Source organism: Plantactinospora sp. B24E8 (assembly GCF_039871735.1).
Taxonomy (GTDB): domain Bacteria; phylum Actinomycetota; class Actinomycetes; order Mycobacteriales; family Micromonosporaceae; genus Plantactinospora.
The window spans coordinates 1-55,771 of sequence record NZ_JBDPMH010000022.1; the positions used below are offsets into that span (position 1 = coordinate 1).

Consider the following 55,771-nt stretch of genomic DNA (forward strand, 5'->3'; position numbering starts at 1 on the left):
CGGCGGCTGGGCCTCGTGGGCCCATCGCCCTGAGGGTCATGGATGGCCATGCGTCATGGTCATCAATGTGCGGCAGGACTGTCAACGCCCTGGATGTCTCGGCTCGACCGGTTTGCGTCTGCCGAACCCGTCGTGGCTGCTCACGGCCAAGCCGAGGTTTGCCCGGCTTGTCACCGGGAAACGGCGGCGGCATGACAAAACCGCGCGTTGTCATCGTCGGGGCCGGCTTCGCCGGCTACCACGCGGCGAAGAACCTGTCCCGGATCGCCCGGGGACAGGCCGAGATCATGCTGCTGAACCCGACCGATTTTTTCCTCTACCTCCCGCTGCTGCCGGAGGTCGCCGCCGGGATCCTCGAGCCCAGCCGGATCTCGGTCTCGCTGGCCGGCACGCTGCCCGGAGTGCGGATCGTCATCGGCGAGGCGAACCACGTCGACCTGAAGGACCGCCGGGTCGACTACACCGGCGCCGAGGGCGATCCCGGTGAGCTCCACTACGACCGGCTGATCCTCGCCGTCGGCAGTGTCAACAAACTACTGCCGATCCCCGGGGTCACCGAGCACGCGCACGGGTTCCGGGGCCTGCCGGAGGCGCTGTACCTGCACGACCACGTGGTCAGCCAGATCGAACTGGCCGAGGCGACCGACGACCCGGCGGAACGGGACGCCCGCACCACCTTCGTCGTCGTCGGCGCCGGCTACACCGGCACCGAGGTCGCCGCGCACGGCCAGCTCTTCACCGACGCGCTCGCCGCCCAGCACCCCCGGCTCGGGGTACGCCCACGGTGGCTGCTGCTCGACATCGCCGAGCGGGTCCTGCCCGAGTTGGACCAGCGGATGTCCGACACCGCCCGTCGGGTGCTGGACGGCCGGGGGGTCGACGTCCGGATGGGCTGCACCGTCGCCGAGGCGACCGCCGAGGGGGTACGCCTCAGCGACGGCCAGTACCTCCCGACCCGCTCCCTGATCTGGTGCGTCGGCGTGCGCCCCGATCCGTTGGTGGCCGACCTCGGTCTGCAGACCGAGAAGGGGCGACTCGTGGTCGACGAGTTCCTCAACGTGCCCGGCTTCCCGGAGATCTTCGCCTGCGGTGACGCGGCCGCCGTACCGGACCTGACCCGACCCGGACAGCTGACCGCGATGACCGCGCAGCACGCCGAGCGGCAGGGCAAACTCGCCGCGCACAACGTCGCCGCCTCCTACGGGCAGGGCAGACGGCGTCCGTACCGGCATCACGACCTGGGTTTTGTCGTCGACCTGGGCGGGACCGACGCGGCGGCGAACCCGCTGCACGTGCCGCTGGCCGGGCTGCCGGCCAAGGCGGTCACCCGCGGCTACCACCTGTTGGCGATGCCGGGCAACCGGGCCCGGGTGAGCGCGGACTGGTTGCTCGACGCGGCGTTGACCCGGCAGGCCGTACAGCTCGGGCTGGTGCCGGCCAACGCGGTGCCGCTGGAGAGTTCCACCCCCGAACTGCCAGTCCGGCGCTAGGCAGCCCGGGGTGGTGCCACGGCGCACCGCCCGCCCACCGGGTCTGTCCCGGTGGGCGGGCGGCGAGGGTGCTGGCTGGCCGGGCCAGGAGCAGGCCCGGTCAGGAGGAGGCCATTCCGGCGGCGACCTCGTCGATCGCGTCGTCGATCTGGTGCGCCAGGTCGACGTCGAGCGCGGTCACCGCGTCCAGTGCCCGGGTCCGGACGGTGATCACGGCGCTGTCCGGCGACTGACGCCCGATGCTCGGGCCCCGACCGGTCTCCGGTCGCAGCCGGGCCAGCCGACCGAGTACCCGGTCGAGGTTCTCCGCCGGCAGTTCGATGGTGCGGGTCAGCCGGCTCCGGTCCCCCGACCAGTACGGCAGTGTGGCCAACGCGTCCCGCAGCTCGTCCTCGGTCAGGCCGGCGGTGGCGCCGCTGGGGTCGACCAGGCCGCCCCCGGCGTTCGGTGGGCCGAGCAGGTCCCGGAGATCCTCCGGCAGGTCCAGCGACTCGACCAGCGCCCGGTCCTGCTCGGCGAGGGCGCTCAACGTCGCCTGGGCCTGGTATCGGGCCTGCTCGGGGGTGCGTCGGCTGAGCCGGGCGACCTCGTCGAGGAAACCGGCGAGGTCCCGGCGCCGGTTTCCGGACTCCAGCGACCCCTCGTCGCAGAGCTGCCCGGGTACCGCGTCGAGCAGACGTTGCCGGTCGGCGACGTCCAGGGCCAGGGCGAGCGCGGTCACCGTGGCCTCGGCCGCCGTCCGAGCCTGGTCGAAGTCGACACCGGCCCGGCGCCCGACGTCCGAGACCAGGTCCCGGTAGGTGATGACGGCGACCCCGGGCCCGGCGGTCGCCGGTTCGTCGGGCAGCGGCATCGGGCGCTCCGCCGGAGCCGGCGGCGGCGTGGTTGGGCCACCCCGCTCGGTGCTCGGCTTGCGGGCACCCGACGGTGGTGGACCGCTGCGCCGGCCCCGGTCCAGGCTTTCGAGCTGTTTGTCGGCACCGAGGGTGGCGCCGACCTCACTCGGTCGACGGCCCCGTTGGCGGGCCTGTCTGGCCAACGCCCGGCGCCGCTGGTTGTCACCCTCCATCTGCTTTCCCATGACCTCGCCTCGCTCCGCGTGTCGCGACCATCGGACCAGGCCGGCGGCGCATCGCGGCCGGACCGGTCCGGTTCGCCTTCCCGTGGCGGCATCGGCGAAACGCCCGCCGCCGGCGGCCGGCGTCCGCTCATCTCGGTGGGGTGAGGAGGGCTCACCCCGGTCGCGCCGATGATCGGGACAGCTCGTGGCACTTCCGAGGTACCGGAGGGAAGGTCACCATGAAGAGGATCGTCGAGATCGTGCCCGCCCGACCGGGCTGGTACGCCCGCTGGCGCCTCGACCCGGACACGACCCGGTCGTACCCGGTGTCGGTCTGGGCGCTGCTGGAGGAGAGCGACCACGGCAGCCGGGAGGTTGTCGGGGTCGACTCGGTCGGGCAGTGGCCCGGCGCGGACGAGAACGAGTCGGGCGGCGACTTCGTCCGGTACCTGTTCCAGCCACCGGAGAACGGCGAGCCCGAGGACGCCGCCCGGCCGGAGGAACTCGGCGCCGAACCGACAAAGCGGCCGGCCCGGCTGGAACCGACGGCCGGCGCCTGACCGGCCGATCGGGGCCGGTCCCGACCGGGGCCCGCGGTCTCAGAGCAGTTCGAGGGGGCGCGGGCCGTCCGGCGGGGGGAAGGCGGCGTCGAGTTCGGCGACGTCGTCCTCGGTCAGGTCCAGGTCCACGGCCGCCCGGTTCTCCCGGACCCGGTGCGGCGTACTCGCCTTGGTGATCGTGCAGACCCCCTCCTGCCGCAGCAGCCAGGCCAGGCCGACCTGACCGGGGGTCGCGCCGTGCCGGGCGGCCACCCGGGCCAGCACCGGATGGTCGAGCATCCGCCCGCGTTCGAGCGGTGAGTACGCCATCACCGGCAGCCCGGCCGCCCGACAGCGGGGCAGCAGGTCCCACTCGATGCCCCGGCGGGTGAGGTTGTACGGGATCTGGTCGGTCTCGACCGCGGTCCCACCGGGGATCCCGGTCAACTCGACCACGTCCGGTACGTCGAAGTTGCTCACTCCCCAGTGCCGGATCAGCCCCCTGGTCATCAGCGTGGTGAACGCCTCGACCGTCTCCGGAAGCGGCGCGTCCCCTCGCTGGTGCAGCAGGTAGAGGTCGATTCGGTCGGTACCGAGTCGGTCGAGGCTGCGCTGGCAGGCGTCCAGGGTCCCGATCGCGGTGGCGTGCTCAGAGGAGATCTTGCTGACCAGGAAGATCTCCTCGCGGCGGTCGCCGAGCGCCGTACGGACCAGTTCCTCGGCACCGCCGTCGGCGTACACCTCGGCGGTGTCGACGACCGTGAGGCCGGCGTCGACCCCGGCCCGCAGGGCGGCGATCTCGTCGTCCCGCCGAGCCGGATCCTCCGCCATGCCCCAGGTGCCCTGACCCAACGCCGGTACCGTCTCCCCGGACGGCAGGGTGACCGTCGGAATCCTCCGTACCGCCATGGCTGCCCTCTTCCTGGTCGAACCTCCGGTGTTGTCGTGGCCGACCGGTGGCGCCTTCCCCCGACTTCCGGGACCAAACCGGGGCCCGGATCCGGGGCGGCCGAGCAGATTCCGGCACGAACCGGCACGGTCGGTGGCGGGCGCCGGGTGTGTCCGGGCCCGCTGGAGCCGATCTAGGGCATGCTTATACTTGTCTGACTGCAAGTATGGGCCGCCCGTCAGCTGCGAGGGCGTACGCGGGAGGGAGCGGGCGGTGGCTTTCTCCGTGAGTCAACTGTCACACGAACGGTATGTGCGGGTGCGACTGGCCGGTGAGCTCGACCTCAGCACCACCCCGGAACTGAACGCCGCCCTCGACCAGGTCTTCGACGAGGGGCACCGGCACGTCCTGGTGGATCTCGGTGACCTGGCGTTCTGTGACTCCAGTGGACTCGCCGCCCTGGTCCGGGGCGACGACCTCGCGACGGAACGCGGCGGCTGGCTCCGGCTGACCGGGGCGACCGGTCGGGTCGACCGGGTGCTGCGGATCAGCGGCCTGGCCGACCTGCTCCGGTACGACGAAACCGTGCAGAACCCGGCGGTTGCGGGCGACCGCTGATCGGCTACTGTTCCCTCGCCGATCCGACGGTCGATAGATTGCCGGACGAGCTCTCGCGGGAGACGGCGCCACCGGCCGCCGTGCGCCCTCTCGCCGACCGGAGGCAGGTGTCTCATGGGTGCAGCCGCACCGAACCCGGTACGGATCCTGGTCGTGGACGACGACCCGGGTGACGTACTGATGATCGAGGAAGCGCTCGCCGGGTCGGGGATACCCAAGACCATCGACGTCGTCGGTGACGGCGAGGAGGCGATGGAGTTCCTGCGTGGAGTGGGCCGGCACACGGGGGCGAGCCGGCCCGACGTGATCCTGCTCGACCTGAACATGCCACGGATGGACGGTCGGCAGGTGCTCACCGAGGTCAAGGGCGACGAGGACCTCCGGACGATCCCGATCGTCGTCCTGACCACGTCGAACGCGGAGAACGACGTGCTCGGCAGCTACAGCCTCCGGGCCAACGCGTACGTGACCAAGCCCATCGACCTCGACGACTTCAACGAGGTCGTCCGGCGGATCGACGAGTTCTTCGGCCAGATCGTGGTGCTGCCCAAACGCCGCTGACCAGCGGGCGGTGACGTCCCGCCGCCGGTCGGGTCCGGACGGTGGCCGGCTGTCCGGCGATCCGCGCGCGCCGTCCGAATGGTGAGCATTTTTTCCGCATCGGCTCCGCCGACGTGCCCCGGTGACGAGGATTCAGAGGTGGCAAGGGTCATCAGCTGCCGGGGGGCTAAGCATGGAATCTTCCGTCGTGGAAGTTGGCTACGACCAGGAGCGGAACCAGGACCAGATCGATCGCTGCCTACAGGAGTTGGGCGAGCGGCTGGCCCGGCTGGCGGCGCCGACGGACGCCGCCGCGAACGTCGGACCGGAACTCGCCCAGGCGCGGGCGGAACTCGTCCGCCTCGGCGATCTGCTGGCCGCGCACCGGGCCACCGCACAGGAGGCGGTGTTGCGCGGCGCCGAGCGGGAGGCCGCCGAAATCCGGGCCCGGGCCCAGGCTGACCTGGCCGCGGCCCGTGAGGAGGCCCGTCAGGTGCGGGACCGGGTCTACGCCGAGGCGGTACAGGCACGACGGGACTTCGAGGCGGCCCTGCAGGCCCGCCGACTCCGGGCCGAACGGGCGGACGAGATCCTGCGGGCGGTCCCCGACGCGTTGACGGCCCGACCGGGAACCGACACCGAGCGGGCCGCGCCGGTCGCCGTCACGTCCACTCCGGACTCCCGCCGCTGACCCCACCGTCCCCGGGCCGTCTCCGGCCCGCGTCGACCAGTCGGCGGCCGGCGCCCGCTCAGACCAGGGCGCCGACCACCGTGGTCGCCCGCGTCTCGTGCTGGGCGTACGCGTCCGGGAAGGCGGAGACCTGTACCGCCTGCGCCGCGCCGGTCACGCTCATCTCCTGCCAGCCGGGAATGGCGAGCAGCGCCTTGAAGAACTGCTCGGCGGCGTACGCGGGACGCATCAGGTCGGCCACCGTGCCCCAACCGGAGCTGGGGCGCTGCTGGAACAGCCCGACCGAGTCGTGGTCGTATCCCGTTCCCTGGTTCGGGTAGTTCAGCGACTCCGGCACCCCGGTGTTGGCCAGGTTGTAGAGGTTGCTCTCCTGCATCGCGGTGGCGATGGCGACCACCAGACCCCGGCGCGGGACCTTGAGCCGTACCCCGGTCTGGACGATGGCGTGCGCGTTGTCCATCTGGGCCTGGGTAAGACCGGCGACCGGGCTGGGCCGGGTCTGCCGCTTCGCCTTGGTCATCCGGGTACGGGCGGCGGTCGGGCGGACGGTCGGCTGGCCGGGTGACGGGCTGCCGGTGGCCGACGGCGTGGGGGACGGCGCCCGTTCGTTGCCCCGGGACGCCGCCTCGTTCTCGGCGGCGGCCCGCCGCTCGGCGAGCACGTTCGGCGCGGCCGGCGGGGGCGCCGGTGTGTCGGCCGCCCGCGACTCGACGAAGGCGACGGTGCCGAGGCAGCAGGTGAGCGCGGCGACCGACCCGAAGCGTACCGGGCCGGAGCCGAGTACGGATCGCAGCCGGCGCCAGGCCCGGCCCGACCGGCGCGGGTTCTCCGCCCGGTGCCGGCCCACCTTCCGGTCGGCTGAGGTGGCCTCGTCCGAACGGCCACCTTCCGTCTCGTTCTGCGATGCGTGATCAGCATGTTCCCTGTGAGGCACTCGCCGAGGTTAGGAAACCGCTGAGAGGATGGGACCCCCTGTGGCGGTGGCCTGTACCACAGTTTTGCCTGGTCAACCGGGCAATCGCCGAGCGCCGGACGGGGCCGGGTCGAGAAGCGATAAGTACGGTATTTCCGAATCGCCGGGCTGATCGGTCCTGGCCGGCAGGAAACGCCGCCTGGCGTGACGGTGTCGCTGAAGATCAGCTGAGCCCGGTGTTCGGGCCATCCCGCCCTCGGGTGAACGGGGGAGGTCGAACGGGTGGGGTGCCTCGGTCCGGTGCTGATCCGTCGGCTCCCGGTGTTGCCTGGCCGAGCCTGGGTACGATGCTGTCGGTGACCGAGGGCAAGATCAAGGCGTCGGGCGCGACGGACCCGGGATGGCGTCGCCGCGGCACGCTGATCCTGCTCGCGACCGCGGTCCTGACGCTGTTGCTGATCGGTCACCGGTTGATCCCGAACGTGCGGGGGTTCGGCAGCCTGGTCGACACCGGCGCGCCCTTCCTCGGCCTCGGGATCCCACTGCTCGGATTGGCCGCGTTGCTGCGCCGGTCCCGTAACGGTCTCATCGCCCTGATCGTGCCGACGGTGGTCTGGACGCTGCTCTTCGGCACGGCGTGGCTGCCGTCCGGCGACGGCGGGTCGGCGCGGCTGCGGGTGGCGAGCCAGAACCTACGGGCCGGCAATCCCGATCCGGCCGGTACGGTCGCCGCCATCGCCGCCACCGGGGTCGACCTGATCGGCCTGCAGGAGCTGGACGAGGTCGGCCGCCGGGCGGTCGGCGGAACACTCCGGGACCGGTACCCCCACCAGGTCTCCGTCTCCACCGTCGGACTGTGGAGCAGGTTCCCGATCCGGGACGAGGTCGGGGTGGACACCGGCCTGGCCTGGACCCGCGCTCTGCGGGCCGTGGTCGCCGCGCCCGGTGGGGACGTGGTGGTGTACGTCGTACATCTCGGCTCCGCCCGGGCCGGCGACACCGACACCCGGGACCGTACGGTGACCGCACTCGCCGCCCAGTTGCGCCGGGACGACGCCGAACGGCTCATCGTCCTGGGCGACCTCAACACCGCCACCACCGACCGGGTGATCGCGCCGCTGACCGATCTGCTGCACGACGCCCAGGCCGACGCCGGTCGGGGGCCGGGCTTCACCTGGCCGGCGGCGTTGCCGGTGATCCGGCCGGACCACGTGCTCTACCGGGGCCTCACCGCGTCGTCCGCCGACGTCGTCCGGACCCCGGCGAGCGACCACCGGGCGGTCACCGCGGGCTTCCGCTGACCCCTCAGCTGCTGTCTGGCGGCTCCCCACCTGCCTGGCGGCCGGTCACGGCTTGCCCTCAGCGGGCGCCGGGTTCCGCCGGGCCGACGGTGAGGGTGTGCCGGTTGTCGTCACTGGCGAACGGCCAGAGCCGTTCGGCGTAGTGGGCCAGGTCGGTCAGCTGCGCCCGGTTCAGCCCGACCGACGCGATGCTGGCCCGTACGTCGGCCCGGTACCGGCCGTCGGGTTCCCGGGCCAGCCGTGCCTGGGCACGCACCTGCACGGTGTGGGCCTCGTCGGTGATCCCGTTCGCCGCTTCCACCGCCGCGTGGTGCAGACAGGAGGCGAACGCCGCAGCGAGCAGCTGTTCCGGCGCGAGCCCGGTGCAGTGCGGGGCCAACGGCGAGGCCAGGGTGGTCGACAGCTCCCCGTCGTCGGTATGCAGATGACCCCCCTCGGCGGTCGCCGTGGCCTCGTGCACCCAGGACTCGGATTCCGGCATCGCACACCCCCGTATGGCTCACCGGGCGGCTACCCGGTGGCCTGGTCGGCAAACCCAGGACATCGGCCGGTTTCCGGCGAAACCGCCCGGGGAGGCCGCGACCCCGGTAGGTTGCCGCGCCTCGGACGGGCGCCCCGAGGTTGGCGCGTCAAGGCGGCGTCAAGAACCGGGTGGACGTTGTAGTCGGGGTGTCAGAACCGGCCTCCTACCGACTCCAACAGGGCTTTCATGGTTCTGGCGGCCGATAACGGTCGTCTGGACGCGTGTGCTGGAGAGGACGTTGACGTGATCGACGTCGTGTTCGTGCTGCTGACGGTGGGGCTGTTCGCGGTCCTCGCCCTGATCGCCAGGGCGGTGGAGCGGCTGTGAGCCTGGTCAACCTGATCGGCCTGGTCCTCGCCGTCGGCCTGGCCGTCTTCCTGCTGTGTGCACTCCTGTTCCCGGAGCGTTTCTAGATGAGTACGACAACCGCGGGCGTCATCTTCCTCGTCTCGCTCGCCGTGGTGCTCGCCGCGGTCTACCGGCCGTTCGGCGACTACATGTTCCGGGTGGTCTCCGGCCGCCGGCACTCCCGGGTCGAGCGGGGCATCTACAAGCTGGTCGGCGTCGACGCCGAGGCCGAGCAGTCCTGGGGCACGTACGCCCGCAGCCTGCTGGCCTTCTCCCTGGTCTCGGTACTGTTCCTGTACGCCTTCCTCCGGCTGCAGGACAAACTCTGGCTCTCCCTCGGCTTCGACCCGGTGACCGACCACATCGCCTGGAACGCCGCGGTCAGCTTCGTGACGAACACGAACTGGCAGGCGTACTCGGGTGAGTCGACGATGGGGCACCTGGTCCAGATGGCCGGGCTGGCCGTGCAGAACTTCGTCTCGGCCTCGGTCGGCATCGCGGTGGCGGTGGCGCTGATCCGCGGTTTCGCCCGCAGCCGGACCACGCAGCTCGGCAACTTCTGGGTGGACCTGGTCCGGATCATCCTGCGGATCCTGCTGCCGATCGCGGTGCTCGGCGCGATCGTCCTGATGGTCGGCGGGGTGGTGCAGAACCTTTCCGGCGGCACCGACGTGAGCACGCTGACCGGGGGCACCCAGACCCTCACCGGCGGTCCGGTCGCCTCCCAGGAGGTGATCAAGGAACTCGGGACGAACGGCGGCGGCTTCTACAACGTCAACAGCGCCCACCCGTTCGAGAACCCGACCACCTGGACCAACTGGTTCGAGATGTTCCTGATCCTGCTGATCCCGTTCAGCCTGCCCCGGGTCTTCGGCCGGATGGTCGGGCAGAACCGGCAGGGCTACGCGATCGTGGCGGTGATGGCGATCCTGGCCGTCGCCAGCATCACCCTGACCAACGTCTTCGAGCTGACCGGAGACGGGACCGTGCCACAGGCGCTCGGCGCGGCGATGGAGGGCAAGGAGGCCCGGTTCGGGGTCTCCAACTCGGCGAGCTTCGCCGCGGTCACCACCCTCACCTCGACCGGCGCGGTCAACTCCTTCCACGACTCGTTCACCCCGCTCGGCGGGATGATGCCGCTGGTCAACATGATGCTGGGTGAGGTGGCCCCGGGTGGCGTCGGCGCGGGCCTGTACGGCCTGCTCATCCTCGCCGTGATCACGGTTTTCGTGGCCGGCCTGATGGTCGGCCGGACGCCGGAGTACCTGGGCAAGAAGATCGGTGCCCGGGAGATCAAGTTCGCCTCGCTCTACTTCCTGATCACCCCGATGCTGGTGCTGATCGGCACCGCGGCGGCGTTCGCGACCGGCAACAACACGACGGCGCTGAACGTCGGGCCACACGGCCTCAGCGAGGTGCTCTACGCCTTCACCTCGGCGAGCAACAACAACGGTTCGGCCTTCGCCGGCATCACCGTGAACACCCCCTGGTGGGACACCGCCCTCGGGCTCTGCATGCTGCTCGGTCGGTTCCTGCCGATCATCTTCGTGCTCGGCCTGGCCGGCGCGCTGGCCCGGCAGAAGCCGGTGCCGGCCTCCGAGGGCACCCTGCCCACCCACCGGCCGCTCTTCGTCGGACTGGTCGTCGGGGTCACGGTGGTCCTGGTGGCGCTGACCTTCCTGCCCGCCCTGGCCCTCGGCCCGCTGGCCGAAGGGTTGTGAGCCCGATGCGCGGATTTCTCCACGACATGATGAGGAAAGGGACAATGACTGTCAGCCCGGTGGTGCCCGCCCCGTCTGGTGGGCTGCCGTCCTCCGGTCACCGCTCCGGTGGCCGGGTCGGCGGTGGGCTGTTGGATCCCCGGCAGCTGCTCCGCTCGCTGCCGGACGCGGTACGCAAACTCAACCCGGCGACCCTGTGGCGTAACCCGGTGATGCTGATCGTCGAGGTCGGCGCGGTCTTCACCACGGTGCTGGCGATCGCCGACCCCTCCGTCTTCGCCTGGGCGGTCACCGTCTGGCTCTGGCTGACGGTGGTCTTCGCCAACCTCGCCGAGGCGGTCGCCGAGGGCCGGGGCAAGGCCCAGGCCGCGACCCTGCGCCAGGCGAAACGGGACACCGTGGCGACCCGGCTCACCGGCTGGTCGCCGGGGGCCCGGGCGGGTGGCTACCGCGAGGAGGCGGTCGCCGCCACCGACCTGCGGCACGGCGACGTCGTACTGGTCGAGGCGGGGCAGACCATCCCCGGCGACGGTGACGTCGTCGAGGGGATCGCCAGTGTGGACGAGTCGGCGATCACCGGCGAGTCCGCCCCGGTCATCCGGGAGTCCGGCGGGGACCGCAGCGCGGTGACCGGCGGTACCCGGGTGCTCTCCGACCGGATCGTCGTCCGGATCACCCAGCAGCCGGGGCAGAGTTTCGTCGACCGGATGATCGCCCTGGTCGAGGGGGCGAACCGGCAGAAGACCCCGAACGAGATCGCGCTGAACATCCTGCTCGCCGCGCTCACCATCATCTTCCTGATGGCGGTGGTCACCCTGCAGCCGCTGGCGATCTTCTCGAAGGCGTTCCAGGCGGCGGCGCCGGACACCACCGCGATCAACGCGCACGGGGTCACCGGCATCGTGCTGGTCTCGCTGCTGGTCTGCCTGATCCCGACCACCATCGGGGCGCTGCTCTCGGCGATCGGCATCGCCGGGATGGACCGGCTCGTCCAGCGCAACGTGCTGGCGATGAGCGGCCGGGCGGTCGAGGCGGCCGGCGACGTCAACACCCTGCTGCTGGACAAGACCGGGACGATCACCCTGGGCAACCGGCAGGCGGCCGAGTTCGTCCCGGTGGACGGGGTGGCGGCCGAGGAGGTCGCCGACGCGGCCCAGCTCTCCAGCCTGGCCGACGAGACCCCCGAGGGGCGCTCGGTGGTGGTGCTGGCGAAGAACGCGTACGGGCTGCGTGAACGGGAGCCCGGCCTGATGCCGCACGCGACCTTCGTACCGTTCACCGCCCAGACCCGGATGTCCGGCATCGACCTGACCCCGGACGCAGGAGTCGACGGCGGGGCCAGCGGGCCGACCCGGCGGATCCGCAAGGGCGCCGCGGCGGCGGTGATGAAGTGGGTACGCGACAACGGCGGTCACCCGACCGACCAGGTCGGCGACATCGTCGACGGGATCAGCGGCGGCGGGGGTACCCCGCTGGTGGTGGCCGAACACGTCGACGGTTCCCCGGCCCGCACCCTCGGGGTGATCCACCTCAAGGACGTGGTCAAGTCGGGGATGCGGGAACGGTTCGACGAGATGCGCCGGATGGGCATCCGGACCGTCATGATCACCGGTGACAACCCGCGGACCGCCAAGGCCATCGCGGACGAGGCCGGGGTGGACGACTTCCTGGCCGAGGCGACACCGGAGGACAAGCTCGCCCTGATCAAGAAGGAGCAGGAGGGCGGCCGCCTGGTCGCGATGACCGGTGACGGTACCAACGACGCACCCGCGCTGGCCCAGGCCGACGTCGGGGTGGCGATGAACACCGGCACCACGGCGGCCAAAGAGGCCGGCAACATGGTCGACCTCGACTCCGACCCGACGAAGCTGATCGAGATCGTCGAGATCGGCAAGCAGTTGCTGATCACCCGGGGGGCGTTGACGACGTTCTCGATCGCCAACGACATCGCCAAGTACTTCGCGATCATCCCGGCCATGTTCGCCGGGATCTACCCGAGCCTGGACGCCCTGAACATCATGCGGCTGTCCAGTCCTGGCTCGGCGATCCTCGCCGCGGTGATCTTCAACGCGATCATCATCGTGGCGCTGATCCCGCTCGCCCTGCGTGGGGTCCGGTACCGGCCGAGCAGCGCCAGCAGACTGCTGACCCGCAACCTGTGGCTGTACGGCCTCGGCGGCATCGTCGCCCCGTTCGTCGGCATCAAAGCCATCGATCTCATCATCCAGTTCATCCCAGGGATCTCGTGATGCGCACTTCCGGCGCCCTGCGCCTGCCAAGTTGGTTGTCCCAACACCTGGCCGCGTTCCGTGCGGTCCTGGTCTTCACGGTGCTGCTCGGACTGGCGTACCCGCTGGTCATGGTCGGGGTCGGGCAGTTGCCCGGCCTGAACGACCGGGCCGAGGGCTCGCTGGTGCACACCGCCGACGGCACGCCGGTCGGCAGCCGGCTGATCGGCCAGCTCTTCACCGATCCGGACGGCAACCCGATCCCGCGCTACTTCCAGTCCCGCCCCTCGGCCGCCGGGGACGGCTACGACCCCACCTCCACCTCGGCCAGCAACCTCGGACCGGAGAGCGTGGAGGACACCCTGCCGGTGCCCGGCGCGGTCGACGAGGAGGGAAACCCCGACGAGGGCAGCCAGAGCCTGCTCACCCAGGTCTGCGCCCGGAGCAAGGCGGTCGGTGAGCTGGACGGCGTCGACGGCAGCCGGCCGTTCTGCACCCCGGACGGGGTCGGTGCGGTGCTGAGGGTCTTCCACGCCGACGGCCTGACCGGCCCGGTGACCCGGGCGGTCAGCGTCAACCAGGCCTGCCCGGCCACCCCGTTCGTCGCCACCTTCGGCGGCGTCGCGGTGGAGTGCGCGGTGCCGGGCCAGGACTACTCCGGCGGCGTGGTCACCCCGGTCCGGGGGGACGCACCGGACCGGCCCGCAGTGCCGGCCGACGCGGTCGCCGCCAGCGGCAGCGGCCTCGACCCGGACATCAGCCCGGCGTACGCCCGGATCCAGGTCGCCCGGGTCGCCCGGGAACGGCACACCACCCCGGAGGCGGTACGGCGGCTCGTCGACGCGCACACCAGCGGCCGGGGCCTCGGTTTCCTCGGCGAACCCCGGGTCAACGTGCTGGAGCTCAACCTCGCCCTGGACCGTGAGCTGCCGGTCGGTGGCTGAGTTGACGGTGGGCGGTCCCGGACGATGCGGCAGGATCAACAGGTGACACGCGGGCAGCTGCGCATCTACCTCGGGGCCGCCCCCGGCGTCGGCAAGACGTACGCGATGCTGGAGGAGGCGCAGCGGCGGGCCGCGCGCGGGACGGACGTGGTCGTGGGTCTGGTCGAGACCCACGGCCGCCGGCACACCACGGCGATGCTCGGCGACCTGCCGGTGCTGCCCCGTCGGGCGGTCCGCTACCGCGACGTCGACCTCACCGAGCTGGACCTCGACGCGCTGCTGGCCCGGCGGCCCGAGGTGGCGGTGGTCGACGAACTCGCGCACACCAACGTCCCCGGATCGCGCAACGCCAAGCGCTGGCAGGACGTCCAGGAACTGCTCGACGCCGGGATCGACGTGCTGTCGACGGTGAACGTTCAGCACCTGGAGTCGCTCAACGACGTGGTCGAACAGATCACCGGCGTCGTGCAGCGGGAGACCGTGCCGGACGGGGTGGTCCGGGCCGCCGAGCAGGTCGAGCTGGTCGACATGACCCCGGAGGCGCTGCGCCGACGGATGGCGCACGGCAACATCTACGCGCCGGACAAGATCGACGCCGCGCTGGCCAACTACTTCCGGATCGGCAACCTCACCGCGCTGCGGGAACTCGCCCTGCTCTGGCTCGCCGACCAGGTCGAGGACCAGCTCGACCGGTACCGGGCCGACCAGGGCATCGCGGCCACCTGGGAGACCCGGGAGCGGGTCGTGGTCGGCCTCACCGGGGGAGCTGAGGGGGAGACGCTGATCCGCCGGGCCGCCCGGATCGCCGCCCGGAGCAAGGGCGCCGAGCTGCTGGCGATCCACGTCTCCCGCAGTGACGGGCTGCGCGGCGCCGACCCGGCGATGCTGAGTCGGCAGCGGCTGCTGGTGGAGCGGCTCGGCGGGACGTACCACCAGGCGGTCGGCAGCGACATCCCGGCGGCGCTGCTGGACTTCGCCCAAGGAGTGAACGCGACCCAGATCGTGCTCGGCGCGAGCCGGCGGGGGCGGCTGGCCCGGATCCTCTCCCCGGGGGTCGGCTCGACCACCACGGCGCTGTCCGGGCCGATCGACGTACACCTGGTGACGCACGAGCAGGCCGGACAGGGCCGTCGCTCCGGGCCGGTGCCGGCGGCGCTCTCCGCCCGGCGTCGGCTGATCGGCTTCGGACTGGCCGTCGCCGGCATCCCTCTGCTGACGTACCTGCTCTGGCTGCTCAGCGACGAACTCTCGCTCACCAGCGACCTGCTGCTCTTCCTCGCCGCGGTGGTCGGGGTGGCGCTCGTCGGTGGGTTGTGGCCGGCGCTGCTCGCCGCGGTCAGCGGCTCGATCCTGATCAATTTTTTCTTCACCCCGCCGATCCACACCCTGACCATCTCGGCCCGGGAGAACCTGCTGGCGCTGGGCGTCTTCCTGCTGGTCGCCGTCTCGGTCAGCGGGGTGGTGGACCTGGCCGCCCGGCGTACCCGGGAGGCGGCCCGGGCCAGCGCCGAGGCACAACTGCTCGCCACCGTCGCCGGTGGGGTGTTGCGCGGCGAGCGACCGCTCACCGCCCTGCTGGACCGGTTGCGGGATACGTTCGGCCTGAGCTCGGTCACCCTGCTGGAGCGGCTACCGGACGCGCCCGACAGCCCGGACCGGCAGCGTGACCCGCGCGCCTGGCGGGTCGCCGCCAACGTCGGCACGGACCCCTGCGGCACCCCGGCCGCCGGGGACGCCGAGGTACGCGTCGACGACCAACTCACCCTGGTGCTGCGCGGACGGGTCCTGCCGGCGGCGGACCGGCGCATCGTGGCGGCGTTCGCCGCCCAGGCCGCGGTCGCGCTGCGGCAGGAGCGGCTGGCCGAGGAGGCGGCGGCGGCCCGGCCGATCGCCGAGGCGGACCGGATGCGCACCGCGCTGCTCGCCGCGGTCAGCCACGACCTGCGTACCCCGCTCGCCTCGGCCAAGGCGGCGGTGACCAGCCTGCGCAGCGCCGACGTCGAGTTCGACGCCGACGACCGGGCCGAACTGCTGGCCACCGCCGAGGAGTCGCTGGACCGGCTCGGCCGGCTGGTCGCCAACCTGCTGGACATGAGCCGGTTGCAGGCCGGCGCGCTCGGCCTGCGTCCGGCCACCTTCGGGGTGGAGGAGGTCGTGCCGTCGGCCCTCGACGAGCTGGGCCCGGCGTCCGGACAGGTCCGGGTGAACCTGCCGGCGCGGCTGCCGGCGGTCCGCTCCGACCCCGGCCTGCTGGAGCGGGTGCTGGTGAACCTGGTCGCCAACGCCCTGCGGTTCAGCCCGGCGGACCGGCCGCCGACGATCAGCGCCAGCACCCACGGCGGCTTCGTCGAGCTGCGGGTGGTCGACCAGGGTCCGGGCCTGCCCCGGGACCGGTGGGAGCGGGTCTTCCTGCCGTTCCAGCGGGAGGGGGACCGGGACAACCACGCCGGGGTCGGGCTCGGGCTGGCGCTGTCCCGGGGCCTGGCCGAGGCGATGGGCGGCACGCTGGAGCCGGAGGAGACCCCCGGCGGGGGACTGACCATGGTGCTGCGGCTGCCGGTGGCGGACGAGGAGGGGGTCGGGTGACCCGGGTACTGGTGGTGGACGACGAGCCGCAGATCCTGCGCGCGCTGCGGATCAACCTGCGGGCCCGGCGGTACGACGTGGAGGTGGCCGCCGACGGGGCGAACGCGCTGCGGTTGGCCGCCAGCCACCGTCCCGACCTGGTGGTGCTCGACCTCGGACTGCCGGACATGGACGGGGTGGAGGTCATTCGGGGGCTGCGCGGCTGGACCCGGGTGCCGATCATCGTGCTCTCCGGGCGCGCCGGCAGCCAGGACAAGGTCGCCGCGTTGGACGCCGGGGCCGACGACTACGTGACCAAACCGTTCGGGGTCGACGAGCTGCTGGCCCGGATCCGCGCGGTGACCCGACGGGCGGTCGGGGCCGGCGAGGAGGTCCCGGCGGTCCGGATCGGCCGGCACACGGTGGACCTCGCCGCGCACGCGGTCCGGGCCGACGACGAGCGCGAGGTCCGGCTCACCCCCACCGAGTGGCACCTGCTGGAGATCCTGGTCCGCAACCCGGGCCGACTGGTCAGCCAACGCCAGCTGCTGCACGAGGTGTGGGGGCCGCAGTACCAGTCCGAGACGAACTACCTGCGGCAGTACCTGGCGCAGTTGCGGCGTAAGCTGGAGGACGATCCGGCCCGCCCCCGGCACCTGCTCACCGAGCCGGGCATGGGCTACCGCTTCCAGCCCTGAGCCGGCAGTCTCCGTTCGGGGCGTGTCGGCCAGATCCCGCCTTCCGCGCGATCAGACCGGCAACGGCAGCACGAGCAGATCCATGACCGGCCCCCACGGAAGATGCGACGTGCCAACCTTCCGCCAGCCGGCCCGCTCATAGAGGCGATGGGCAACCGATCGCGGATCAGATGCGAGGGTTGCCCACGCCTCGGACCGGCCGACGAGGAGAAGCCTCATCAGCTCAGCGCCGATGCCCTGCCGGCGATGGTCGGGATGGACGATCCATTCCATGACCGCAACCTTGCTCGCCGCCAGCAGCTCTCGATCTGGCTCGGCGTCGGCGCGTGACCACCACACGCCAGCCTGCATCGTCCATCCGTACGCGGCGCCTACCAGGTTGTCTTCCTGGATGGCCGTGACGACAGTGAACCCGGGACGGCCAGCCTCGTCAGGCAAGCTCGCCGCGAACCGCGCCACCTGATCCGGCCCTTCCTCGTACGGCGGCTCCGCGTACACGATGGCGTAGAGGTCGACAAGGGCGGGAATGAACGGCGCAACGGCAGCGCCAGCCAACATGGTGTAGTTGACGGTCACCGACGGGATGTTAGCCGCCCACACGGGCGGTCAACTCCCCGAACAGTGGCTGCCGCTGCTCAGTTGATGGCACGACGGTCGTCACCTGTCGTGCGACCGAGTAGAGCACCTCGTTGTGATGTTCCGCCGGCAGAGCGTCGATCAGATCTGCCGCATAGCGGAGCCCGTCCGACACATGTCCGCCCTGAATCAGGCACGACGCCCGGTGCAGCTGGACCTGAGTGCGGAGACGAACGTGGCTCCTCGGATACAGCTCCAACGCGCGGTCCTGCGCCGCCTCCGCCTTGGTCAACGCCCCGGTGTAGGTGTAAACGTACGACTCGGTGTGTCGCAGCCGGTGCTCCGGCCAACCCCACAGCGACTCGACCTCGCCCACGACCGTGTCAGGTAGGCGTTCGGTGACCTCGGCCAGTTGCTCGACCGTGGTGGTCGCTTCGGCGTGCCGACCGGCGAGGGCGAGGGCCTGCGCTCGGCCGGCAAGAAGCCCGCAGGTCGCGGCGGTCGGCCGAGACCCGGCAAGGGGCAGTGCTTTGTCCGATACCGCGATCGCCTGAGCAAGCGGGCGGCCGTCGTAGCATCCGTTGACCGTGGCCCACGCCCGCGTCAGCACCTGAGTGTCTGGATCATCGGACTGGTCGGCGAGCTGGTCCGCGGTCGACCACCAACGGCGGGCAAGATGTGGTTGACCAGAAGCAACCAGCCCGAGGGCGACGATCACGGACAGACGCGCGGCCACCCGCAGCAGCTCGACCTGCCGGTCCGTAGCATCGGCGGCTATTACAGCCTGCAGAACGGCGAGGTCAGCGGTGGCCTGGGCCATCAGATCGTCAGCGGGGGTTGTGTAGTAGTCGTAGCCGTAATCGGCAACGAGCCTGTTCCACTCGTCGACGTGGTTGTCGACCGTCGCACTAAGTCCGTGTCGCAACGCTTCGAGAGCCACCACCGGCCGTCCAATGCCGACAGCCGTCACGCTGAGCGCCCTGAGGACGGTTCGCCTCTGCATGTCTGCCTCGCCTGTTTGCCGCTCGTACGCAGCTATCAGCCTGCCACCAGCGTCGAGGGCCTTGTCACAGGCAGCGGCGAGTTTGGCGGTTGGTTCGCGCGCACCTCGCTCGATCTGTCCGAGATAGCCGAAGTCCCAGTTGACCAGCCGAGACATGGCTCGGAGCGACAGACCACGGCTGACTCTTGCGGCACGTAGGGCGGACCCGAAGGTAGACACTCCTGCTCCCCAGGGGGTGTGGGCTGTCCTGTGGGCCCACTGCTCACAACTGTCTGTACGTAACGGTACCGGTCACGCTACGTCTACGTCGTCCGATTGATTGAGCGGCGTGAAAGCTGGGCGCGGTAGCCGACCTCCATCAGTCGCTGGTGGTCCGCGTCGCGCCCGTCAGCCGCCAGGCTCGGTGCGCGCGTCCTCCGGCGCGCCGGTCCTGGCCCCGGAGAGGGCCCCGGCGTCCACTTTCGGCTGCCGCGCCCTCCCACTATGGAGGTACGGGTGCATAAGCGAATCGCACGCTGGTGGGCGGCGCGAGCCGTGCGACACGATGTCGCAACCATCCGGGGGGCGGCCCACCAGGCAGAGGAGGCTGCCGCCGCACAGCAACGGGTTCTCGAGTTGGCTCGCGGCCAGCGCGAGCCGCTGCCCGACTGGGCCGGGCCGACCCTGGTCGAAGGGCTGCCACTGCTTACGTTCGGGCAGCGGCGGCAGTATCGGGTACGGCCGTGACCGCTCCGACGCCGGCGCCCCCGCCGGACCATGACCCGGAGTGGCGAGCGCGGACGTGGGTGCTCGCGGCTGACAACCGCGCCGACCACTGTCGCCGGGTCGACGCCGTGATCCGGCATTGGACGGCCCCACCGACTATCGAGGAGCAGCGATGAACGCGCTCGCCGACGACGGGTCTTCCGGCACTGAGTACGCCATCGCGGCCTTGACCCTCGGTGCGCACCGGACCCGCCCCTGCGCGAACTGTCGCCGCGACGGAGCTGGCTGCCTGGCTGTGGAGTGGGCCCGTGAGGTGTACCGCCGGCACCTGGCGGTCGCGGCCCTCCTCGGCGGTGCTCGACCGGAGATCCGCGCTGGCCACGTCTCGACCGCGCTGGGACGGCTGTCGTGACCGCCCGGCTCCGGCTCTGCATATCGTGTGGCATCGCCGACCGGCTCGCCATCCGGCAGCCTGACGGACAGCCGGCGGCGCACCGGTGTGCTGGCCCCTGGCAGATTGTCGAGGTCGGGAGCTTGCGGGTCGTTCACTGCGGCTGCCCGAGTTGTGATCGGAGAACTCGATGACGGCGCTTGGCCCGGCGGTGCGGCTCGCCCACGAGATCATCATCGCCCACGCGGAGGGGCGCGACTGCCTGTACTGCCAGGACACCTGGTGCCTGGGTGCCGAGTGGGCCCTGGGCGTGGCGGCCCTGAACGACCGGCCACCGCCTTCGCCCGACGGCACGGCCCTGGTCACGGTCGTAGCACGACAGGTCTTGGCCGCGCACTGGCCACAGCCTGCCGGCGGCTGTGCCCCGTGCGGAGTGCCGGACTGCGATCGCGCGGACCTGGCCACGGCGTGGCTCGGACAGGTCGGCGAACCAGTGCCTGAAACGGCCGAGCAGGTCACCGAAGCGGTGCCATCCGACGCGGACCTCCACCGGATCACCGGCATGTAGACCACCCCGTCCTGGGGTGAACACCCTCCTTGATCAGAAGGGAGTTCGGATGCGGATCTGAACCAGCGTCACCCGAGCCGCGATGGTGCTCGCCGGAGCGGTAACCCGCCCAGGCCACGAACTGGGCGCGGAGTCTCAGGCCGAACCGGACGCCACGTCGCCGTACCTGCCTGTCCCGCCAGAAGTCCGTCAACCGGCACCCGCGAAGATCCAAGCCTTGGGCGAACGCCGTTTCCACCCTCAAGACCTGGAAGTCCTGGTCAAGGTCCGTTGCTGCCCCGCCGCACCACCCGAATCGTGCAGGCCATCCCCGTTCTCCAAGCCGACCAGGATGCCATCCTGGCGAAGACGATCAAGGGCTGGATGCCGGCTACCCATGGTGAAATGGCTCATTCGTCGTGTCCGGCGCCCCTCGTCAGCCAGAATGAGGTGCCAGTTGTATTGCGCCATCTCGCTACCATGGCCAGATGGCCGCTACCGCTGACCGGAAGCTGGCATGGGCTTGCCTTCTCTTCCTCCTAGCCTACTTCATGTTGCTGATCATGACCAATCTCGGCGATGTATGGGCAGCATGGTGGTCCGGGAAGTCCACTATGAACATGCGACTGTGGTCGTGCCCGATGCTGATCTGGAGTCGCATAGGGAAGGGCCTCCAGCTTTTAGCCGGGCTCGCCGTGATACTCGATCTAATCAATCTAGATCGGCTGCGGCGATCTGCGGTCAAACTTGACCGCAGAGGGCGCGAGCTCAGTCTTCTGGCGCCGGTAGAAAGGTACCGTGCCAGGGTGTACGGCGTTCGTGAAGAGCTCGCCGCGTGCATCGTGGAAATGAAGTACCTGGGGGCGCGAGGGGGCGCGACTGTCGACATCTCGTCTCTGCGAGTCAAGCCAAGCATCACCGTTTCCGAGGAGACGGCGAACCTAGTCGGCAAAGCCGATGTCGCCGAACTTCTGAGTAGACTGCATGCCGAGGCGGCCAAGGAAGAATGGAGTGGTGCGGAACTCTCGCGATACATCCGCGAGCGCATCGATAGCTTCCTTGCCGGACAGTTCGGTCCAGGTGGGCGGGGATGGTCGAGTGAGGTTGCTTACCGGTTTCGGGCGCGCAGCAGCATTTTCGGCCTTCTCGGCCTGCAGATGGCGATGCTTGCCACCGTAGCCGTGGGCATGGCCCTGGCCTCCACGGCGCTGAGTCGATGGATATCCGTACCCATTGTGGTCGCCGTATTTTTTGTGAGCGTCACCATCGGCGCACTGCCGTTAGAGGACTGGCGTCTAGGCGGATCCTTACTGGCAGCCTGGCACTCCGGCTGCGCCCGGATCTTGTGTCTCTTCGCCGACGTGATCGGCATTGCCCGGCCGGGGCACAAGTTCCGTTGGATGGCGCTCTGGCTTTTTCTTGCGGGTATGCACTTCGACTTGTTGGCCTCATGAAGCCTGGATTCGACCTCATGGGACGACGCAAAGGCTGATTCCCGCCCCGACGCCCCATTGTGGTGGCTTGCGGCGCCAAGCGAATGATGCTCTAAGCCGGGCTAGAGCACCTTTCTCGACCGCCGCGTTAGGTGTCAGCCGACTGCCGTAAATTCAAGGTCTCCGAGTGCGGCGCCGATTGATCGTGCCGTACATTACGCCGGAGCTGCGCTTCGCCCGCTCAAGGTCATCGACAATCTTTCCGGGTGGGACCGCGAACGATCCGCATAGCAGCAGGTCGTAGCAGCTGTTGGTCGGGCGGGCGGGACTCGAACCCCGACCAAGGGATCAGGAATCTTCTGTCCCAACCCGCCGACCCGCCCGACACTGCGCCGACGATCAGCGCAGTAGATCCGTACCAGCGGATTCGGCTCGTACCAGAGCCGCGCCGGCTGCCGTACGGGCGTCGCTGTCGACCGGATCGGGCGTCGCCGCCGTGGCGGCCTTCCGACCAGTCCGGGCGCGCATCACCAAGGCCAGCCCGACCAGTACGACCGCGCCGGCCATGATCTCCGTCCAGGTGATCGGCTCGTCCAGGAACAGTCGGGCGGCGGCGATGCCGAAGACCGGTACGAGCAGGCTGAACGGTGCCACCCGGGCCACCGAGTACTCGGCGATGAGCCGGTTCCACAGGCCGAAGCCGACCAGGGTGGAGAGGTAGCCGACGTAGCCGATGGCCAGAATCCCGGTCCAGCTCAGCCCGGTCACCGCGTCGAGCACCGCCTTCGGGCCGTCGACGATTCCGGCCAGGCCGAGCAGCGGCAGTGGCGGGACCAGGCTCGACCAGGCCAGCAGCGACAGTGGCCTGGTCTCGCCGCTGGCCCGGACCACGACGTTCGCCACGGCCCAGCAGAGCGCGGCGACGAGGGTGAGGACAAAACCGATCGCGGTGGCGTGCCCGCCGCCACCGGCGGCGAGCAGGGCGATGCCGGCCGAACCGGTGAGCACCCCGGCGATCTGGCCGCCCGACGGTCGCTCGCCCAGCAGGACGGCGGCGAGCAGCACCGACACCAGGGCCTGGGTCTGCAGCACCAGGGAGGCGAGCCCGGCCGGCATGCCGAGGTGGATCGCGGTGAAGAGCACGCCGAACTTGCAGACGCCGAGCAGCAGGCCGTATCCGATCACGTACCGTAGCCGCGCGGTGGGGCGGGGGACCAGGAACACCAGCGGCAGGGCGGCGGCGACGAACCGCAGTGCGGTCAACACCAGCGGCGGAAGCTCTCGCAGTCCGACCTCGATGACCACGAAGTTGACGCCCCAGAGGGCGGCGACCAGAACTGCCTGTGCACGGTGCGTGAATCTCATGGCCCAACGGTGCCGGTGTACCGGCTTAAGGTCCAGTTCAAGATTCTTAATCGACTGTGTAGCGTTGCTGCATGGATCTGGACGTCCGGCGGCTGAGGGTACTGCACGAGGTGGCGCTGCGGGGCGGCGTCACCGCGGCTGCGGCGGCGCTGCACGTCACCCCGTCCGCGGTCTCCCAGCAGCTTGCCCAGCTCGCCCGGGAGGCCGGCTATCCGCTGGTCGAACGCTCCGGCCGGGGTGTCGTGCTGACTCCCGCCGGGCAGCTGCTCGCCGGGCACGCGGAGCGGATCCTGGGCGCGGTGGAGCAGGCGGTGACCGGGCTGGCGGTGGCGCACTGGCGGGTCGCCGGGACCGTTCGGGTCGGGTCTTTCCCGTCCGCGGCCGGTGCGCTGGTCGCCCCGGCCGCCGCCCGGGCGATGGCCGCGCACCCCGACCTCGACGTACGGGTGAGTGAGGCCGAGGACGAGCAGAGCCGGCTGGACCTCCGCTCCGCCACCCTGGACATCGCGATTCTCCAGGAGTACGACCACGTCCCCGGCATCGCCACCGCCGAGCTGGACCGGTACCCGGTAGCGACCGACCCGATGCATCTGATCACGCCGGTCGGCTGGGGTCTGCGCACCGGCCGCCTTGGCGATCTCGCCGACGTGCCGTGGGTTGCCAGCGCGACACACACCCCGTGCGGCCGGTCCACGCTGCACGCCTGTCACCTCGCCGGATTCGAGCCCGACATCCGACACCGGGCGATCGACTTCGCGCTCACTCTCGACCTGGTCGCGGCCGGGCTCGGTGCCGCCCTGGTGCCGGGGATGGCGCTGCGCAACGTACCGCCCGGGGTGCACACCGAGCCACTGGTCCGGCCGGTCACCGGCCGCCGGATCTTCGCGGTCACCCGACCACGCGGCGCCGGTCCGGTCCATCCGGCGATCGCCGCCGTGCTGACCGCGTTGGCCGTTGGGGACGCGGCCGGGGAAACCACACCGGAGGCGTCGTACGCGATCAACGGCGGGGCACCCGGGTGAGGTCGCGGTCGGTCAGCCCGGTCGACGAGCCTCGCCCGCCGCGTCGGATGGTTCGGGTCACCACGACTCGACGAGCGGATCGTCGTGCTCGCGGCGCCGCCACTGCTCGCCGAGGCGGCGAAGGCGGCCCGGGGCGGCGATGCCGCGTACGACCGCGACCCGGTTCTCGCGGACGTCCAGGACCACCACGCCCACCACCCGGTCGTGCAGCGCGGCGATGATGGCCGGGGAGCCGTTGACCACGCCGGCGTATATCGAGGGGGAGCCGCCAACCAGCCTCCGCTTGGCCGGAGTCGGCCTCAAGCCGGCGCGCAGCGCGGCGGCGATCCGCTCGGGACCCGAGTAGCGCAGCAGTTTCCCGTCGGCCTGCCCGGCGCCGTCGGAGACCCCGGTCGCGTCGTCGGTGAGCAACGCCACCAGCCGTTCGGTACGGCCGGAGGCGGCGGCGTCGATGAACGCCGCGACGATTCGGCGGGCGGCGGCGCCGTCGACCACGCTGGCGACGCGCGCGGTGGCGACCCGGCGCCGGGCCCGGTGGGCGTGCTGCTGGCTCGCGGATTCGGTGATGTCGAGGATCTCGGCGATCTCGGCGTGGCGGTAACGGAACGCCTCACACAGGACGTAGACGGCCCGCTCGACCGGCGGGAGGCTCTCCATGAGCGTCAGCACCGCCAGCGTCACCGATTCGCGCTGTTCGGCGGCGTCGGCCGGGCCCAGCATCGGGTCGCCGTCGAGCAGCGGTTCGGGTAGCCAGGCGCCGACCGCGCGTTCGCGTCGCGTCCTCGCCGAACGGAGCCGGTCGAGGGCGAGGTTGGTGACCACCTTGGTCAGCCACGCCTCGGGGACGTCGATGTGTTCCCGGTCGGCGCCATGCCAGCGCAGGAACGCGTCCTGGACCGTGTCCTCGGCGTCGGTGGCCGAGCCGAGCAGGCGGTACGCGAGCGAGGCCAACCGGTCCCGGTTGGCCTCGAAACGCTCCACGGCGGCGGGTTCCATGCGGGCCACGCTAGCCAGTGACCACCTGGGTGGAGCGGCGGGGCGAGGTGGCCAGCCGGTGCCTGCGGGTCGGCAGTCCGAAGGTCGGGTTGCCGACGGCCCAGGCGGTGCCCCTGAGTACGCCCGCCTTGACGCGTGCGGCCGGACGGCCGCGCAGTGACCAGGACTTCGACCGCGCCTCGCCGTCGACCCCCTGGAAGATCGCGTCCTGCCCGCCGAGACCGATGCAGTTGCCGAGGTAGCCGAGCGAGGTCGTCGCGATCTTCCGACCGGTGAGGTCCCCGATTATCGCGGCCGTCGCCTGCATTCTGGTGAATCCGGCCGAGGCGCAGGACATCGGCAGCGGTCGACCGTTGTCGCCGATGGCGTAGGCGCTGTCACCGGCGGCGTAGACCCCGGGGTGCGAGACCGACCGCATCATCCGGTCGACGGTGATCCGGCCGTCTTCCTCGACCGCGAGTCCGCTGGCGGCGGCGATCGGGTGAACGGCGAAGCCGGCCGCCCACACGGTCACGTCGGCGGCGAACACGGTGCCGTCGGTGGCGATGCCACCGGTCTTCTCGACGCGGGCGATGGTGCGGTGTTCGTGGACGCCGATGCGGAACCGGTCGAAGGCGCGCCGCAGGTGACGGCGGCTCTTCGGATCCAGCCAACCGCCCAGTTCGCCGCTGGTCGTGAGGATGACCCGGAGTCCGGGTCGGGATTCGGCGATCTCGGTCGCGACCTCGATCCCGGTCAGGTTCCCGCCGACGACCACCACCGTGCCGTCGTCACCAAGCTCATCCAGGCGATGGCGCAGGCGCAACGCCGCCGGCCGTCCGGCGACGTGGTACGCGTGCTCGTGTACGCCCGGAACGCCGTGGTCGCCGATTGTGCTGCCGAGTGTGTAGAGGAGGGTGTCGTACCCGATCCGGTCGCCACCGTCGTCGTCGGCCACGGTGACGATCCGCTGCCCGGCGTCGACGGCGGTGACGCGGGCCAGGCGCAGCCGGATGCCTGTGCCCGCGAACATCTCCGCCAACCCGAGACGACGCAGGTCCCGGCCGGCGGCGACCTGGTGCAGACGGATCCGTTCGACAAAGTCGGGCTCGGGGTTGACGACGGTGATCTCGACGTCGTCGGGGTGGAGGTGGCGGGCCAGGTATCCGGCCGCCGAGGCTCCGGCGTAGCCGGCCCCGAGGACGATGATGCGGTGTCGCATGGTCGTGCTCCCGTCTGTTCGCGTGCCCTCTGAACGGGACAGCCCCCGGATTCCTGACAGGGCTCGCCTATGGCCCGCGTCACCATGGACCGACAGTGGCGCCTACGACCCGGCCCGCCGCGACGCTAGCCAAGGAACCGCTGGCTGGTGGATTCGATCCGTTCGATCTCGGAGCGGAAGAAAGTGGCGATCTCCGCGCAGCGGGCGAGGTCGGTGGGTCCGCCCTCCCGGCGGGGCAGGTCGGCGTACGGGCTGCCGATCACGACGATGTTCTCGTCGTTGAACTGGTTCGCCGGCGCCGTGTAGTTGAACGACCCGGCGATCACCACCGACTCGTCGATCACCATCAGCTTGTGGTGCAGTTTGCCGAAGGCGGGGGAGCGGACCGGGGCGTACAGCGCGATTCCGGCCCGGTCGAGTTCGTGGGTGGCGGCCCACTTCTGCATGCCCTGCCCGGGATCCACCACCCCGGTCACGGTACGTCCGGCAGCGGCCAACGCGATCATCGCGTCGTCGATCCCGGACGAGCCGGAGAAGGTGAAGATCGCGAAGTCGACCCGGGTGGACGCCTTCAGCATCTGCTTCATGATCTCCAACTCCGGGGCGTGGTCCGGGGCGAAGAGCACCTTCACCGGCACACCCCCGACCTGGTACGCGCTCGGCACCCGGCCGTGCTCGCCCCGACCGAACCGGCCCTGGCGGAGCCGGCCGAACTCGTCGGCGTACTCCCGGCAGATCCGGGCGTCGTGGAGGACCACCAGGTGGTTCAGGTTGCGGTGGCAGTCGGTGCCGGTGAAGTTCGCCGAACCGGTGAGCACCGCCGAGCGGGGCCCGGCCCGGCCCCGGTAGTCCCGGACGGCGAACTTCTGGTGGAAGATCGCCGGGTTGTAGTCGGCCTTGACGTCGACGTCGCAGCGCAGCAGCGCGGACACGATCCGCCGGTTCGGTTCGAGGCTGCGGGCCCCGCCCTCGGGCTCCCACTGTGCCCGGTGCAGGGCGTCCGACTCCGCCTCACCCGGCCGGGCGGTCACCCGGGGCAGTCTGGCGGTCCGCAGGTAGTCCTGCTCCAGCACCAGCCGGACGCCGACCCCACGGAACCGGGCGTCGAGGATCGCCTGGGCGATCGGCTCCGAGTCGAGTTCCTGGACCGCGATGTCCAGGCTCTCCCGGGCGCCGCCGACGAAGTCGACGACGACCTGTTCGAGGTTGTCGGCGGCGCCGAGCTCCGGCGGCCCGACGAAGGCCTCGATCTTCTTTCCGGCGAACCACGCCATGCCTCGCAGGCTCGCACCCCGGCGACCGCCCTCGTGTCAGCTTGACTACAGTCGCGGCCCGACGCGGTGAGGCGTACCTGTTCGGGTGGTTAGCTGATGGCCGTGTATCGGGAGCGGAGGTCCGGGCTGGCCGGCGCCGTGGTCTGGACGGCCATCCGGGACGTCGGATCCGGTCCGGGGCGGATCCTGCCGGACGGCTGCATGGACCTGATCTGGTCGAGCCGGGACGGCCTGCTGGTGGCCGGGCCGGACACGGTCGCGCACCTGGCCACCGCGACGACCCCGGAGCGCTACGTCGGGCTGCGGTTCGCACCCGGCACCGGCCCCGCCGTGTTCGGACTGCCCGCGTACGAGCTGCGGGACCAGCGGGTTCCGCTCGACCGGCTCTGGCCGGCGTCGGCCGTGGCGGAGCTGGCCGAGCGGGTGGCCGACGCGCCGTTGCCGTCCCGGGTCCTGGAGTCGGCGGCCCGGGACCGGCTGCTCGCCGCCGGCGGCCCCGACCCGCTGGCCGCGCCGGTGGTCACCGGGCTGGCGACCGGCGCGGACGTCGCCACGACCGCCGGGACGCTCGGGCTCGGCACCCGGCAGTTGCACCGGCGCAGCCTCGCGCTCTTCGGCTACGGGCCGAAGACGCTGGCCCGGATCCTGCGGATGCGCCGGGCGTTGGCGCTGGCCCGCGCGGGCCGGCCGGCCGCCGAGGTCGCCGCGATCGCCGGGTACGCCGACCAGGCACACCTGTCCCGGGAGATCAGGAGCCTGGCCGGCGTGTCGTTGCGGGCCCTCGTCGGTGACCGGGTCGGGCAGCGGTAGCTAGCCCTGGGTCGGTGCTCCGGGAAGTGCGGCGTAGAGGTCGACACCGTTGCCGTCCGGGTCGTGCAGCGTGGCGTACCGCTGACCCCAGAACGCGTCCCAGGGCTTGAGCGGCCCCTGGTAGCCGGCGGCGGTCATCATCTCGTACGTGGCGTCCACCTCGGCCGGGTCGGCGCACCGGAAGGCGAGGCTGATCCGTCCGTGGCCGGTCGGGTGGACGTACCCGGGATCGATGGAGTCGACCAGCTCGACGGTGTCCCACATCAACCGCAGGCCACCCGGCAGGACCACCTCCGCGTGTGGTTCGTGGTCCGCCGCCGCCGGGATGTCCAGCCCCAGCCGACGGTAGAACGCCAACGAAGCGGCCATGTCGGCCACAATCATCCCAAATGCGTCTAGTGTCGGTGTCATCGGTTCAGCCTAGGAATCGCGGCAGGCCGCCGTCTTGAACGAATCGGACGCGTCGGGCCGGACCCGAGGGCTTCGGCGGGGGTGGTGTGCGGGCCTCCGGCACGGGGACGGAGAGAAGGGAGGTGGCCGGAGATGAACCTGGCCTACCTGGATGCGGGATCCGGCAGCCTCATCGTGCAGGCGCTGGTCGGTGGGGTCGCCGGGGTGGCGGTGGCGGCCAAGCTCTACTGGCGGCGGCTGACCGGACGGTTCCGTCGGCAGCCGGCCCCACGCGCCGCCGAGCAGTCCTCGGGCGGCCAGTCCGCCGGCAGCCAGTCCTTCGGCGAGCAGGACTGAGGTCCGCGACGATGGTCGCGCCGTACCCCGCTCCGGCGACCCGGACCACCGCCGGCACCGGCCTCCGCGTCGATCCTGGGTCCTTCCGGGACCCCACCAACCAGGTCCTGCACGTCGACGGGCAGATCCTGCGCGGGCTCGACCCGGCCGCCGCCGAGAACTGGCGGCGGCTCGCCGGCAATGACTTCTTCGCCCGGCTGGTCGCCGAGGGCAAGGTCTGCGGCACCGAGCCGGTGGACCCGGCCGACGTCCCGGCGGACCTCGTCGGCCGGTGGTCGACCGTGCTGCGGCACGAGCGGATCCCGTTCGTGTCGTACCCGTACGAGTGGTCGTTCGGCATGCTGCGCGACACGGCACTGCTGCACCTGGAGATCCTCCGCGCGGCGCTGCCGGCCGGCTTCACCACCAAGGACGGCTCGGCGTACAACCTGCAGTGGCGGGGTGCCGAGCCGGTCTTCATCGACGTCGGGTCGTTCGAGCCGGTCCGCGACGGCGAGCCCTGGGCGGGGTACCGGCAGTTCTGCCAGACCCTGCTCTATCCGCTGCTGCTGCAGGCCCACCTCGGCCTGGACTTCCAACCCTGGCTGCGGTCCCGGATCGACGGTCTGGAGGCCGGGCAGCTGCGCGGACTCTTCGGCGGGACCCGACGGTTCCGGGCCGGCGTACTGAAACACGTCCACCTGCACGACACGCTGCAGGCCCGGTACGCCGACACCAGCAGCGGATCCGTCCGCGCCCAACTGAAGGACGCCGGCTTCAGCCGGGACCTGGTGCTGGCCACCGTCGGTTCACTCGACCGACTGGTCCGTCGACTCGACCGGCAACCCCCGGCGAGCCACTGGTCGGGGTACCGGGAGACCTGCACCTACTCCGCCGACGACCGGACCGCCAAGGAGCGGTTCGTTGTCGAGGCGCTGGCCGGGGCGAGCCGACCGGGACGGGTGCTGGATCTCGGCGCCAACGACGGCCGGTACGCCCGGATCGCCGCCCGGTACGCCGGTCACGTGCTGGCGGTGGAGGGCGACCCGGCGGTGGCCGACCAGCTCTACCGTCAGCTGCGCGCGGACGGCGAACGACGGATCCAACCGCTGGTGATGGACCTGGCCGATCCCTCGCCCGGCGGCGGCTGGGGCAGCGTCGAACGGGCCTCCTTCGCCGCCCGGGCCGACGCGGACGCGGTGCTCGCCCTGGCGCTGGTCCACCACCTCGCGATCGGCCGGAACGTGCCGCTGCCGGCGGTGCTCGACTGGCTGGTGGGTTTCCTCGCCGGGGCGGGTGCGGCCGGCCGGCTGGTGGTCGAGTTCGTCCATCGGGACGACCCGATGGCGGTACGTCTGCTGGCCAACAAGTCCGCCGGTCTGTTCCCGGACTACCGTCGGGCGGAGTTCGAGCGGCTGCTCGAACAGCGCTGTGTGGTCCAGCACCGGCTGGAGCTGCCGTCCGGGACCCGGACCCTCTACCTCGGGACACCACGTGGCTGACCTGGGCTGGTCCGGGCCGGCGGTGGAGGTCCGGCCCGGGTCCGGCGGTCGCCGCGCCGAGCTGTGGCGGCTGGCCGAGGTCGCCGCACTCTGCGGGCTCGTGGTCACCCAGCCGATGCTCGACATCACCGGCCGGAGCCCGGACTTCTTCCTCTTCCACGGCGCCGACCCCGGGGACATCCTGCTGCTGGTCGCCCTCGTCACGTTCGGCCCACCGCTGCTGCTGTGGGCGGTGGGCGCGCTGCTCGGCATGCTGGCGGGCCGGCTGCTCGGCATGCTGGCGGGCCGGCTGCTCGGCATGCTGGCGGGCCGGCTGTCCCGTGCGTTTGTCGGCCGGCGAGCCGGCGCGACGTCCGTCCGGGCGACCCTGCACACCGGCACTCTCGGACTGCTGCTCGCCGCGCTCGCGGTACAGGCGGGCAAGCACCTCACCGGGGTACGCGGCTGGCCGCTACTGGTGACCGCGCTGCTGGTCGGCGCGCTCGGCGGGTACGCGTACCGACGCTGGTCGGTGACCGGCCAACTGCTCCGGGTCGCCACGGCCGGACCACTGGTCTTCGTGCTGCTGTTCGTCCTCGCCTCACCCGCCTCGGCCGTCGTCCTGCCCGCCGGCCGGGGCGCGGGCGGTCCGGTCGGCGTCGCCGGGGTGGACCACCCGCCGGTGGTGATGCTGGTACTGGACGAGTTTCCGCTGGTGTCCCTCCTGGACGAGCGCGGTGCGCTGGACGCCCGCCGGTTCCCGAACTTCGCCCGGCTGGCCGGGGAGTCGACCTGGTACCGCAACGCGAGCGCGGTCAGCGGATTCACCCCGTACGCGCTGCCGGCGATGTTGACCGGTCGGTATCCGACGGGCGCGCAGGCCCCGCACCACGCCCGCCATCCCGGCAACCTGTTCACCGCGTTCGGCGGGGCCTACCAGATCGAGGCGCAGGAGAGCATCTCGCAGCTCTGCCCGCCACGGCTCTGCCCGGAACGGGTCGGGGCGGACCGGGGTGGCCTGCCGGCCCTGTTGCGGGAGAGCGGCGCCCTGCTGGGGCAGATCGTCTCGCCGTGGGAGGCCGGCCGGCGGGACCCGGAGCACGCGTACCAGGAACCCACCCGCCGGGAGGCGGGCCGGGACACCGGCGACAAGGCCGCGCCGACCGACCCGCGGTTCCGCTGGGGCGCCCTGGACGTGAACCAGCCGGCGCGGTTCGCCGACTTCCTCGCCGCGCTGCGCCCCGCCGACCGGCCGACCCTGCACTTCCTGCACCTGCTGCTGCCGCACTCGCCCTGGAACTACCTGCCGTCGGGGATCAAGTACGAGGCGGCACCCGGGATGCCCAACGACGGAGCCGGCTGGGTCGAGCTTGCCCACCGCCGCCACCTGCTCCAGGTCGAGTACACCGACCGGTTGCTCGGCGAGACGCTGCGGCGTCTCGAGTCCACCGGCCTGTACGACCGCGCCCTGGTCGTGGTCACCGCCGACCACGGGGTCAGCTTCACCCGGGGGGCGCAGGGACGGGGACTGGCCGCGGTCCAGCGGGCGCCGGGGGAGATGCTCTGGGTACCGCTGTTCGTCAAGCGTCCGGGGCAGCGGACCGGCGTCGTCGACGACCGGCACTGGGAGCACGTCGACCTGCTGCCGACCGTCGCGGACCTGGCCGGGGTGCCGGTGCGGTGGCCGGTCGACGGTGTCTCGGCGTTGCGGACCAGACGACCGGACGGCGACCGCCGGTACCACGACCAGCCGGACCGTCCGATGAGCGTTCCCGGCTCCACCTTCGCCGACGTGGTCAGCGGCCGGGCCCGGCCCGTGTTGCCCGATCCGCCCCGGCCGGAACTGGTCGGCCGGGCCGTCGCCGGGTTCCCGGTCGGACCGCCCGCCGGCACGGTCAGCCTGGACAACCGCGCCGAGTTCGACCGGATCGATCCGGACGGCGGACGGCTGCCGGTCCTGGTCTCCGGGAGCGTGCCGGCGAGCGTACCCGACGGCACCCTGCTCGCGGTCGCGGTCAACGGCCGGATCGGGGCGGTGACCCCGGTGCTCCGGCCGGACCGCAAGGGGCACCGGTTCGCCGCCCTGATGCCGGACGAGTCGCTCTTCGTCCCGGGCCGCAACCGGCTGGACGTGTACCAACTCGCCGACGGTTCGGTGCTGCGCCCGCTACGCGGCTGACCTGACCGCCGTCACGGGAGGCTTGGCCGGTCGGCGCCGCGCGGGTGGACCTGGCCGCCGCGCGGCCGACCCGGCCAGTGCCGCGGCGGGGCATCACGTCGATCGCGGCCCGCGTGACGAGGGTGGCGTCCGCGTCGGTCGTGGCCCTTCGGTCGTCCGCCGGCCGGGTCGGTCCGTTCCGGGCATATCCGGCCCTGCCGACCAGTGTCGTGACCGACCGTTCGTGTGTCGATCACTGCCGGCCATTCGTCGGCTGACTAGTACCAGCTTTGCCGGGTAGTGGCAAAGCTGTTGCCGGCGTGATGCATCACTCACCCGCCGACCACCCTGGAGGCTTCGCTAGCCTGCACGATTACCGTAAAAGTGAAGGCAATTTCAACGTAGATTCTGCCGGCGAAGCGAGGAACGCATGACGGATGTCAAACTCGACCACCCCGGTGGACAGCTGTCGATACCGGTCAAGCCCGCGATCGACGGCCCGTCCGGGGTAGCGGTCAGCAATCTGTTGAAGGAGACCGGGTACGTCACCTACGATCCCGGCTTCGTCAACACCGCCGCCTGCTCCTCCGAGATCACCTACATCGACGGAGACGCGGGGATCCTGCGCTACCGTGGTTACCCCATTGAACAGCTGGCCGAGAACTCCTCCTTCCTCGAGGTCTCCTACCTGCTGATCTACGGCGAGTTGCCGACCCCGCAGCAGCTCGCCGAGTTCGACGACCGGATCCGGCGGCACTCGTTGCTGCACGAGGAGATGCGCCGGTTCTTCGACGGTTTCCCCCGGGACGCCCACCCGATGGCGGTGCTCTCCTCCGCGGTGAGCGCGATCTCGACGTTCTACCAGGACAGCCTCGACCCGTTCGACCGGGAGCACGTGGAGATCTCCACGTTCCGGTTGATGGCCAAGGTGCCCACCATCGCCTCGTACGCGTACAAGAAGTCCATCGGACAGGCGATGCTGTACCCGGACAACTCCCTCGGGTACGTGGAGAACTTCCTCCGGCTCACCTTCGGGGTGCCGGCGGAGCCGTACGAGGTCGACCCGGTGATGGCCCGGGTGCTGGACATGCTCTTCGTGCTGCACGCGGACCACGAGCAGAACTGCTCCACCTCCACCGTGCGGCTGGTCGGCTCCAGCCAGGCCAACCTCTTCGCCTCGGTCTCGGCCGGGGTGAACGCCCTGTTCGGGCCGCTGCACGGGGGCGCGAACCAGTCGGTCCTGGAGATGCTGGAGGCGATCCGCGACAACGGCGGTGACGTGCCGGCGTTCGTCCGGCGGGTGAAGGACAAGGAGCCCGGCGTCAAGCTGATGGGCTTCGGGCACCGGGTCTACAAGAACTACGACCCGCGGGCGGCGATCGTGAAGAAGGCCGCCCAGGATGTCCTCAACCGGATGAACAAGCCGGACCCGCTGCTGGACCTGGCGATGCAGCTCGAGGAGATCGCCCTGGCCGACGACTACTTCGTCTCGCGCCGGCTGTACCCGAACGTGGACTTCTACACCGGTCTGATCTACAAGGCCATGGGCTTCCCGACCAAGATGTTCACCGTGCTCTTCGCACTGGGTCGGCTGCCCGGCTGGATCGCCCAGTGGCGGGAGATGATCTCGGACCCGGAGACCAAGATCGGTCGTCCGCGGCAGATCTACACGGGTTCGCCGGAGCGGGAGTACGTGCCGCTCGAGAAGCGCTGACCGCCGGCCCTCACGGGCCCGGGTCGTCCACCGGCCGCCGACGCGTACCGCGTCGGCGGCCGGTTCGTTTCGGTACGGGTCGTCCGCCGGTGCCGCCCCGGGAATCACCGTTTCGTGTAACCGCTGGCCGACCGGGTAGTCGGCGGTGGTCCGGTGGCCGGTCGACCCGCTGGCCGACCGCGTCGCCGCGGTGCGAACCGCCCGCGAAGAAGGAGCCTGTGATGACCCGTATGTCACGACCGATACAACCGGGCCACGACGGCCACGACGGCCACGACGGCGAATTCGAGTTCTGGCGCAACCACGCGCAGATATCCCTGCAGCCGGTGGCCGCGCCGTCGATCCTGGGACTCTTCGGCTTCGCGGCAGCCACCTTCGTCGTCGCCTCCAACCTGGCCGGCTGGTGGGGTGACACCGTCACCACGCCACAGTTCCTGTTCCCCTTCGCGGCCCTGACCGGCGGTCTCGCCCAGTTCCTCGCCGGGATGTGGGCGTACCGGGCGCGTGACGGACTGGCCACCGCGATGCACGGGATCTGGGGCGCGTTCTGGCTCGCCTACGGGATCATCTTCCTGCTCGTGGCGACCGGGGTGCTGGTCCAGCCGACCCCGTTCGTCGCGCTCGGCTTCTGGTTCGCGGTGATGGCCGCGATCACCTGGTCGGGGGCGTTCGCCGCGCTGCCCGAGAACCTCGGCCTCACCCTGGTGCTGGCCACCCTGGCCGCCGGTTCCACCTGCCAGGCCGTGGGCCAGATCGCCGACATCTCGGCCTGGCGTACCGCCGGGGCGTACCTGTTCATCGCGTCTTCGGTGATCGCCTGGTACACCGCGACGGCGATGATGCTGGAGGGGACCTTCCGTCGGGTCATCCTGCCGATCGGCAAGGCCCGGGGCCCGAACGTGCCGGGGCGGGAACCGCGACAGGTCATCCAGTTCATCGCCGGCGAGCCCGGGGTCAAGGTGGGGCAGTGAGTTCCGTCCCGGCCGGGTGGCGGCGGCCGGGACAGCCTGGGAACGGCCGGCTCGACATGGCGGCCCGGGGCCTGGGACCGGCGTCCGGCCGGCCGCGGGCCCCGGGCCCCGGGCCGTGTCGTGCCCATCGGCCGGCGGCGGCGCGTTCTTCCGGCCGGCCGCCTTGGGGCACCGGACCAGCGCCGTCTTCCATCGGGGCCCGTCTTTCATCGAGTTTACGGCGACCTGGCGTGGTGCTACGGATACGGTGAGTGAGAGTGGTGTCGGTGGTCGGGCGGGGGCGAACGTGAAGGCGATGCGGGGTGCACCGATGGACAGCCATGACGGGGACGGACGGCCCCGCCACCTGGTGTCCCGGGCGCTCGGTGTGCTGAGCCTCGGCCTCGGCGTCGCCGGGATCGGCGCGGCCGGCCGCGCCGGCCGGTTGATCGGGGTGGACGACTCGACGACCGCCCGGACAACGGTGCTGCCCGGCGTCGGCGCCCGCGAACTGCTGTGCGCGGCCGGGTTGCTGGCCGGCCGGCGACCGACCGGCTGGCTCTGGGCACGGGTCGCCGGCGACGCCATGGACCTGGCGGCACTCGCCATGGCGCGCCAGCGGAGCGGTGGCGAGCGTCGCCAGCGGATCGACGTCACCCTGGCCGTGGTCGCCGGGGTCACCGCGCTCGACCTGACGGCCGCGGTCCGAACCACCCGCGTCGCCGGCGCCCGCCGACGTGCCCTGCGGGCGAGCGCGACGGTGACCATCAACCGGCCGGTGGACGAGGTCTACCGGTTCTGGCGGGACTTCGAGAACCTGCCCCGGTTCATGTACCACCTGGAGTCGGTGCGGGCCGACGGCGACGGCCGGTCGCACTGGACGGTGCGGGCCCCGGGCGGCCGGCGGGTCGAGTGGGACGCGGAGATCGTGGAGGACCGCCTCAGCGAGCTGATCTCCTGGCGGTCGGTCAAGGGGGCCCGGGTCCCGAACACGGGACGGGTCCGGTTCATCCGGGCCGCCGGTGGCCGGGGGACCGAGGTCCGGGTCGACCTGGCGTACGCGCCACCGGGCGGCGCCGTCGGTCGGGCGATCGCGACGCTCTTCGGCGAGGAACCCCGGCAGCAGATCAGAGACGACCTGCGTCGCTTCAAGCAGGTGATCGAGACCGGTGAGGTGGTCCGGTCGGACGGCAGTCCGGACGGGTTGGCCACCCCACAACAGGTACGGCAACAGCCGGCGCGGCCCGCCGCCGACCAGTTGTCCGGCTGAGGACCTGGATCCCGGAGGGGACAGATGAAGGCGAACTGTTGGCTGGGCCGGGACTCCGTCGGGGTGGAGGAGGTGCCCGACCCGCAGATCCTGAACTCGCGGGACGCCGTCGTCCGGATCACCAGCACCGCGATCTGCGGCTCCGACCTGCACCTCTACCACGGCTACATCCCGACGATGAAAAAGGGCGACGTGCTCGGCCACGAGTTCATGGGCGAGGTTGTCGAGATCGGACCGGAGGTGCGCAACCTGCGGATCGGTGACCGGGTGGTGGTGCCGTTCCCGATCGCCTGCGGAAACTGTGCGTCGTGCCAGTGCGGCCGCTACTCGCTCTGCGAGAACTCCAACCCCAACGCGGGAATCGCCGAGAAGCTGCTCGGGCATTCGCCGGGCGGCATTTTCGGCTATTCCCACATGCTCGGCGGATACGCCGGCGGCCAGGCGGAGTACGCCCGGGTACCGTTCGCCGACGTCGGACCGCTGCGGGTCCCGGACGACCTGCCGGACGAGAAGGTGCTCCTCCTCTCCGACGTCTTCCCGACCGGCTACATGGGCGCCGAGATGTGCGACATCAACGGCGGTGAGGTGATCGCCGTCTGGGGGGCGGGGGCGGTGGGGTTGCTCGCCATGCGCAGCGCCTACCTGCTCGGTGCCGAGCGGGTGATCGCGATCGACCGGTTCCCGTACCGGTTGCGGAAGGCGGAACAGGCCGGGGCGGAACCGTTGAACTACGAGGAGGTCGACGTCGTCGAGGCGCTCCGGGAGATGACCGGCGGTCGTGGGCCGGACGCCTGCATCGACGCCGTCGGAATGGAGGGCCACCACTCGTCCACGATGCTGGACGCGTACGACCGGACGAAGCAGACGGCCCGGCTGGAGACCGAACGTCCGCACGCGCTGCGGCAGGCGATCATGAGCTGCCGCAACGGCGGCACGGTGTCGGTGATCGGGGCGTACGGCGGGTTCATGGACAAGTTCCCGATCGGTTCGCTGATGAACCGGTCGTTGACGCTGCGCAGCGGCCAGTGCCACGTCCAGCGGTACACCCGGCTGCTGCTGGACCGGATCCGCCGCGGCGAGATCGACCCGAGTTTTGTCATCTCCCACCGGCTGCGCCTCGACGACGCGCCGATCGGCTTCGAGATGTTCCGGCAGAAGCAGGACGAGTGCCTGAAGGTGGTGCTCCGGCCCTGAGCCGGTCGATGGGGCGACGGCCGGCGGTGGTACGCCCCCGGAATCGCGCGGAGGAGTGATGGACGGCGTCCGTAGGCAGTGGGCGGCGGCGGTTCCGGTCACCCCGCGTCGTCAGTGGTTGCGCATCTTCCTGGTCGGGCTCGCGCTCTGGCTGGCCACCGTGCTGGTCATCTTCCTCACCGGGAATCCGACCCTGCTGCCGACCCTGGTGCTGCTCGGCAGCTTCCTGGTGCCGGTGACCTTCGTGGCCTGGGCCTTCCAACGGCGGGACACCGGTGAGGTGACGGTGAGCCTGGTCTTCGCGACCTTCCTCGCCGGCGGGGTGCTCGGGGTGCTCGCCTCCGCGGTGCTGGAGTCGTACCTGTTGCGCCCCTCCGTCCTGCTCTTCCTCGGCGTCGGGCTGATCGAGGAGGCCGCGAAGCTGGCCGCGTTGGCACTGTTGACCCGGCACCTGGTGGCCAGGACACTGCGGGACGGGATGATCCTCGGGGCCGCCGTCGGCTTCGGCTTCTCCGCCCTGGAGTCCGCCGGGTACGCCTTCATCGCGCTCTTCACCGTGCAGGGGCTCTCGGTGGTACAGGTCGTACAGACCGAGATCCTCCGGGGCCTGGTGGCACCGGTCGGGCACGGGCTGTGGACCGCGATCCTCGGCGGACTGCTCTTCGCCGCCAGCACCCGGGAGCACTTCGTGGTCGGGATCCGGCTGGTCCTCGCCTACCTCGGCGTCGCGGTGCTGCACGCACTCTGGGACGGGATGCACGTCGTCGCGCTCTTCCTGGCCCTGGCGCTGACCGGGGACCTCGACACCCCGGTCAGCCCGGACGGTTCCGCGGGCCTGCTGACCCCGACGCAGGCGGTGCTGATGCCGACGTTGGAAGGGTTGGGCCTGGCGGCCGTCGCCGCGATCGGCGTCGTCTGGCTGGTGGTGCTGTGGCGGTCCGCCCGGCACGAACCGGGACGACCGTCGAGCGGCTGGCGGGTGCCGACCGGGTCCAGGGGAGCCCTACGCCCCTGAACCGGCCGGTCCGGCCCGGGGTCCGGCGGCCACGCCCGCGTCGGCGCCGACCGGCGACCGTGCCCGACGGGTCGGCGGCGGCGAGCAGCAGCACACCCCAGGCGGCCAGCACGGCACCGGCCAGCGCGACGAGGCCACCCCAGAGGCCACCCGAGGTACGTTCGCCGAGCACCAGGACCGCGATCACGGCCGAGGCGACCGGGTTGACGAGGGTGACGGTGGCGAGCGGAGCGCCCAGGCCCCCCTGGTACGCGACCTGGGACAGGAGCAGCCCGGCGGTCGCCATCCCGGCCACCGCGAGCAGCAGGCCCACCGTGGGTACGACCGGCCCGGACCCGCCGACGAGCCGGGAGACCAGTTGGGTGAGGGCGGAGGCGACCGCGAAGGCGATTCCGGCTCCGGTCGCCACCAGCAGGCTGCGGGGCACCGCCGAGCGCGTGGCCCGGCCGGCCAGTACCAGCCCGACCACCGACGCCGTCGCGACCGCGGTCAGCAGCCACCCCTGGTCGGTACGGAGTTGGTGCGTCCCGGCCCCGGGCATGGTCACCGCGAGGAGGGCGACCAACCCGGCCATGGTCACGCCCGCCCCGAGCCACTGTCGGGCGGAGGCCCGGCGGCCGATCGCCGCCGCGCCGATCGGCAGTGCGAGGACCAGGGTCAGCACGCCCAGCGGCTGTACCACGGAGAGCGGCCCGTACGCCAGCGCCGCCACGTGCAGGGCGGCCCCGGCGAGGTTCAGCGCCACCGAGCCCCACCAGCGCAGCCGGCCGAGGACGGCGGCCAGGTAGCCGTGGCCGGCGACCAGCGTCGGCGCCGCCTGGGCGGCCAGCCGCTCCTGCAGCACCGCGGCGGCCGCGTACGCCGCCGCCGAGGCGACCGAGAGAAGGATCGACAGCACCAACCCGGTCACGGTCGGCACCAGGGACGATTGGTCGTCATGTAGACATGATCCACCGATCGTGCCCGTTCGGCGTCGCCCCGTGGTCGGCATCACGGCTACGACCCCAGGAGTAGGCCCGGGCGGTTCTCCTCCCCCGGGAGGGCGAGCCGTTCCTCCCTCCGGCCGGCCGAGCGGTCGGTTCGCCTAGGCTGGGCCCTCGGGAACGAGGACGGGAGCGCGATGAACCGGACCCTGGTACGACTGTTCGTGCTGGCCGCGATCGCGGAGGCGGGTTCCTGGCTCGCCCTGCTGGTCGGCATGGCGGTCAAGTACGGCCCGCCGGGCAACGAGATCGGCGTCAAGATCTTCGGCCCGGTGCACGGTGGTCTCTTCGTCGCGTACGTCGTGCTGGTCCTGCTGGTGGGTCGGCTGCACCGCTGGGGCTGGCTGACCGTCGGCGCGGCGCTGGTCTGCGCCGTGCCGCCGTTCGCCACCCTCGGCTTCGAGCGGTGGGCGCGGCGGCGTGGCCTGCTGACGGTGGCCGCCGGAACGCCGTCGACCGGGGTGGCGGCGGGGGCCGAGCCGGCGTCGACGGTGTCGACCCCGCGCTGACCGCTGTCGGGTCCGGGTGGGCCGGTTCCGAGGGTCAGGTGGCGAGGACGATCACGGCGGTGATGCCGCCGACCAGCAGCAGTCCGATCACGGCCTGGAGCAGCAGGGCCGGCCCGAGGTGTGACCAGACGGTCGGGATGCGCGGGGTGAGCAGTTGCCCGGTGGTGAGGTTGACGATCTTCTCCACCCGGGGCGCGAGGCCGGCGTCCTTCTGTGGGCGCACGGTGACCTGGATGTGGTCCCGGGGCTCCAGGGCGCTCTGCGGCAGATGGCCGTGGATCTCCAGTTCGCAGAGCACGCCGGTGTCGTCCCGCAGGCGTAGTGGGGTGACCAGGAACTCGGGGCCCTTGCGCAGGTCCTTCCAGCGACGCCGGGCGCCGCTCGCGGCACCGGCCCGCAGCACCGAGGCGAGCAGCAGCAGGGTCACCCGGAACAGGCCGGCGGTGGTGAGCACCGCGACCAGCACCGGCTGCCCGACCTTGATCTCCCGCGAGTAGCCCTCGAGCAACCGGACCACGTGGCCGGTGACGACCGGGCCGGTACGCCAGGCGACCCGCTCGGGAAACAGTTCATGATCCATGGCCTCACCACCGAGAGTCCGCTCCCCGTGACGAATTGTATCGATCATGAGTGTGAATGCGGAGTGAGTGAATCGGTTCACCGGAGCGTGACAGAGATCGGCGGTCCAACCGGGTCGGCTCCTCGGCGGTACCGACCGGTCCGGCCGGGTCGGCCGCACGGTCGGCGCCGAGGTGACAAGCCCACCGGGACGGGTATCCGGCGGAACGAGCTTGGAGAGGGGACGACCGATGCAGCTGTCCTTCCTACGCCCGATCTGTGCCCGTCCCGGCCCCTGGGCGTCGGTGTACCTCGACGCGTCCCGGGACACCCACGACGCCCACGCCGCGCTCGACGTACGGTGGCGCAACCTCCAGGAACGCCTGGCGGAACAGGGGACCGACCGGGACACGCTCGCCGCCCTGGACGACGTGGTCCGGGGCCACGAACCGATGCCCGGCGACTACGGGCTGGCCGCGTTCGCCTGCGACGGCCGGGTGACGCTGACCGAGTATCTGCCCGCCCCGCCGCTGAAGGACATCGCCGCCTACGGGCCGGTCGCGCACACCATGCCGCTGGTCGCCCAGCGCCGCGACCAGATTCCCTGGGTACGGGTGCTGGCCAACCGTACCGGCGCGGAGGTGACCGGGGTGAGCGCGGGCGGCGTACCGCGGCACGCACACGTCAGGGGCGGCAACCAGTGGCCGATCCGCAAGGTCGACCCGGGTGGCTGGTCGCAGCGGCACTTCCAGCAGGGGGCACAACTGTCCTGGCAGCGTAACGCCAGCGACGCGGCGGCGGCGACCGCCGAGATCGCCGAGCGGGTGGGTGCCGAGGTGATCGTGATCGCCGGCGAGACCCGGGCCCGGCAACTGCTGGCCGACCAGTTGCCGGAGTTCTGGCAGGACCGGATGGTGCAGACCGACGCCGGGTTCCTCGCCGCCGGGGCCGACCAGGGGGCGCTGGACGACGTCACCGTGCAGGCGATCGCCGAGGTGGCCGCCGCGCACACCGACGTCGCGCTGGACAAGTTCGGCATGCAGCAGCAGGTCGGCGAGGGGCTGACGGCGGTGGTCGAAGCGCTGCGGCGCAGCCAGGTCGACACCATGTTGATCGTCGACGACCCGTCCTCGACCGAGCAGCTCTGGATCGGTCCGGAACCGACCGACATCGGGCTCTCCGCCGACGAACTGCGGGCGATGTCGGTCGCCGAACCGGTCCGGGTCCGCGCCGACGCGGCGCTGCTGCGGGCCCTGGCCGGCACCGACGCCGGGGTGACCGTGCTCGACCCGGACCAGGCGCCGGACCTCACCGACGGAATCGGCGCCGTGCTGCGGTACGTCGACGCCAGCACGCCGGCCGGTGGTGGCCGTGGCTGAGCGGGGGAGGGCGGCGATGGGGCGGACAGCGGTGGCCGGCACGGCGCGGACGATCGCCGACCTCGTGGTGGAACGGCTGCGCGCCTGGCGGGTGCCCCGGGTCTTCGGCCATCCCGGCGAGGGGGTGGCGCTGATCGTGGAGTCGCTGCGCCGCGCCGGCGGGGACCCGGCCTTCGTACCCTCCCGGCACGAGGAGGCGGCCGGCTTCATGGCCTCCGGGCACGCCAAGTTCACCGGCGGGGTGGGGGTCTGCCTGGCCACCCAGGGACCCGGCGCGCTGCACCTGCTCGGCGGCCTCTACGACGCCAAGCTGGACAGCAAGCCGGTGGTGGCGATCGTGGGGCAGCAGACACACAGCGCGTTGGGCAGCGCCTACCAGGAGATCGAGTTGCCCCGGCTGTTCAGCGACGTCTGCGCCCCGTTCCTCCGGATCGCGGCGGTGGGCGAGCAGGTGCCGTACCTGGTCGACCAGGCGATCCGTACCGCGGTCTCGACCCGGAGCCCGACCTGTCTGGTGGTTCCGCACGACCTGCTCGGCCAGGAGGTGCCGGACGGCATGCCGCACCCGGACGGCGGCGGGGTGATCGCCGCGTCACCCGGGCTGCCGCCGGCCCGGGTGGTGCCGCACGAACAGGACCTGAACGCCGCCGCCCAGCTGCTCGCCGCCGGGCGGCGGGTCGCGATCCTGGTCGGGCAGGGCGGGTACGGCGCCGCCGACGAGATCATGGAGTTGGCCGACCGGGTCGGTGCCGGGGTGGCCACCTCGCTGCTCGGCAAGCCGGTCCTGGACGAGCGGCTGCCGTACCACACCGGGGTGCTGGGCCAGGTCGGTACCGAGGCCAGCGCGCAGCTGATGGCGGGCTGCGACACCCTGCTGATGATCGGCACCAACGACCCGTGGACCGGCTACTACCCGGTGCCGGGGCAGGCGACCGCGGTGCAGATCGACATCGACGGCAGCCGGCTGGCCACCCGGTACCCGATCGACGTACCGCTGATCGGCGACGCCCGGGAGACGCTGCGCGCGCTGCTGGACCGGATCCCGGCCCGGAACAACCAGGACTGGCGGGACACCGTGGAGATCGCCGTCGACCGGGCCCGGACCAAGACCACCGCGCGGGCCGACGAGCCGGCCCGGCAGGTGAATCCCCGGCTCGTCCTGCACGAACTATCGCCTCGGCTGCCCGTCGACGCCTCGGTGGCGGTCGACGTCGGCTCGGTGACCTACTGGTACTCCCGGCACCTGCAACTACCGCCCGGGGTCCAGGCACACCTCTGCGGCACGCTCGCCTCGGTCGGCTCCGCCCTGCCGTACGCCGTCGCGGCCAAACTCGCCGCGCCGGACCGTCCGGTTCTGGCGCTGCTCGGTGACGGCGCCATGCAGTCCAGCGGACTGGCCGAACTGATCACCGTGGCCCAGCGCTGGCCGGAGTGGTCGGACCCGCGGTTCGTGGTGCTGGTGCTCAACAACGGGGACCGGGGTGGTCGGGCCGGTGACCCGGAGCCGGAGGAGCGGGGTGCGTTCCCGGTCCGGGCGACCGGGGCGGAACCGGACCGGCCGGCGGGTGCGGGCCTGCCCGCACCCGAGGTGATCCGGGCCGGCAACATCCCGTACGCCGGCTGGGCCCGGCTGCTCGGCCTGCACGGTATCCGGGTCGACCGGCCGGAACTGGTCGGGGCGGCCTGGGACGAGGCGATCGCCACGGACCGTCCGACGCTGATCGAGGCCGTGGTCGACGTCACGGCGCCGCTGGAACCCCCGGCGCGGCCCTTCGCCGACCTGCGTGGACTCGCCGCCGACGGGGCCGCCGCGGACGCCGCCGCCCTGCAGTCGCGGGCCCGGACCCTGCGGGAACGGGCCGCGTACGGCGCCGACCTGGGGTAGCCGGATAGTCGGACATAACGGCTGTCTCCCTGAATTTCTCTCGCACGGCCGTTTCCTGCCTGTTTAGACCTGATATGGGCGGGAAGGCTCGCGGCAGTGACCGAGAGAAGGTGAGCCCGGTGCGGGAGATGCAGGAGTGGCGGGCCGTGAACGGGGCCGCGCCGCCGGGGCCGGAGCGGATCGTGTCGCCGGAGAGCACCGCCCGGGTGCTGCTCTCGGCGGCCTCCCGGGCCGCTCGGGGACGGGACTGCGCCGATCTCGGCTACCACCCGCTGCTGTCCCGGTTCCGGGGCGCGCCGGAGGCGGTCCGACGGACCGCGCTGACCAGGGCGGCGGCCCGTACCGCGCTGAGCGGCGAGCAGGTGGCCGGGCTCGACGCCGAACAGGTCGCCCGGTGGATGGTCGAGCACTACCCGCCCCGCGACTATTCCGGCGTGGTCCTCGGGTCGCCGCACGGTGCCGCGGTCCACCTGGCCGCCGCGATGAAGGTGCCGTGGCTGCCGGCCGGGTTCGACGTCGCGGTGCACTGGCCCGGCGGTGCCGTGGACAGCCCGGCCGGGGCGCTCGCCTTCGGTGCCCGGGTGGCCGGCGCGGTAATTCGGGCCAATCCCGGTGTCCGGGTCCGACAGGTGCACGACCCGGCGGGACGGGGGGTGCTCGCCGGATCCATGCTGTCCCTGGTGCTGCGCTGGCACCGGCTGCCCCGGGCGTACCGGGAGTTCCTCGGCACCCGGCTGGCCCCCGGCGCGCCGGTGCTGCTGCTCCGCGACGTCCGTCCGTGGCCGGTGCTCGAGGCCGGCGGTGGGCACAGTTTCCAACTCGGCACCCCGGCCAGTGGTCTGGAACCCGGCGACTTCCGGCCGGACAGCGCGCTGCTCGGTCAGGTGCTGCGGGGGGCGGGCGGAGACGGCGCCAGCTGGGACGCACCGGACTCGGGCCGACCCGGGTACGCCGAGCACGGGGTGGAGATCGGCTTCGAGACCAGCCTGCTGGACTGGGCACGGGCGGCGGGCAACCCGGTGCACCGGGTGCTCTTCCCGGAACCGGAACTGCTGAGCGCGGCCGCCGCCGACGTGTACCGGAGTTGGCTGCGCGGGGCGGGGAAGAGCGGCGACCGCTGCGTGGTGGAGTGCGGCCGGCTGATCGACCCGTGGCAGGTGATCCGGGCCGGCCTGGTGCCGTACTGGTGCGAGAACGCCACCCGGCGCAGCGTGACCGGTGCGGAGTGGTGGCTGGCCGGCAGCAGACCGTTCAGCTCGCTGGACGTGCTGCCCGAACCGCCCGGGATGCGTTCGCCGGCGTTCGCGGGGTTGCCGCAGTGGCTCGCGGTCGCGTCGTTCGGCCGGCGCCGCCGGGCGTTGGACCGGGTGGCCGCCCGCGGGTACCCGGTGGCCACGGTGGCCACCCGGCACGCCACCGAGGTGCTCCGCAACCAGCCGTACGACCTGCCCGTCCCGACCCCGTTGCGGGCGGAGGAGGCGCTGGCCGGACTCCGGGACAGCGGGGCCCCCGAGGGACTCCGGGTCTGCTGAGCGCGGCGGTGGGGTCGTCCCGACGGGCCGGCGGTACGGCCGCCGGCAAAACTCCGCGCGGTAGTCACGTCTCGTGATTGAGTACCTACAGAGCGGGAAGAACGCCGACTGTGACCGGTCGACCACGCTTTGTTGGGGTCAGCGGCGTCCGCTCGGACGTACTCGACTGCTTGTTCGCTTCCGGTTCGGTTGCCGTCTGCGGCACCCGATGACCGGTTGTGCATCCCGGGCGGGGGACTCCTGAGGGAGGCGCGGATGTTCGGACAGATCACCACCACCACACCACCGGCGGAGCGCGGACTGGAGGACCTGGACGCCGCCGCGCTGGCGTACGCCGCGAGGATCGCCGGCCTGCCACCGGAACGACGGCAGGAGGCCCGCGACGACCTCGTCCGGTTCGCCCTGCCGTTCGCCGGCCGGCTGGCCCGACGGTACCGGGGGCGCGGTGAGCCGTTGGAGGACCTCGAACAGGTGGCCCGACTGGGGCTGGTCAACGCGGTCGACCGGTACGACCCGGAACGGGGCTCCTTCACCGCGTACGCCGCGATCACCATCGTCGGGGAGATCAAGCGGCACTTCCGGGACCGGACCTGGGGAGTGCATGTGCCCCGGCGGCTGCGGGACCTGATCCTCGAGGTCGGACAGGCGACGGCGGCGCTGACCAGCGAGCTGTCCCGGGCGCCCAGTGTCGCGGAGCTGGCCGCCCGGCTGGAGACCCCGGAGGAGGAGATCCTCGCCGCGCTCGAGTCCGCCGCCGGCTACAGCCCGGCCTCCCTCAACGCCCCGGTCGGCGGGGAGAGCTCGGCCGAGTTCGGTGACCTGGTCGGCGAATCCGACACCGACCTGGAGTCGGTGGACGACCGGGTCACCGTCAGCGGGCTGCTCGGCCGGCTGCCGTGGCGGGAACGGCGGATCCTCGCCATGCGGTTCTACGGCAACCAGACCCAGGCCGAGATCGCCGCCCGGTTCGGGATCTCACAGATGCACGTCTCCCGGCTGCTCTCCCGCGCGCTGACCTGGCTGCGGCAGGCGATGCTCGCCGACACGCCCGCGCCCTGGCAGTCCGGTACCGGGGAGGCGGCCGGTACGTCGGCCCGGCTGACCGTGCGCCGGACAGGAGACCGGGTGGTGGTCGAGGTGACCGGGGAGGTCGACCGGGACATCGCCGAGCAGTTGCGTCAGGCGGTGACGGAGGCGGTCTCCGCCGAAGACCCGGCCGAGGTGGCGATCGACCTCACCGACATCAACCGGCTCGACGGCCCGGCGCTGGCCGCGCTGGTCGCCGGCCGGGACGCCGCACACCGCGCCGGGGTGCGCTGGCGGCTGGCCCGGGCCCAGCCGGCGGTCCAACCCGCGCTCAGCTCGGCCGGCCTGGTCGCGCTGCCCGCCGACTGACCCGGCAACGCCTGCCCTGCCGTGCCCGTCGAATGGCCGACGGGCGCGGTTGGTGGGTCGGTCACCGCTCCTGCTCCTCGTCCCCCGACCTCGCCTCCTCCTCTTCCTCGCTGCGGGCCCGCCCGGTCCGCCAGCGGCGGCTCTCCGAGCCGCCCCGGTCGGTGCTGTCCATGGACTCGTCCGGTTCGGCCGGTTCGAACGCCGGCCGGCGTACCTCGTCCGGCTCCGGTACCTCGATGGGCCGGGCGCCGGACCGGGCCGGCGGGTGGTGGCGGACCGCCGCCGGCGCGCCGTGCGCGCCCTCCGGACTCGGCATCTCCGCCTCCGGATGTCGGACCTCGTGCCGCAACTCGTCGCGCAGCCCCTGGGGCGGACGGGTCGACCGCTGCGGCAGGTCCCGGCCGAGGTCGGCGACGAGGGGTCCGTACTTGTCGTCGAAGGCCGGGCGCTCGGACCGGATCCGGGGCATCCGGTCGAAGTTGCGCAGCGGCGGCGGGCAGCTGGTGGACCACTCCAGCGAGTTGCCGAAGCCCCACGGGTCGTCGACGTCCACCATCCGGCCGAACCGCCACGACTTCCAGACGTTGTAGATGAAGAACAGCGTGGAGGCGCCGAGCACGAACGAGCCGATGGTGGAGACCATGTGCAGCGTGGTGAACCCGTCGTCGGCCTGGTAGTCGGCGTACCGCCGGGGCATGCCCTCGGTGCCCAGCCAGTGCTGGACCAGGAACGTGCTGTGGAAGCCGACGAACATGGTCCAGAAGTGGGACTTGCCGAGCCGCTCGTCGAGCAGCCGGCCGGTCATCTTCGGGAACCAGAAGTACACCCCGCCGAAGGCGGCGAAGACGATCGTGCCGAACATGACGTAGTGGAAGTGCGCCACGACGAAGTACGTGTCCGTGGTGTGGAAGTCGACCGGCGGGCTGGCCAGCAGGACCCCGGTGAGCCCGCCGAACAGGAAGGTCACCAGGAAGCCGATGGCGAACAGCATCGGGGTCTCGAAGGTGATCTGGCCCTTCCACATGGTGCCGATCCAGTTGAAGAACTTCACCCCGGTCGGTACGGCGATCAGATAACTCAGGATGCTGAAGAACGGCAGCAGCACCTGCCCGGTGCCGAACATGTGGTGCGCCCAGACCGTCATGGAGAGGATCGTGATCGCGACGGTGGCGAGGACCAGGCCCTTGTAGCCGAAGATCGGTTTCCGGGAGAAGACCGGGATGATCTCCGTGATGATGCCGAAGAACGGCAGCGCCACGATGTAGACCTCGGGATGGCCGAAGAACCAGAACAGGTGCTGCCAGAGCAACGGTCCGCCGGTGGACGGGTCGTAGACGTGCGCGTTGAGTCTGCGGTCCGCGTAGAGCGCCAGCAGCGCCGCGGCCAGCAGCGGGAAGACGAAGATCACCAGCACGCTGGTGAAGAGCATGTTCCAGGTGAAGATCGGCATCCGGAACAGCGTCATCCCGGGGGCCCGGAGGGTGAGGATCGTGGTGATCAGGTTGACCGCGCCGAGGATGGTGCCGAGGCCGGACAGGACCAGCCCGATCACCCACATGTCCGGTCCGATGCCGGGGGAGTGGTTGTCGCCGCTGAGCGGGGTGTACGCGGTCCAGCCGAAGTCGGCCGAGCCGCCGGGGGTGAAGAAGCCGCCGATCACGATCGAGCCGCCGAACAGGTAGAGCCAGTACGCCAGCGCGTTCAGCCGGGGAAACGCCACGTCCGGCGCGCCGATCTGCAACGGGACGATGTAGTTGCCGAACGCGAAGGCCAGCGGGGTGGCGAAGAGCAGCAGCATGATCGTGCCGTGCGCGGTGAAGAGCTGGTTGTACTGCTCCGGGGAGAGGAACTGCAGCCCCGGCTGACCCAGTTCGGCGCGGATCAGGATCGCCATGATCCCGCCGATGATGAAAAAGGCGAAACTGGTGATCATGTAGAGCAGACCGATCTGCTTCGCGTCGGTCGTACCCAGGAACCGGATCAGCGTGCTGCCCCGGACCGCCTTGCGTAGCGGGCCGGGATAGCCCCCGGTGCGCGCCGGCGCCAGGATCAGCGGTCCACGATCCCGCCCCGGTTCGGTGACAACCCGTTTCGGCATCCCACTCACCCCGTGCACAACAGCCTCAGTCAGGACGGAGCAGCGGCTACCCGGTATCCGGACCACAAAACCCGGCACCAGGGAAATTTCCGATTTTTTCGCTGGGAAGCTCCGAAACCGGACTTCGGGTGACGTGGTCAGGAGCGGGGGCGTCGGCGGCCGGTCACCAGGCTGAGTCCGATCATCGCGACCCCCAGCCCGAGGTGCAGCCAGTTGTCGGCGCTGTTCACCGGAATGAAGTTGGCCGCGCTGTCCTGGTCGATCGCCAACCCGTAGACCCAGAGCACCAGGTAGACCGCGCCGCCGCCGACCAGGAAGACCCGGGCTCCGGTGGCGGTACGGGCCAGCGCCAGCCCGACGACCCCGGTCGCCAGGTGGATCAGGTTGTGCAGCATGGAGACCCGGAAGACCCCGAAGAGGTGAGCCTCGGAGTTGCGGGCGGCCATCTCCAGGTCGTCGAAGTTGGTGGTGACGTCCGGGATGAAACCGAGCACGCCGAGCGCCAGGAAGACGAAGGCGACCGTGACCGCGGCGGTGCTGATCGGGGTTTTCGCCGATCTCGGCATGGTGGCCGTGGAACTGTGCCGGCTCATCGCGCAACACCTCCGGATGCGTTGGTCACCGGCAACCGGTGCACCTGCTCGTACAGCTCGAGGTAGCGGCGGGCCATGGTGGCCGGGGTGAACCGCAGACCCGCCTCCTGCCGGCACTCCCGCTCGTCGAGGCGGGCGACGTCGGCCACCAGGTCGGCCAGGCCGTCGCCGTCGTCGGCGAGCAGCCCGGTCCGGCCGTGCTCGACCAGCTCGGGCAGACAGCCCCGGCCGACCGCGAGCACCGGGGTGCCCAGGGCCAGCGACTCGATCACCGCCGTGCCGCCCGGCTCCTCCCAGCACAGCGGGAAGAGGCTCGCCCGGGCGTTCGCCACCAACTCGTCCCGGGCCGCGCCGGCCACCATCCCGACCCAGCGCACCCGTACGTCGTCGACCAGCGGCGCCACCTCTTCGCGCCAGTACCGGACGTCCGGGTTCTGGCCCGCCTCCGGACCGGCGGCGGCCAGCTCCTCCGGCCGTCGGTACGGCCCGACCGGCCCGGCCAGCACCAGGTCGAATCCGACCTCGTGGGCGAGCCGCGCCCCGAGGTGCTGCCCCTTGCCCGGGGTGATCCGGCCGAGGATCACCAGGTGGTCGCCCTTGTCGCCGGGCGCCCGGCGGTCCGCGTCGACCGCCAGCGGGGTGGCCAGGTGCACGTGCCCGACCGCGTGCTCCTGTAGCGCCTTCGGCGCCCGGGCCAACTGGGCTGCCGAGACGCCGTTGACCCGTACCCGGTCGCCGCCGTCGACGTACCCGTAGAGGTCGGGGTGCTTGCCCAGGTCCCAGTGCAGGGTGTGCAGGGCGGGCCGGGCCCGCGGCCCCATCGCGGTGAGGACGGCGAGCCCGACCGCCTCGACGTGGTCGTGCACCAGGTCGATGTCGTCGCGGTCGCGCGCCGCCCGGACCACCGCGTTCTGGTGTGCGTGCGCGATTCCCATCACCTGGTTGTACGGGCGCTGCAGGGCGGCGAACTGGCCGTCCGGGAAGACCGACAGCAGTTCGTCGACCTCCAGGGTGCTGTCGGCGACCGAGGCGAGCACCACCCGGACGCCGAGCCGGCGCAGCTCGGGAACCAGCGTGGCGACCACGTTCTCGATCCCGCCGTACCCCGGCGGTGGTACCGCCAGCCACGGGCCGGCGTTCATCAGCACGGTCAGCCCCATCCCCGGCACCTCCCGCCCGCCCGCCCACCGGGCCCGCCTCGACCCCGTCGAGCCGCCCGGTCGCCGGCCCGGCCGGTGGTCGTCCCGACCGCGGGTTCGACGGCGGCCACCGGCGCCCCGCCGGTCATACCGGCGCTCCGCGCAGCGAGTCCCGCAGCTCGACCAACGGTGGCCGCTCCCGGACCGAGACGTCGCTGACCACGATCTCCCGATCGAGGTTCGGCAGCGCGGTCCGGCCGTCCCGGCGGAACTGGACGAGCAGGTTGCCCGGCGGCTCGTCCCCGTTGACCCAGCCGCGCCGGCACAGCCGCTGCCACACCGTGTGCAGGATCTGTCCGGACATCCGGCCGAGTGCCTCGGTGTCCTGGTGCCGGTGCAGCCGCTCGCCGAGGTCGACCTGGGCGAGCGCCTCCAGGCCGCACATCTCCAGCAGGTCGATCAGCATCGCGGTCTCGACGCCGTAGCCAGAGACGAACGGGACCCGCTCCAGCACGTCCCGTCGGCCGGCGTACTCCCCGGCCAGCGGCTGGACGAAACCGGCCAGCTCCGGCCAGAAGAGGTTGAACAGCGGCCGGGCCACCAGCTCGGTGACCCGTCCGCCGCCCTCCGCCTCGATGCCGCTGGTGCCGACCAACGGCCGGTGGTAGAAGCCCTTCACGAACGCGACCGACGGGTCGCTGAGCAGCGGACCGAGCAGCCCGGTCACGAAGTGCGGGCGGAACTCCCGCAGGTCGGCGTCGACGAAGGCGACCACGTCACCGTCGGAGCCGGCCAGGCCGGCCCAGAGCGCGTCGCCCTTGCCGTCGAGCCGGGGCAGCCCCCGGGTCATCTCGTCCTGGCTGATCACCCGGGCCCCGGCCGCCGCCGCCACCGCGGCGGTCGCGTCCCGCGACCGGGAGTCGACCACCACCAGCTCGTCGACCAGCGACACCTCCTCGACCAGGTACGCGCGGATCGCCGCGACGATCGCCCCGACCGTCGCCTCCTCGTCCCGGGCCGGGATGACCACGCTGACCGTCCGGTCACCCTTCATGTGGGCGAGTTGTCGGGCCGTCCACTGTTCGGCCGCGCCGGTACGGCGGGTGGACCATGCTTCGAGCGCTGGTGACACGGCCGTTCGCGAGCGCCGCATGGGACCAACCTCCCCAGAGTGCCTCGGCCGGAGCCCTCGACGGTCTCCGGGCAGCCCCACGGCTTTCCCCGCCGACCGGGGTCTAACCAGCGCCGTGGCCGGCCCGTCTCCCACCGACCGCCGGGCGGCCCGGGCGGCCCGTGGCTCAGGGGCGTAGCACCACCATCCCGAGGTTCGCGCGGGCCTCGATGAGCTCGTGTGCCGTCGCCGCCTCGGTGAGCGGAATCTCCGCGTGTACGACCGCCCGCAGCCCTTCGTCCCGGTGGAGTTGCCAGAGGTGCTCGTGGTGCCGGTCGTACAGGTCCCGCCCTGTGTTGACGAACCGGGCCATGGTGAATCCGGTTGCTGACGCCGCGCGCCGGTCGTACCCGCGCCGTTCCGGCCCTGGGTGGCGCGGGAGCCTCGGCCGCGCCGACGTGCCGACGGACGTCGATGCCCTCGGTCGCCGGGCCGGCCGCCCGGTCGGCCGGGTGGGCCCGTACCCGCCGGTTCCGACATCCGGTCCGAGTCCGGACGAGACACCGGCCCGGCCGGGCAGCACATTCGCCGGGGAGTCGCGTACCGTTGCCGGACATGGGTGTGTCGCAACGGTTGAAGACCAGGTTCCGGCGTTTCCTCCAACGACCGGGTACCACAGTTGATCTGGCGCCGCTGGAGAAGCTGCTGCCCACGATCGAGGCACGCGAGGAGGACCTCACCGAGCTCACCGACGAGGAGCTCACCGAGGCGGCCGGCCGGGCCGAGGACTTCGTCGAGATCTGCGCGGTCGGCCGGGAGGCGGCCCGACGCGGTCTCGACCAGCGGCCGTACGACGTCCAGCTGCTCGGCGCGATGTCGCTGCTGGCCGGCAAGGTCGCCGAGATGGCCACCGGTGAGGGAAAGACGCTGACCGCCACGATCGCCGCGTACGGACACGTCCGGCGCGGTAACGGGCCGGTGCACGTGCTCACCGTCAACGACTACCTGGCCCGCCGGGACGCGGAGTGGATGGAGCCGGTCTACCGGCTGCTCGGGCTGAACGTCGGCTGGGTGACCGAGGCCTCCACCCGGGAGGAGCGGCAGGTCGCGTACGCCTGCGACGTCACCTACGTCTCGGTCAGCGAGGCCGGCTTCGACTTCCTCCGCGACCAGCTGGTGACCGACATCGACGACCGGGTGCAGCCGCCGCTGACCACCGCCATCGTCGACGAGGCCGACTCGATCCTGATCGACGAGGCCCGGGTGCCGATGGTGCTCGCCGGTGCCGTCTCGGGTGAGCAGGACCCGGTGCACACCGCCGCCGCCGTGGTGCGCGGGCTGCGTCCCGGCCGGCACTACCTGGTCGCCGACGACGGTCGCAGCGTCGCCTTCACCGACACCGGCCTGGCCGAGGTCGAGTCCCGGCTCGGTGGCATCGACCTCTACGACGACGAGCACGTCGAGCAGCTCTCCGCGGTCAACGTCGCACTGCACGCGCACGCCCTGCTGCACCGGGACGTCGACTACATCGTCCGCAACGACGGGGTCGAGCTGATCGACGAGATGCGTGGCCGGGTCGCCCAGCGGCGCCGCTGGCCGGACGGGCTGCAGGCGGCGGTCGAGGCCAAGGAGGGCCTGGACGCCACCGCCGAGGGGGAGATCCTCGGCAGCATCACCGTGCAGGCGTACGTGGCGCTCTACCGTACCGTCTGCGGCATGACCGCGACCGCCGTACTCGTCGGCGACCAGCTGCGGGAGTTCTTCAACCTCGAGGTCGCGGTGATCCCGTCGAACACCCCGTGTGTGCGGGTCGACGACCCGGACCGGATCTACGCGACCCGGGCGGAGAAGGAGGAGGCCCTGATCGAGGAGATCAGGGAGCAGCACGAGACCGGCCGGCCGGTGCTGATCGGCACCCTCGACGTACGCGAGTCGGAGCGGCTGGCGGCGGCGCTGCAGGAGGCCGGGGTGCCGTGCACGGTGCTGAACGCGAAGAACGACGCCGAGGAGGCGGCGATCATCGCCGAGGCGGGCGCGTACGGCGCGGTGACCGTCTCCACCCAGATGGCGGGTCGGGGCGTCGACATCCGGCTGGGTGGCAGCGACCAGTCCGACCGGGACCGGGTGGCCGAGCTCGGCGGCCTCTTCGTGATCGGCAGCGGCCGACACGACAGCCGCCGGGTCGACGACCAGCTTCGGGGCCGGGCCGGCCGGCAGGGTGACCCGGGCCGGTCGGTCTTCTACGTCAGCCTCGAGGACGAGCTGGTGATCCGGCACGCGGCGGACGCGATTCCGCCGTCGCCCCGGATGAACGCCGACGGTCTGGTCACCGACGAGCAGGTCGACTTCGCGGTCGAGCACGCCCAGCGGATCGCCGAGGGGGTCAACCACGAGATCCACCGCAACACCTGGCGGTACAGCGTGGTGATCGAGCAGCAGCGTAAGGCGCTCGCCGAGCGGCGGGAGCGGCTGCTCACCACCGAGGTGGCGGCGGAGATGCTCACCGACCGGTTCCCGGACCGGGCCAAGGAGATGGACGAGGAGCTGCTCTCCCGGGTCGGCCGGTCGATCGCGCTCTACCACCTCGACCGGCTCTGGGCGCAGCACCTGGCGGAGCTCTCGGAGGTCCGGGAGGGCGTGCACCTGCGGGCGCTGGGCCGGCTCGACCCGCTCGACGAGTTCCACCGGTCGGCGGTGCCGGCGTTCAACGCGCTGGTGCCGGAGATCGAGACCCGGACGGTGGAGACCTTCGAGGAGAGCGAGTTCACCGAGGACTGGGAGCCGGACGAGTCGAAGCTGGTCCGGCCGAGCGCGACCTGGACCTACCTGGTGCACGACAACCCGTTCGGCTCCGAGCTCGACCGGCTGATCGCCGCGGTCGGCCGTCGGCTCAGCTCCGGTTCGCGCTGACCCGCGCGGCGGACTCCGACAGGGGCGTCGTGGGTGGCCCGGTACCCGCGACGCCCCCGTCGTCACATTCGTTCTCTCCAGGTACGCGCGGTTTGTCCCCCTGTTCGTCGGGGTAGAAGCGCGGGTCGTACCGGCGCGGGGCCGGCGACGCACGGGAGAGGCGACCATGACACACGCGAGAAGACGAACCGGACGTACCGCGGGGGCCGCGGTGACGGCGGAGGCTGCGGCGCGGTGTTGAGGTCGGACACGGGCGAGGTCTCCGACGATGTCCCGGGCGTGTTGGAGACCGCGGCCCTGTTGCGTGAGGTGACCGCGGGTCTGATCACCAGCGACGACTTCGACGCCGCGCTGGCCCGGCTGGCCCGGACCACCCAGGACGCGATAGCCGAGGTCACCTGGTGCGGGGTCACCGTGCTGCGGTCCGGGGCGCCGGCCTCGGTCGCCGCCTCCGAGGCGCGGCTGCGCGCCCTCGACGACGTCCGGTACGGCACCGACGGGCCGGCGATGACCGCAATCCGGCAGCGGGAACTGGTCTGGTCGGCGGACCTGCGCGCGGAGGCCCGGTGGCAGCGCTGGACCGGGCAGGCGCTGGCCCTCGGCGTACACGGTGTGCTGGCGGTACCGGTGGACGTCGACGAGCACGTGATCGGCTCGATCAACCTGTACGCCCGCGAGCCCGGTGTGCTCGGGGCCGCCCAGCAGCTCACCGCGATGCTGCTCGCCGAACACGCCGGCCTGCTGCTCGGCGCGGTACGGGACCGGGACCGGCAGGCGGAA

At 71.8% G+C, this 55,771-nt stretch carries 51 protein-coding genes and 1 pseudogene (1 of these 52 cut by a window edge); 34 read left to right on the forward strand and 18 right to left on the reverse strand.

Annotated elements, in window-relative coordinates; genetic code table 11:
- Positions 1-191 precede the first annotated feature (191 nt).
- On the forward strand, positions 192-1,490 hold the full coding sequence (locus tag ABGB21_RS25430) for an NAD(P)/FAD-dependent oxidoreductase (RefSeq protein WP_347657330.1): 1,299 nt from the start codon (positions 192-194) through the stop codon (positions 1,488-1,490).
- A 100-nt stretch (positions 1,491-1,590) separates the two neighbouring features.
- On the opposite strand, the gene ABGB21_RS25435 is transcribed toward ABGB21_RS25430, so the two are convergent.
- Positions 1,591-2,571, reverse strand: coding sequence for a DUF2267 domain-containing protein (locus ABGB21_RS25435; RefSeq protein WP_347679888.1), 981 nt, complete (start codon positions 2,569-2,571; stop codon positions 1,591-1,593).
- 218 nt (positions 2,572-2,789) lie between these two features.
- Here ABGB21_RS25435 and ABGB21_RS25440 point away from each other — a divergent pair, with 218 nt between their 5' ends.
- Positions 2,790-3,110, forward strand: a complete 321-nt coding sequence (locus ABGB21_RS25440; RefSeq protein WP_347657332.1) for a hypothetical protein — start codon at positions 2,790-2,792, stop codon at positions 3,108-3,110.
- 39 nt (positions 3,111-3,149) lie between these two features.
- On the opposite strand, the gene ABGB21_RS25445 is transcribed toward ABGB21_RS25440, so the two are convergent.
- On the reverse strand, positions 3,150-3,998 hold the full coding sequence (locus ABGB21_RS25445) for an aldo/keto reductase (RefSeq protein WP_347657333.1): 849 nt from the start codon (positions 3,996-3,998) through the stop codon (positions 3,150-3,152).
- A gap of 253 nt (positions 3,999-4,251) precedes the next feature.
- Between ABGB21_RS25445 and ABGB21_RS25450 the strand changes: the two genes are divergently transcribed.
- The 3 genes from ABGB21_RS25450 to ABGB21_RS25460 all read left to right on the forward strand — a co-directional run bounded on the left by ABGB21_RS25450 (position 4,252) and on the right by ABGB21_RS25460 (position 5,827).
- Complete coding sequence (locus tag ABGB21_RS25450; RefSeq protein WP_347657334.1) at positions 4,252-4,596, forward strand: STAS domain-containing protein; 345 nt, start codon at positions 4,252-4,254, stop codon at positions 4,594-4,596.
- A 114-nt stretch (positions 4,597-4,710) separates the two neighbouring features.
- Entirely contained in the window at positions 4,711-5,157 is a 447-nt protein-coding gene (locus tag ABGB21_RS25455; protein WP_347657335.1) for a response regulator, read from the forward strand.
- 172 nt (positions 5,158-5,329) lie between these two features.
- Positions 5,330-5,827 carry an ATPase gene (locus ABGB21_RS25460; protein WP_347679890.1) on the forward strand — a complete coding sequence of 166 codons (498 nt, stop codon included), beginning with the start codon at positions 5,330-5,332 and terminating at the stop codon, positions 5,825-5,827.
- A gap of 58 nt (positions 5,828-5,885) precedes the next feature.
- Here ABGB21_RS25460 and ABGB21_RS25465 read toward each other — a convergent pair whose 3' ends face one another.
- On the reverse strand, positions 5,886-6,761 hold the full coding sequence (locus ABGB21_RS25465; protein WP_347679892.1) for a hypothetical protein: 876 nt from the start codon (positions 6,759-6,761) through the stop codon (positions 5,886-5,888).
- Between the two features lie 335 nt (positions 6,762-7,096).
- Here ABGB21_RS25465 and ABGB21_RS25470 point away from each other — a divergent pair, with 335 nt between their 5' ends.
- Positions 7,097-8,041 (forward strand): endonuclease/exonuclease/phosphatase family protein, encoded by a 945-nt coding sequence (locus ABGB21_RS25470; protein WP_347679894.1) that lies wholly within the window; start codon positions 7,097-7,099, stop codon positions 8,039-8,041.
- A 58-nt stretch (positions 8,042-8,099) separates the two neighbouring features.
- Here ABGB21_RS25470 and ABGB21_RS25475 read toward each other — a convergent pair whose 3' ends face one another.
- Complete coding sequence (locus tag ABGB21_RS25475) at positions 8,100-8,522, reverse strand: OsmC family protein (protein ID WP_347679896.1); 423 nt, start codon at positions 8,520-8,522, stop codon at positions 8,100-8,102.
- Positions 8,523-8,750: 228 nt separating this feature from the next.
- Between ABGB21_RS25475 and ABGB21_RS25480 the strand changes: the two genes are divergently transcribed.
- Genes ABGB21_RS25480 through ABGB21_RS25510 form a run of 7 tightly spaced genes read left to right on the forward strand, consistent with a single transcriptional unit; the run spans position 8,751 to position 17,068 of the window.
- On the forward strand, positions 8,751-8,891 hold the full coding sequence (locus tag ABGB21_RS25480) for a hypothetical protein (protein ID WP_347657340.1): 141 nt from the start codon (positions 8,751-8,753) through the stop codon (positions 8,889-8,891).
- Positions 8,888-8,977, forward strand: a complete 90-nt coding sequence (kdpF, locus tag ABGB21_RS25485; protein WP_347657341.1) for a K(+)-transporting ATPase subunit F — start codon at positions 8,888-8,890, stop codon at positions 8,975-8,977. Before ABGB21_RS25480 ends, kdpF begins: the two co-directional genes overlap by 4 nt.
- The gene (gene kdpA / locus ABGB21_RS25490; protein WP_347679898.1) at positions 8,978-10,633 is read left to right on the forward strand and encodes a potassium-transporting ATPase subunit KdpA; all 1,656 of its coding nucleotides are present in this window, start codon (positions 8,978-8,980) and stop codon (positions 10,631-10,633) included.
- A 44-nt stretch (positions 10,634-10,677) separates the two neighbouring features.
- A complete protein-coding gene (kdpB, locus tag ABGB21_RS25495; RefSeq protein WP_347679900.1) occupies positions 10,678-12,882 on the forward strand; it encodes a potassium-transporting ATPase subunit KdpB in 2,205 nt (734 codons plus the stop codon).
- A gap of 17 nt (positions 12,883-12,899) precedes the next feature.
- Positions 12,900-13,805, forward strand: a complete 906-nt coding sequence (locus ABGB21_RS25500) for a potassium-transporting ATPase subunit C (protein WP_347657381.1) — start codon at positions 12,900-12,902, stop codon at positions 13,803-13,805.
- Positions 13,806-13,847: 42 nt separating this feature from the next.
- Positions 13,848-16,391: a DUF4118 domain-containing protein gene (locus tag ABGB21_RS25505; protein ID WP_347679902.1), complete on the forward strand. Its 2,544-nt coding sequence runs from the start codon at positions 13,848-13,850 to the stop codon at positions 16,389-16,391.
- The gene (locus ABGB21_RS25510; protein ID WP_347679904.1) at positions 16,388-17,068 is read left to right on the forward strand and encodes a response regulator; all 681 of its coding nucleotides are present in this window, start codon (positions 16,388-16,390) and stop codon (positions 17,066-17,068) included. The genes ABGB21_RS25505 and ABGB21_RS25510 overlap by 4 nt, the downstream gene beginning before the upstream one ends.
- A gap of 51 nt (positions 17,069-17,119) precedes the next feature.
- Here ABGB21_RS25510 and ABGB21_RS25515 read toward each other — a convergent pair whose 3' ends face one another.
- Complete coding sequence (locus ABGB21_RS25515; protein ID WP_347657346.1) at positions 17,120-17,644, reverse strand: GNAT family N-acetyltransferase; 525 nt, start codon at positions 17,642-17,644, stop codon at positions 17,120-17,122.
- A gap of 10 nt (positions 17,645-17,654) precedes the next feature.
- On the reverse strand, positions 17,655-18,866 hold the full coding sequence (locus ABGB21_RS25520) for a helix-turn-helix transcriptional regulator (RefSeq protein WP_347657347.1): 1,212 nt from the start codon (positions 18,864-18,866) through the stop codon (positions 17,655-17,657).
- A gap of 315 nt (positions 18,867-19,181) precedes the next feature.
- On the opposite strand from ABGB21_RS25520, the gene ABGB21_RS25525 reads away from it, so the two are divergent.
- The 4 genes from ABGB21_RS25525 to ABGB21_RS25540 all read left to right on the forward strand — a co-directional run bounded on the left by ABGB21_RS25525 (position 19,182) and on the right by ABGB21_RS25540 (position 21,744).
- The gene (locus ABGB21_RS25525) at positions 19,182-19,373 is read left to right on the forward strand and encodes a hypothetical protein (protein WP_347679906.1); all 192 of its coding nucleotides are present in this window, start codon (positions 19,182-19,184) and stop codon (positions 19,371-19,373) included.
- Positions 19,374-19,524: 151 nt separating this feature from the next.
- A complete protein-coding gene (locus tag ABGB21_RS25530; RefSeq protein WP_347657349.1) occupies positions 19,525-19,764 on the forward strand; it encodes a hypothetical protein in 240 nt (79 codons plus the stop codon).
- Between the two features lie 169 nt (positions 19,765-19,933).
- Positions 19,934-20,311, forward strand: a complete 378-nt coding sequence (locus ABGB21_RS25535; protein WP_347657350.1) for a hypothetical protein — start codon at positions 19,934-19,936, stop codon at positions 20,309-20,311.
- Between the two features lie 467 nt (positions 20,312-20,778).
- Complete coding sequence (locus ABGB21_RS25540; RefSeq protein ID WP_347657351.1) at positions 20,779-21,744, forward strand: hypothetical protein; 966 nt, start codon at positions 20,779-20,781, stop codon at positions 21,742-21,744.
- A 378-nt stretch (positions 21,745-22,122) separates the two neighbouring features.
- Here ABGB21_RS25540 and ABGB21_RS25545 read toward each other — a convergent pair whose 3' ends face one another.
- Positions 22,123-23,088: an EamA family transporter gene (locus ABGB21_RS25545; RefSeq protein WP_347679908.1), complete on the reverse strand. Its 966-nt coding sequence runs from the start codon at positions 23,086-23,088 to the stop codon at positions 22,123-22,125.
- Between the two features lie 71 nt (positions 23,089-23,159).
- On the opposite strand from ABGB21_RS25545, the gene ABGB21_RS25550 reads away from it, so the two are divergent.
- On the forward strand, positions 23,160-24,110 hold the full coding sequence (locus ABGB21_RS25550; protein WP_347657353.1) for a LysR family transcriptional regulator: 951 nt from the start codon (positions 23,160-23,162) through the stop codon (positions 24,108-24,110).
- A 57-nt stretch (positions 24,111-24,167) separates the two neighbouring features.
- On the opposite strand, the gene ABGB21_RS25555 is transcribed toward ABGB21_RS25550, so the two are convergent.
- From ABGB21_RS25555 to ABGB21_RS25565, 3 genes are all read right to left on the reverse strand, one after another.
- Positions 24,168-25,106 (reverse strand): sigma-70 family RNA polymerase sigma factor, encoded by a 939-nt coding sequence (locus tag ABGB21_RS25555; protein ID WP_347679910.1) that lies wholly within the window; start codon positions 25,104-25,106, stop codon positions 24,168-24,170.
- Positions 25,107-25,116: 10 nt separating this feature from the next.
- Complete coding sequence (locus ABGB21_RS25560; RefSeq protein ID WP_347657355.1) at positions 25,117-26,307, reverse strand: FAD-dependent oxidoreductase; 1,191 nt, start codon at positions 26,305-26,307, stop codon at positions 25,117-25,119.
- Positions 26,308-26,432: 125 nt separating this feature from the next.
- Positions 26,433-27,581 (reverse strand): phospholipase D-like domain-containing protein, encoded by a 1,149-nt coding sequence (locus tag ABGB21_RS25565; protein ID WP_347657356.1) that lies wholly within the window; start codon positions 27,579-27,581, stop codon positions 26,433-26,435.
- A gap of 96 nt (positions 27,582-27,677) precedes the next feature.
- Between ABGB21_RS25565 and ABGB21_RS25570 the strand changes: the two genes are divergently transcribed.
- Positions 27,678-28,391: a DUF6597 domain-containing transcriptional factor gene (locus ABGB21_RS25570; RefSeq protein ID WP_347657357.1), complete on the forward strand. Its 714-nt coding sequence runs from the start codon at positions 27,678-27,680 to the stop codon at positions 28,389-28,391.
- On the opposite strand, the gene ABGB21_RS25575 is transcribed toward ABGB21_RS25570, so the two are convergent.
- Positions 28,392-28,802: a VOC family protein gene (locus ABGB21_RS25575; protein ID WP_347657358.1), complete on the reverse strand. Its 411-nt coding sequence runs from the start codon at positions 28,800-28,802 to the stop codon at positions 28,392-28,394.
- A 132-nt stretch (positions 28,803-28,934) separates the two neighbouring features.
- Here ABGB21_RS25575 and ABGB21_RS25580 point away from each other — a divergent pair, with 132 nt between their 5' ends.
- From ABGB21_RS25580 to ABGB21_RS25615, 8 genes are all read left to right on the forward strand, one after another.
- Positions 28,935-29,138, forward strand: coding sequence for a hypothetical protein (locus ABGB21_RS25580; RefSeq protein ID WP_347657385.1), 204 nt, complete (start codon positions 28,935-28,937; stop codon positions 29,136-29,138).
- An 11-nt stretch (positions 29,139-29,149) separates the two neighbouring features.
- Entirely contained in the window at positions 29,150-30,619 is a 1,470-nt protein-coding gene (locus ABGB21_RS25585; RefSeq protein ID WP_347657359.1) for a class I SAM-dependent methyltransferase, read from the forward strand.
- Positions 30,612-32,777 (forward strand): sulfatase-like hydrolase/transferase, encoded by a 2,166-nt coding sequence (locus ABGB21_RS25590; RefSeq protein ID WP_347679912.1) that lies wholly within the window; start codon positions 30,612-30,614, stop codon positions 32,775-32,777. Before ABGB21_RS25585 ends, ABGB21_RS25590 begins: the two co-directional genes overlap by 8 nt.
- Positions 32,778-33,186: 409 nt before the next feature.
- On the forward strand, positions 33,187-34,470 hold the full coding sequence (locus tag ABGB21_RS25595) for a citrate synthase (protein ID WP_347657361.1): 1,284 nt from the start codon (positions 33,187-33,189) through the stop codon (positions 34,468-34,470).
- Between the two features lie 221 nt (positions 34,471-34,691).
- Complete coding sequence (locus ABGB21_RS25600) at positions 34,692-35,441, forward strand: GPR1/FUN34/YaaH family transporter (protein ID WP_347657362.1); 750 nt, start codon at positions 34,692-34,694, stop codon at positions 35,439-35,441.
- Positions 35,442-35,751: 310 nt separating this feature from the next.
- Entirely contained in the window at positions 35,752-36,690 is a 939-nt protein-coding gene (locus ABGB21_RS25605; RefSeq protein WP_347657363.1) for an SRPBCC family protein, read from the forward strand.
- A gap of 24 nt (positions 36,691-36,714) precedes the next feature.
- Positions 36,715-37,884 carry a zinc-dependent alcohol dehydrogenase gene (locus tag ABGB21_RS25610; protein WP_347657364.1) on the forward strand — a complete coding sequence of 390 codons (1,170 nt, stop codon included), beginning with the start codon at positions 36,715-36,717 and terminating at the stop codon, positions 37,882-37,884.
- 58 nt (positions 37,885-37,942) lie between these two features.
- On the forward strand, positions 37,943-38,899 hold the full coding sequence (locus ABGB21_RS25615) for a PrsW family glutamic-type intramembrane protease (RefSeq protein ID WP_347657365.1): 957 nt from the start codon (positions 37,943-37,945) through the stop codon (positions 38,897-38,899).
- Between the two features lie 115 nt (positions 38,900-39,014).
- Here the strand turns inward: ABGB21_RS25615 and ABGB21_RS25620 are convergent.
- Positions 39,015-39,890: pseudogene (locus ABGB21_RS25620) on the reverse strand (DMT family transporter); the annotation flags it as partial.
- Between the two features lie 129 nt (positions 39,891-40,019).
- Here ABGB21_RS25620 and ABGB21_RS25625 point away from each other — a divergent pair.
- Positions 40,020-40,391 carry a DUF3817 domain-containing protein gene (locus tag ABGB21_RS25625; RefSeq protein ID WP_347657366.1) on the forward strand — a complete coding sequence of 124 codons (372 nt, stop codon included), beginning with the start codon at positions 40,020-40,022 and terminating at the stop codon, positions 40,389-40,391.
- A gap of 34 nt (positions 40,392-40,425) precedes the next feature.
- Here the strand turns inward: ABGB21_RS25625 and ABGB21_RS25630 are convergent, their stop codons facing one another.
- Positions 40,426-40,971, reverse strand: a complete 546-nt coding sequence (locus tag ABGB21_RS25630; RefSeq protein WP_347679914.1) for a hypothetical protein — start codon at positions 40,969-40,971, stop codon at positions 40,426-40,428.
- A gap of 229 nt (positions 40,972-41,200) precedes the next feature.
- Here ABGB21_RS25630 and ABGB21_RS25635 point away from each other — a divergent pair, with 229 nt between their 5' ends.
- From ABGB21_RS25635 to ABGB21_RS25650, 4 genes are all read left to right on the forward strand, one after another.
- Positions 41,201-42,328: a Vms1/Ankzf1 family peptidyl-tRNA hydrolase gene (locus ABGB21_RS25635; protein ID WP_347657368.1), complete on the forward strand. Its 1,128-nt coding sequence runs from the start codon at positions 41,201-41,203 to the stop codon at positions 42,326-42,328.
- A 16-nt stretch (positions 42,329-42,344) separates the two neighbouring features.
- Positions 42,345-44,213 (forward strand): thiamine pyrophosphate-binding protein, encoded by a 1,869-nt coding sequence (locus ABGB21_RS25640; RefSeq protein ID WP_347657369.1) that lies wholly within the window; start codon positions 42,345-42,347, stop codon positions 44,211-44,213.
- A gap of 128 nt (positions 44,214-44,341) precedes the next feature.
- Complete coding sequence (locus ABGB21_RS25645) at positions 44,342-45,745, forward strand: hypothetical protein (RefSeq protein WP_347657382.1); 1,404 nt, start codon at positions 44,342-44,344, stop codon at positions 45,743-45,745.
- A gap of 255 nt (positions 45,746-46,000) precedes the next feature.
- The gene (locus tag ABGB21_RS25650) at positions 46,001-47,140 is read left to right on the forward strand and encodes a SigB/SigF/SigG family RNA polymerase sigma factor (protein WP_347657370.1); all 1,140 of its coding nucleotides are present in this window, start codon (positions 46,001-46,003) and stop codon (positions 47,138-47,140) included.
- Positions 47,141-47,201: 61 nt separating this feature from the next.
- Here the strand turns inward: ABGB21_RS25650 and ctaD are convergent, their stop codons facing one another.
- The 5 genes from ctaD to ABGB21_RS25675 form a co-directional block, all read right to left on the reverse strand.
- Positions 47,202-49,238, reverse strand: a complete 2,037-nt coding sequence (ctaD, locus tag ABGB21_RS25655; protein WP_347679916.1) for a cytochrome c oxidase subunit I — start codon at positions 49,236-49,238, stop codon at positions 47,202-47,204.
- 137 nt (positions 49,239-49,375) lie between these two features.
- Complete coding sequence (locus tag ABGB21_RS25660; RefSeq protein ID WP_347679918.1) at positions 49,376-49,831, reverse strand: DUF4383 domain-containing protein; 456 nt, start codon at positions 49,829-49,831, stop codon at positions 49,376-49,378.
- Positions 49,828-50,991 carry a glycosyltransferase gene (locus ABGB21_RS25665; RefSeq protein ID WP_347679920.1) on the reverse strand — a complete coding sequence of 388 codons (1,164 nt, stop codon included), beginning with the start codon at positions 50,989-50,991 and terminating at the stop codon, positions 49,828-49,830. Before ABGB21_RS25665 ends, ABGB21_RS25660 begins: the two co-directional genes overlap by 4 nt.
- Before the next feature lie 124 nt (positions 50,992-51,115).
- Positions 51,116-52,123, reverse strand: coding sequence for a glucosyl-3-phosphoglycerate synthase (locus ABGB21_RS25670; RefSeq protein ID WP_347657374.1), 1,008 nt, complete (start codon positions 52,121-52,123; stop codon positions 51,116-51,118).
- Between the two features lie 145 nt (positions 52,124-52,268).
- Entirely contained in the window at positions 52,269-52,454 is a 186-nt protein-coding gene (locus ABGB21_RS25675; protein WP_347679922.1) for a hypothetical protein, read from the reverse strand.
- Positions 52,455-52,696: 242 nt separating this feature from the next.
- On the opposite strand from ABGB21_RS25675, the gene secA2 reads away from it, so the two are divergent.
- Both secA2 and ABGB21_RS25685 read left to right on the forward strand, forming a co-directional pair.
- Positions 52,697-54,991, forward strand: coding sequence for an accessory Sec system translocase SecA2 (gene secA2, locus ABGB21_RS25680; protein WP_347679924.1), 2,295 nt, complete (start codon positions 52,697-52,699; stop codon positions 54,989-54,991).
- A 237-nt stretch (positions 54,992-55,228) separates the two neighbouring features.
- On the forward strand, positions 55,229-55,771 hold the 5' portion of the coding sequence (locus tag ABGB21_RS25685; RefSeq protein WP_347679968.1) for a GAF and ANTAR domain-containing protein. 198 nt of this gene lie beyond the right edge of the window; 543 of the gene's 741 nt are visible here — the first part of the coding sequence; its start codon is at positions 55,229-55,231; the stop codon falls past the right edge of the window.

Coding starts and splice junctions, on each gene's coding strand:
- ABGB21_RS25430 (WP_347657330.1), top strand. CDS start 192: ATGACAAAACCGCGCGTTGTCATCGTCGGGGCCGGCTTCGCCGGCTAC.
- ABGB21_RS25435 (WP_347679888.1), bottom strand. CDS start 2,571: ATGGGAAAGCAGATGGAGGGTGACAACCAGCGGCGCCGGGCGTTGGCC.
- ABGB21_RS25440 (WP_347657332.1), top strand. CDS start 2,790: ATGAAGAGGATCGTCGAGATCGTGCCCGCCCGACCGGGCTGGTACGCC.
- ABGB21_RS25445 (WP_347657333.1), bottom strand. CDS start 3,998: ATGGCGGTACGGAGGATTCCGACGGTCACCCTGCCGTCCGGGGAGACG.
- ABGB21_RS25455 (WP_347657335.1), top strand. CDS start 4,711: ATGGGTGCAGCCGCACCGAACCCGGTACGGATCCTGGTCGTGGACGAC.
- ABGB21_RS25460 (WP_347679890.1), top strand. CDS start 5,330: ATGGAATCTTCCGTCGTGGAAGTTGGCTACGACCAGGAGCGGAACCAG.
- ABGB21_RS25475 (WP_347679896.1), bottom strand. CDS start 8,522: ATGCCGGAATCCGAGTCCTGGGTGCACGAGGCCACGGCGACCGCCGAG.
- ABGB21_RS25480 (WP_347657340.1), top strand. CDS start 8,751: ATGGTTCTGGCGGCCGATAACGGTCGTCTGGACGCGTGTGCTGGAGAG.
- kdpA (WP_347679898.1), top strand. CDS start 8,978: ATGAGTACGACAACCGCGGGCGTCATCTTCCTCGTCTCGCTCGCCGTG.
- kdpB (WP_347679900.1), top strand. CDS start 10,678: ATGACTGTCAGCCCGGTGGTGCCCGCCCCGTCTGGTGGGCTGCCGTCC.
- ABGB21_RS25530 (WP_347657349.1), top strand. CDS start 19,525: ATGAACGCGCTCGCCGACGACGGGTCTTCCGGCACTGAGTACGCCATC.
- ABGB21_RS25535 (WP_347657350.1), top strand. CDS start 19,934: ATGACGGCGCTTGGCCCGGCGGTGCGGCTCGCCCACGAGATCATCATC.
- ABGB21_RS25540 (WP_347657351.1), top strand. CDS start 20,779: ATGGCCGCTACCGCTGACCGGAAGCTGGCATGGGCTTGCCTTCTCTTC.
- ABGB21_RS25545 (WP_347679908.1), bottom strand. CDS start 23,088: ATGAGATTCACGCACCGTGCACAGGCAGTTCTGGTCGCCGCCCTCTGG.
- ABGB21_RS25550 (WP_347657353.1), top strand. CDS start 23,160: ATGGATCTGGACGTCCGGCGGCTGAGGGTACTGCACGAGGTGGCGCTG.
- ABGB21_RS25555 (WP_347679910.1), bottom strand. CDS start 25,106: ATGGAACCCGCCGCCGTGGAGCGTTTCGAGGCCAACCGGGACCGGTTG.
- ABGB21_RS25560 (WP_347657355.1), bottom strand. CDS start 26,307: ATGCGACACCGCATCATCGTCCTCGGGGCCGGCTACGCCGGAGCCTCG.
- ABGB21_RS25565 (WP_347657356.1), bottom strand. CDS start 27,581: ATGGCGTGGTTCGCCGGAAAGAAGATCGAGGCCTTCGTCGGGCCGCCG.
- ABGB21_RS25570 (WP_347657357.1), top strand. CDS start 27,678: ATGGCCGTGTATCGGGAGCGGAGGTCCGGGCTGGCCGGCGCCGTGGTC.
- ABGB21_RS25575 (WP_347657358.1), bottom strand. CDS start 28,802: ATGACACCGACACTAGACGCATTTGGGATGATTGTGGCCGACATGGCC.
- ABGB21_RS25580 (WP_347657385.1), top strand. CDS start 28,935: ATGAACCTGGCCTACCTGGATGCGGGATCCGGCAGCCTCATCGTGCAG.
- ABGB21_RS25585 (WP_347657359.1), top strand. CDS start 29,150: ATGGTCGCGCCGTACCCCGCTCCGGCGACCCGGACCACCGCCGGCACC.
- ABGB21_RS25595 (WP_347657361.1), top strand. CDS start 33,187: ATGACGGATGTCAAACTCGACCACCCCGGTGGACAGCTGTCGATACCG.
- ABGB21_RS25600 (WP_347657362.1), top strand. CDS start 34,692: ATGACCCGTATGTCACGACCGATACAACCGGGCCACGACGGCCACGAC.
- ABGB21_RS25605 (WP_347657363.1), top strand. CDS start 35,752: ATGGACAGCCATGACGGGGACGGACGGCCCCGCCACCTGGTGTCCCGG.
- ABGB21_RS25610 (WP_347657364.1), top strand. CDS start 36,715: ATGAAGGCGAACTGTTGGCTGGGCCGGGACTCCGTCGGGGTGGAGGAG.
- ABGB21_RS25615 (WP_347657365.1), top strand. CDS start 37,943: ATGGACGGCGTCCGTAGGCAGTGGGCGGCGGCGGTTCCGGTCACCCCG.
- ABGB21_RS25625 (WP_347657366.1), top strand. CDS start 40,020: ATGAACCGGACCCTGGTACGACTGTTCGTGCTGGCCGCGATCGCGGAG.
- ABGB21_RS25630 (WP_347679914.1), bottom strand. CDS start 40,971: ATGGATCATGAACTGTTTCCCGAGCGGGTCGCCTGGCGTACCGGCCCG.
- ABGB21_RS25635 (WP_347657368.1), top strand. CDS start 41,201: ATGCAGCTGTCCTTCCTACGCCCGATCTGTGCCCGTCCCGGCCCCTGG.
- ABGB21_RS25640 (WP_347657369.1), top strand. CDS start 42,345: ATGGGGCGGACAGCGGTGGCCGGCACGGCGCGGACGATCGCCGACCTC.
- ABGB21_RS25645 (WP_347657382.1), top strand. CDS start 44,342: ATGCAGGAGTGGCGGGCCGTGAACGGGGCCGCGCCGCCGGGGCCGGAG.
- ABGB21_RS25650 (WP_347657370.1), top strand. CDS start 46,001: ATGTTCGGACAGATCACCACCACCACACCACCGGCGGAGCGCGGACTG.
- ctaD (WP_347679916.1), bottom strand. CDS start 49,238: ATGCCGAAACGGGTTGTCACCGAACCGGGGCGGGATCGTGGACCGCTG.
- ABGB21_RS25660 (WP_347679918.1), bottom strand. CDS start 49,831: ATGAGCCGGCACAGTTCCACGGCCACCATGCCGAGATCGGCGAAAACC.
- ABGB21_RS25665 (WP_347679920.1), bottom strand. CDS start 50,991: ATGGGGCTGACCGTGCTGATGAACGCCGGCCCGTGGCTGGCGGTACCA.
- ABGB21_RS25670 (WP_347657374.1), bottom strand. CDS start 52,123: ATGCGGCGCTCGCGAACGGCCGTGTCACCAGCGCTCGAAGCATGGTCC.
- ABGB21_RS25675 (WP_347679922.1), bottom strand. CDS start 52,454: ATGGCCCGGTTCGTCAACACAGGGCGGGACCTGTACGACCGGCACCAC.
- secA2 (WP_347679924.1), top strand. CDS start 52,697: ATGGGTGTGTCGCAACGGTTGAAGACCAGGTTCCGGCGTTTCCTCCAA.